This is a genomic window from Buttiauxella sp. AC142, from assembly GCF_979253435.1.
Genome location: NZ_CEEDCH010000001.1, coordinates 1,956,566 through 2,012,064 on the forward strand (window position 1 = coordinate 1,956,566; position 55,499 = coordinate 2,012,064).

Here is a 55,499-nt window from a genome sequence, read left to right on the forward strand (position 1 = left end):
GATAAGAAAATCATGGGAGTGATTTCATTTAACCAGATTGAGCCAACCAATAAGACGGCGTATATCGGTTACTGGTTGGATGAGAATGTTCTTGGGCAGGGAATAGTATCCCGTGCGTTAGAAGCGGTGATGCAGAAATATGCGCGTGAAGGTCTGGTGCGCCGTTTTGTTATCAAATGCATTGTGAGCAACACCGCCAGCAATCGGGTCGCGCAGCGTAATGGCTTTACGCTTGAGGGGCGACTGAAGCAAGCCGAGTTTCTTAATGGCGAATTTCACGATCAAAATATATATGGGCGGATAATCGAGTAGCCGCAATCAAAACACCCCGTAAAACGGCGAGCGCGTTACCCGTTGTTCGCCACTAATATCCTTAATACCGCGAATGTGAATCAGCTCGCCATCGAGTCCATCAACTGCCGCCTTATCGTAGATCTGCACATTATTCTCTATCAGCACGTTGCCGGTGATCCGTGCCTGGCCGTAGATTTGCACCTGGTTATCGAGCTGAATAGGGCCACCGATAAGCGTGGCGTCATCGAAAATATGCACCTGGTGTTTAAGCACGCAGTCGCCTTCGATGAGTGCGTTGCCGTACACCTGGGAAGAGTAGCGAATGGTAGGAATTTGATCGTCACCGCGCCCGGCAATAATCCGTGCATTATCAAAAACGCGAGCGCAGTCGCAAACCCAAATATTGTTTTCGTCGTTGCCTTCAAGAATGGCCTGTCCGAAAACTTCGGCGCGGTGCTCAATAAAAGCATTATTCACCCTGGCGTTGCCAAATATCTGGGCCTGGTGAACGACGCGGGATGCATTTACCGTGGCGTTGCCGTAAATTTGCAGCACCTGGTCGTTGTCGGCAGTAAGGCCACGCACGGCAATGATCTGGCTGCCATTCAGAATACGGGCGGCATCAAAAATACGGCATTCACCGCTAACCAGCGATTCTTTCACCACGCTTTTCCCGCTGATATGTGCCTGGTGGCAAAGCGTCGATTCCCCGTGAATTTGCGCATCATCACTCACGCTGGAGCCGCCATACACCACGCTGTCGCTGCCATAAATCCAACAGTTTCCACGCTGGCTGAGATTGTCTTCGCATTCAATCCAGCCGCCAGATTGCCCGGCTTTAACGTCGCTGAAATCGCAAAGCGCCACCACTTGCCAGAGTTTGACCTGTTGTTTTTTGCCATCGACCAGGTAGTCGTGCAGTCGCGAATCGCCCGTTAATTGATACTTTTTCATCGCTGTTTCCCAGAGTTTTCCCTCTTAAAACGTAGCAGATTAATCCCCAGGTAGCGTTCTGCGGCGCATTCGAATAAAATGCATCTAAAATACATTTTATAATTTAAACGAAATGAATAAATCAGTAACGCGCACCATGCTCAATCTCCCCGCAGGGTATTTTGGGATGGTGCTTGGAACCATAGGGATGGGTTTTGCGTGGCGTTATGCGGCCACGATTTGGTCGATATCTCCGCGCATCGGTGAGGCATTTGAGAGCCTGGCGATTGCCATCTGGGTTGCTCTGGCGCTGGCTTTTGTTGTGCGTGCGCTGAAATACCCGCAAACGGTTATTGATGAAATTCGCCATCCGCAAAAGGGCAGTTTTATCAGCCTGTTTCCGGCCACAACCCTGCTGGTTTCGATTGCCATTGCACCTTATTTTCGCCCGTTAGCCGTGGGGATGTTTGCCTTTGGCGCGGTGGTTCAATTGATTTACGCCGCCTGGCAGAGTGCCGGTTTATGGCGCGGCAACCATCCGCACGCCGACACCACCCCCGGTTTATATTTGCCGACGGTGGCCAATAACTTTATCAGTGCGATGGCGTGCGGGGCGTTGGGATATCACGACCTCGGGATTCTGTTTTTCGGCGCGGGCGTGTTCTCGTGGTTAAGTCTCGAACCGGCAATTTTGCATCGTTTGCGCAGCGCCGGAGAATTACCGCCGCCCGCGCGTACCGCGCTGGGTATTCAGCTTGCGCCCGCACTGGTCGCGTGTAATGCGTATCTTAGTGTCAACGGCGGGCAGCCTGATTTCTTTGCCAAAATGCTGTTTGGCTATGGCTTGTTGCAGCTGTTGTTTATGTTTCGCCTGATGCCCTGGTATTTGAAGCAGCCGTTTAATGCGTCGTTCTGGAGCTTCTCATTTGGTATTTCAGCCCTTGCTGGAACTGCGCTGCATCTCAGCCATGCCAGCAATGACGGGCTTTTTACCGCACTCGCGGTGCCGCTGTTTATCTTCACTAATTTCATTATTGGCCTGCTGCTTGCGCGCACGGTGATCCTGCTTTATCAGGGGAAGTTGCTGTTGCGAGTCGAACGGCCTGCAAAAAGGACAAATTAAGATGCTTTCTGAAAATTATTACACCGAGAAATATGGCTTAACGGCGACCCATTCTGATGTGGTCAATGCCGCAACGATTGTCCCGCCGGGTAAAACGTTAGATCTTGGCTGCGGGAGTGGGCGCAACAGCCTGTACTTGAATCAGAAAGGGTTTGATGTGACGGCGTGGGATAAAAACCCGATGAGCATCAGCAATCTGAATAAAATAATCGCAGCTGAAGGGCTGAAAAATATCGTCACTGATATTGTCGATCTGAATTCAATACATTTAGATGGTGAATATGATTTTATTCTTTCAACAGTTGTGATGATGTTTCTGGAGCGTAAAACCATTCCAGGGCTGATTGAAAATATGCAGCGTTGCACCAAGTTGGGCGGATACAATCTGATTGTCGCCGCCATGGATACCGAAGATTTCCCTTGTAATGTCGGATTTCCATTTGCTTTTACTGAAGGTGAATTACGCAATTATTATGCGGGCTGGGAGTTAATTAAATACAACGAAGATATCGGCCAATTGCATAAAACCGATGAGCAAGGGAACCGGATTAAATTACGCTTCGCCACAATGCTGGCGCGTAAAATTTAAGCGGGTGGCCAGGCGCGATTTTGTAACACAATGCGATAACCGTCGTTATCTATAAATGTGCATCCGGCGATATCCCAGTACGGATTAAAACTATTTATGGTCAAAAAACCTGCGTCAAGCATTTGCTGGCAGGTCTTTTGCCATTGGTTTTTCTCTGGATAATAAAGCACCAATAAGTCATCCGCCGTGGCGGCTGGTTCTACCGGGTGGCGATGGCAAACCGTGAACTCCAGGTGCCAGCTTGCATCCTCCAGGCCAAGCATCACGCCGCTAAAGCCGTCATGTTCACTAAATTCCCCGAGTTCTTTTAAGCCCAAACCCAGGCAGTACATCTCTTTGCTTTGAGCAAGATTCGTTACGGGTCGTGCAATCCGCAGATGAGGTGTCATGTCTGTCTCCGATGTGTAGCAATACTTAATATTAATTCATCTATCAATAAATAGTTAATGACTTGTTGATTATTCATCGAAACAAAATACACATCTAATATCCGAATTTTGGATAAGTAGCATTTTAACCTCATTTTTCCACAGGGTTTATTGTTATAACGCGCACGCTTACATGCAATCTACAGGGAGTCATAGTAATAATGCGCACTTCATTTTGTTTAAAAGCGGCTTGTCTGGCGGGAGTTTTAGCGCTAGCAGGTTGTGCTTCTTCTTTACCGGCGCCTGAAAAATATTCGGGCTTTTTAAAGGATTATTCCGGCTTGCAGGAAACTAAATCTAACTCGGGTAAAGATATCTTGCGTTGGATTGATCCTGCTTTCAAAGGCAGTAATTATGACAGCCTTGTTTTTAATCCAGTGACTTATTATCCAGAGCCAAAACCAAATACTCAGGTGGGGCAAAAAGTTCTGGATGGATTATTAAACTACACCAACACCCAGCTTAAAGCCGCCGCAGCAGCACGCAAGCCACTGGTGACAAAAGCAGGCCCACATAGCCTGATTTTCCGTGGCGCAATTACCGCAGTAGATTGTACTAAAGAAGGCCTGCAATTCTACGAAGTGGTGCCTATCGCACTGGTCGTAGCGGGAACGCAAGTCGCCACCGGGCACCGTACCATGGATACCAACCTCTATTTTGAGGCGGAGTTGATTGATGCGGCGACCAATAAAACGGTGATGCGCGTTGTGCGTAAAGGCGAGGGTAAAGACCTGAGCAATGAAAACACGCCAATGACGATTGATACGCTCAAGCAAGTGGTTGATGATCTCGCAACCGACGCGACGGTGTTCGATACCGAACAGAAATAGTGAAGATATCGTGAAATCACAAAGGGAGCCTGGCTCCCTTTTTTGTCAATTTATGCGGCGCGTTTACGCCACGGCAGAGTGGTCAACATCCCCGGTTTTGAGAACATCACCAGATTACCGAGCAAAATCATACACAGACCAATAACCGCATTGCTGTGCCAGACATAACCTTCATAAATCGTCGACAGACTCAGTGCCACTAGCGGGAACAGCAATGTGCTGTAAGCGGCCTGACTTGCCCCGATGCGCCCGACCAGCGTGAAGTACGCCCCAAAGGCAATGACCGAGCCGAAAATAGCCAGGTAGAACAGCGAGCCGAGATAACGCAGCGTGAACTCCGGCATAAACGAATCCCCACGAACCAAAGCCAGCACGCCCATAATAATGGTGCCGTAAAACATGGCGTAGGTATTGGTCGAAAGCGTTTCAAGCCCGCGTCGTTGGTGACGTGTGCTGATCATATTCCCGATGGAAAAGCCAAAGGTGCCAAGCGCGCTTAAGCCAATGCCCATTAATAAAGTCGGTGCCATCTGAGTGGCGACCAAATCGTGCCAGAAGAGGGCGATCACACCCGCAATACCGAGTACCGCTGCGGGCAGCAAATTTTTGCTCGGGCGCTGGCGGAAGAAAATCATGCTATTGATAGCGTTAAATAATACGGACATAGAAAAGATCACCGACTCAAGGCCTGAGCTGATGTACGCCGCCGCGTGATAAAAACAGAAGAAGTTAAAGCCGAAAACGCAGCCGCCTTGCAGCATACAAAACAGATGGTCACGCAGGCTGATACGGCGCAAACGCCCTAACGCCAAAAGCACCACCAGCATGACGACAGCGGCTACCGCAAAACGCCAGAAAATTGAAACCGGCACCGACACCACACCTTGCTGCATGTAAATCGCCAGCCAGGTCGTGCCCCAAATCACCACCACCGAAATATAAAGTAAAGCATTCATCTTGTTGTCTCCCAGAACGGATAGCGGGAGTATCCGCGAATAGGAGCGAGGATGATTTCACGTAGTTGCGGGACTTGCATATTCTTGCGGTTTTATTTACCCGGTAGTTTGTTAAAGGCTGGTAACAGGCACGCACACTACTTAAACTATTATTCCTGAATTCTGACGGTAGCCAACCATGACCCAGCCGTATCACGCATTTGAAAATCTTCGCCAGCACAACGCCGTGCTGGAAGATAATGTGCAGCTAGGTTCTGGCATTCAACTGTCGGCCTGGTCAAATAGCCTCGATCGCGTAACGCAATGCAGCAACCATCACACATTAAGTATGTATGTGAATGAAGGCTATGAAACCTATCAGAAAACCTCTTCGGGCTGGAAGAATGGCGGCGGCCCAGACCGTTTTTGCCTGATGCCAGAAGACAGCGAAACCACCTGGGATATTCGCAACCATTTTTCGTTTGTGCACCTGTATTGCACAGATGAACACTTGCGCAATATTGCCGAGCAGGTTTGGGATCGCAGCCCGGCGGCGATATCCCTTGATGAGAAAATCTTCAGCGAAGATCCGCGTATTACCCAGCTTTATCGCCATTTTCTGTTAAGCAGTGACTGGCAACAGCTGGCGAATCACTTGATGTTAAGCACTGCATCAACCTTATTGCTGACTCATATGGTGCAGAATTACAGCAATGTGCAGTGGCGTTTGCCGGATGTGCGCGGCGGGCTTGCGCCTGCGGTGTTGCGTAATATTCAGGCGTACATCGAGCAGCATCTTAGCGAGCCGTTAACGTTGAGCGAACTGGCGAAGGAGGCGGGGTTAAGCGAGTTTCATTTTGCGCGCATGTTTAAACAATCTACCCAACTCGCGCCCCATCAATATGTGATGCATCGCCGCATGTCACGGGCACAAACGCTGGTGAAGAACAGTTCGCTGTCACTGACGGATATCGCGATGGCCTGCGGGTTTAGCTCCGCAAGCCATTTTAGTAACCGATTTAAAACCACGATCGGCGTTACGCCCTCGCAGTTACGGTCGACGAATAAATGAGAATAACGCGTAGCAAACTCCACCCGCGACCAGTCCCCAAAATGCAGAGCCAATCCCCAGCAAACTCACACCCGAAGCGGTGACCAGAAACGTCACTATTGCCGCGTCACGCTCTCGCTCATGATTAAGCGCCTGATACAAACTCCCGGCGATAGTGCTCAATAATGCCAGGCCTGCCAGCGTATGAATATAGGCGACGGGCAATGCCGTCAGAAGAGTGGTGATCGAGCCGCCAAAAACCCCCGCCAGCAAATAAAACACGCCGGCAGCAGCGGCGGCAAGCCAGCGCTTTGAGGGATCAGGATGGGCTTCCGAACCCTGGCAAATTGCAGCGGTGATCGCAGCGATACAAATTGAAAATACCCCAAACGGCGCCAGCAGCAAGGCAGTCGCGGCAGTGACAACCATTAAGGGCGAAACCGGAACGTGATAACCCGACGCTTTTAACGTGGCGACACCGGGCGCATTTTGTGAGGCCATCGTCACCAGGAAAAAGGGGATGCCGATACCCAGCAGGCTGGAAAGCGAGAAGTGCGGAGCAGTAAATTCAGGCATCACAATAGCAACAGGCATATTGGTGCTTTGCAGATTCCCACTCAGCAGGCAAACCGCCAGGCCTACGACCATCGCCACTACCACCGCATATCGTGGCGCCCAGGTTTTCGCCAGCAGCCAGCCTACCAACATGCTGGCGCACAACAAAAAATTCCCCTGTAACGAGGTAAAAGCGTCCAGGCCGAAGCGCAGTAAAATACCGGCTAGCATGGCGGCAGAAAGCGTGGCGGGGATCAGGCGCATCAGGCGGGCAAACAAACCCGTTGCGCCACAAATCAGAATCAGAAATGAGGCGAAAATAAACACGCCGACGGCTTCATTCAGCGAATGCCCCGGCAGGCTGGTGGCAAGCAGTGCCGCACCGGGCGTTGACCAGGCGGTAAGAATCGGGGTGCGATACCAGAGTGTGAGCGCTAAAGTGCTGATTCCCATGGCGATGCCCAGCATCGTCAGCCAGCCTGCGATCTGCATAGTATTGGCACCCGCCGCTTCGGCTGCCTGCCAGATAATCGCCGCTGAACTGGCGTAACCCACTAATACCGCGACAAACCCTGCCAATACAGTCGGTAACGGAATCGAAATTAAGCGCATCATATTTTCCTTATTGTTGACGGCGAAACTATAGCATTACCCGGCTATAGATTTACAAACCGTTAACAACAGGATGTAGAGCATTCTCGAGATAAACCAGCGCATTCTGACGTTCGAGCGGTCGTGAAAAATAATAGCCCTGCATAAAGGGAATACCGCACTCTTCGAGCAACTGGCGTTGTTTCCCGGTCTCAACACCTTCAGCGATCACGCTAAAGTTGAGGCTGCGGGAAATATTCATCATGGCCTGGACAATGGAAAGACCTTTCAGCTCGATATTCTGAATAAATGAACGGTCGATTTTGATGTAATCAATATTCATATTCTGGATAACCGACAGGCTGGAATAACCGGTGCCGAAATCATCCACCGAGAATTTCACGCCGCGTTGCTGTAACTGGTTTACTTTCTGGTTGATCATCATTTGATCGGACTGAAATATAGATTCCGTCACTTCCAGATGCAGTAAATGGCCGGGTATCGCGTAGCGTTCAATCAGTCGGTTGACGTTATTCACAAATCCTTTGTCGTAGAATTGAATCAGCGAAATATTCACGCACATGCAAATTCCTGCATTGCGTTTATTCATTTGTGCCAGCGTTTTACAGGCTTCTTCTAATACCCAGTGCCCGGTCTGAACAATGCGCCCGCTTTGCTCCATTAAAGGAATGAACTCGACGGGAGAGATTTCCTGCTCCTGATAACGCCAGCGCATCAGGGCTTCAAAACTGACTACCTGGCCTCTGGTATCGACAATCGGCTGATACACCAGGCGAAATTCATGGCGGTCGAGGGCGCCTTTTAGCGCTTCACTCAGCATAATTTTACGGTGTAAATCGCGCTCGAGGCCGAGATTATAGAAAGCCACGCGTTCGGGATATTTGCCTTTTTGCGAATACATGGCGATATCTGCCAGCTGAATAAGCCGCGTGATGGAGCTTTCATGTTCCGGGCACACTGAAATACCGATAGTGGCATTCAGCGTGACGTTTTGTTCATCGACGCGGATAGGGCGTGAAAGGCTGGTGACGATTTTATCGGCCAGATCGCTGATGGCATCCGAGGATTTATCTTTAACCAGCAGGATAAATTCATCGCCGCCCCAGCGACAGATTAAATTTTCGCTATCAATAAATGTTTTCAACCTGTCGCTTAAGGCGACTAATACCCGGTCGCCCACATTGTGGCCCAGCGTATCGTTAATATTTTTAAAACCATCAAGGTCGATAAAGAAAATGGCGAAGCCGGCGTTTTTCTGGTTTTTAAACTCTTGTTCAACTACCTGTGCGGCTAATAAAAATGCGCTGCGGTTGTACAACCCGGTGAGTGAGTCTTTATTGGATATTTCGTAGACTTCCCGCGTTCGGACCCGAATGGTTTCTTCCATGCGTGACACCAGGTTTTTGTTTCGGTAGCGCAATAAAATGGCTTCTTTAATATATTTAGACGAGCGGGCGGAAGAGACAATCATGATGAGAGTGAAACACACGCCGAGGCCGCCGAGATTAATTTTATATTGCTCCGGTTGCATCAGCAGCAATATCGACATCGGCATCAGGATAATAATGTTGTAGAACGAGGCGAGCAGCAGATTCCCGGAAAGTATACTGGTTGCTCCGCCAGCCATTGCGGCAAGAATCACATTAGTGGTGCTTAATTCTTCAATAGAAAAATGCGGGTAAAAGATAACGGCATACAAACTCCACATTGCCGCACTCAATAAACAGCCGCAGGAAAAACGCATTAACCAGCTCTTGCTGGTTTTATTTTCTGCACTGCTTTTTAACCACATACGCGTATCAAAAACCCGGCTGACGAGGATTAAAGTCATCACCGCCCACCAGGCTAATTTGCAGTTGAAATTCTTCTCATCAATAAAGGTAAAGGCAAGAGCACTGGAAGCAACAAAGGTAATCAGAATGCCCGGTAATGAGTTGTTGTAGAGCAGTCTTACGCCTTCGGATTGGTAAAGCTTTGAGTGTTCGAGGTTTTTTTTCATTTCCGATCATCTTAACTGAGTCATTCAACAGGTGCTCAACATCAAGAACGCTAATGTGATTACATCATGTAATTATTTTTGCTGTAATTATAATTAAAAACTGCGCTACAGAGAAGATGGATTATCAGCGAACTCCGCGCAAGCGCAGCGGCAGGGCTGTTTTGGCGACGTTTGGGTATATGCTTACGCGTCCAATCTGACTACAATAGCCGCCTTTCACCCATAACACAGAAAACAGACCGACTATGCGCCTGCACGCCAATCATCTTGAATTACTCAGCCCCGCCCGTGATACCGCCATCGCCCGCGAAGCCATTTTGCATGGTGCGGATGCGGTTTACATTGGTGGCCCTGGTTTTGGCGCTCGCCATAATGCCGGTAACAGTCTACAGGATCTCGCAGAACTGGTGCCGTTTGCTCACCGTTATGGGGCGAAGATTTTCGTTACGCTTAACACCATTTTGCATGACAACGAACTCGAACCCGCGCGTCGAATGATTCACGACCTTTATCAGATTGGCGTCGATGCGCTGATTGTGCAGGATATGGGCGTGCTGGAAATGGATCTGCCGCCGATTGAGCTGCACGCCAGCACCCAGTGCGACATTCGCAGTGCAGAAAAAGCAAAATTCCTGTCCGATGCGGGTTTCTCGCAAATCGTTTTGGCACGTGAGTTGAACCTCAACCAAATCCGCGCAATCCATGAAAATATTGATGCGACGATTGAGTTCTTCATTCATGGTGCGCTCTGCGTGGCGTATTCCGGGCAATGTAATATTTCTCACGCCCAGACCGGACGTAGCGCAAACCGGGGTGATTGCTCCCAGGCTTGCCGCTTGCCGTACACGCTTAAAGACGATCAAGGCCGCGTCGTGGCTTATGAAAAACACCTGCTGTCGATGAAAGATAACGATCAGAGTGCCAACCTGGCGGCACTGGTCGATGCGGGCGTGCGCTCCTTCAAGATTGAAGGGCGCTACAAAGATATGAGCTATGTGAAAAACATCACCTCTTATTATCGCCAGCTACTGGATGAGTTAATGGAGCAGCGCACCGATCTGGTTCGTGCTTCTTCCGGCGTGACCTCGCACTTCTTTATCCCTTCGCCGGATAAAACCTTCCACCGTGGCAGCACCGACTACTTCGTTAACGAGCGCAAAATTGATATCGGCGCGTTTGATTCCCCGAAATTTATCGGCCTGCCAGTGGGCGAAGTGCTGAAAGTCGGCAAAGATTTTCTGGATGTGAATGTCACCGATACGCTGACCAACGGCGATGGGCTGAATGTCCTTATCAAGCGTGATATCGTCGGTTTTCGCGCCAATACCGTAGAAAAAACCGGTAAAAATCAGTATCGCGTCTGGCCTAATGAAATGCCGGACACGCTGAAAAATGTGCGTCCAAACCATCCGCTGAACCGTAACCTCGACCACAACTGGCAACAAGCGTTAACCAAAACCTCTAGTGAGCGCCGGATTCGCGTCGATATGGAACTCGGTGGCTGGGAAGAGCAACTGGTGTTGACCGCCACGTGCGAAGACGGTGTTAGCGTGACGAAAACGCTGGAAGGGCAGTTTGAAGTGGCGAACAACCCGGAAAAAGCCTACTCGAGCCTGCGCGATAGCCTGGCGAAACTGGGGCAGACGATGTATCAGGCCCGTAAAGTTGACCTGAATTTGCCTGCGCCATTGTTCGTGCCGAACAGCCAACTCAACCAACTGCGCCGTGAAGTGATTGATGCGCTGACGGATGCCCGTCTTGAGCAATATCAGCGTGGTAGCCGCAAACCAGTGAGCGTGCCGGCACCGGTTTATCCAGAAGAACACCTCACGTTCCTGGCAAACGTCTACAACCACAAGGCGCGTGAATTTTATCAGCGTTATGGCGTGAAACTGATTGATGCCGCTTATGAAGCGCATGAAGAGAAGGGCGAAGTGCCGGTGATGATCACCAAACACTGCCTGCGTTTTGCGTTTAACTTGTGCCCGAAACAGGCAAAAGGTTCGGTGAAAAGCTGGAAAGCGACACCGATGCAACTGGTGCATCAGGATGAAGTATTAACGCTGAAATTCGACTGCCGTCCGTGTGAAATGCACGTGATTGGCAAGATGAAGAATCACATCCTGAAAATGCCGTTGCCGGGCAGCGATATTGTTGCGTCCATTAGCCCCGACGAATTATTGAAGACGATGCCGAAGCGCAAGTAATTTTTGATTGTCGGATGGCGCAGCGTCATCCGACACCTCTTCAAGGATTCTGCGCCCGTAACTGGTCAATCATCCAGCGCCCTGCGGGGCCAGGCGGCGTTTTGTTCGACCACAACACATCCACGTCAATACGCTGCGGCCAGCCCGCAACGGGCAACTCCTGCAAAACATCGTGACCAAATTGCTCCACCAACCAACGTGGCAAAATTCCCCAGCCAAAACCTTGCTCCGCCATCTCCAGCAGCATCAGCAATGACGGTGACGACCACGTCGGGCCGCCGCTTTTATTGCGCGTCGGATCGGTAAAGGTGCTCAAACTGAGTTGACGCACGGTTTGCAAGGTGTCCATCTCGACGGCAGGCAAGCGGGCTAACTCATGCTGGTGGTGAATATAAATCGCCATTTCCGCCCCGACCTGCAAACGTGCCACCGTCACATCTACCGGGTAACGAGGCTGCACGCGCAACACGCCAACATGGGCGCGACCAATCTGAATCAGGTCGATAACGTCTTCATCTTCTGCAATCAAACACTCAAATTCGATATCCGGAAAACGTTGCGAAAACCGCTGGAGAATCGACTCGTGATGCGAAGTTTGCCACACATCAGACAGCACAAAACTCAGGCGCGGCTCGACATTTCCCGCCAGGCGCACTGAGACTTCATTCAGCCTCTCGCTTGCCGCCATAATCGACTGGATGTACGGCAAAATGTGTTTCCCCTGGTCGGTCAAAACCGGCTGGCGACTCTGGCGGTCAAACAGCGTCACTCCCAAATCGGCTTCCAGATTGGCAATGGCGCTGCTTATCGTTGACTGGCTTTTCTTCAGTTTGCGCGCCGCCGCAGAAAACGATCCGGTTTCTACCGCCTGCACAAAGGCTTCGAGGGATTCGGGGGAGTAATTCATGATGTATCGGTTTTTTAGATGGCTAATCACTTAATTCTATCAGGAATTACGATAATAATACGCCGCATAGCCATATTGCTTGATTTATCTGGAGTGAGTTTTATGCAGTCTCAAAAAAGAACCTTTTCCGAACGCATCGTACATGCAGTGGGTTTCGAAGTTATCGCCATTGCGATTTGTGCGCCGCTGGCGGCGTGGATCCTGAACAAACCCTTATTCCAGATGGGCGCGCTGGCGATCATGCTGTCTACCGTCGCCATGGTATGGAACATGATTTATAACGCCGGGTTTGATAAGTTTTTCCCGGTCGGCCAAAAGCGTCGCCTGCCGCTGCGCATCGCGCACTCGCTGGGTTTTGAAGGGGGCTTTATTTTGATTGGCCTGCCGCTGGCCGCATGGATGCTCAACATTTCATTGCTACAGGCGTTTATGGTCGAGATTGGCTTCTTCCTATTCTTCCTGCCGTATAGCGTGATTTACAACTGGGCGTACGACACCTTGCGTGCACGTTGGGTGTCCGCTTCGGCTTAAGTAGATTAGATATTTGCAGGATTGTGCAATCATCCGACAGCATTGCGCTACAGAGAAATTCGCCTCCAGGTGACACTAAGTCGGTCAAACACACCTGGAGCGCAACATGAAAACTATCAATAAAATCTATATCAACGGCCAGTTTGTTACCCCTCATGGGGAAGAGATCATCGACCTTATCAATCCCGCTAACGAAACTAAAATCGCACAGGTTCAACTGGCCGATGTGGACGATACGCGTCGTGCAATTGCGGCGGCAAAAGCAGCGTTCCCGGCGATGCGCCTGTCAACACGTGAACAGCGTATGGCGTGGCTGCAACAGCTGCACGACGCAGTGAAATCCCGCGAAGCCGAACTTATCGACACCATGGTTGAAGAGTATGGTTGCCCGCGTTTCTTTGCCGAAAGCACCGTTCAACGCTCTTATACCGGCTTTTTGCAGATGCGCGATATTCTCGCCGATTACGCCTTTGAAACCCGCGTCGGCGGCGCAAACGTGGTGATGGAACCGCTTGGCGTTGTCGGCCTTATCACGCCATGGAACGCTAACTATGGTTTTATTGCGGGCAAACTCTCAACGGTCATCGCCTCCGGTTCTACAGCGGTGATTAAGCCCAGCGAACTGAGCGCTCAACAAACGGCAATTATCACCGAATGCCTGCACGCGGCGGGTCTGCCGGATGGGGTGATTAACATTGTGACCGGGCGCGGTGACGTCGTCGGGGCAGAAATTACCCGCCACCCGGACATCGCTAAAATTTCGTTTACCGGTTCGACTCAGGTCGGCAAAACCATTGCTCGCGGCGCTGTGGATACCTTAAAACGCGTCACGCTGGAGTTGGGCGGGAAGTCAGCCAATGTACTGCTCGATGATGTCGATCTGGAGCAAGCGATTCCGCTCGCGTTGCAGGTGATGTCGTGGAACAGCGGCCAGGCCTGTATCGCAGGCACCCGTTTACTGGTGCCTGAAAGCCGACTCGAAGCGGTAAAGGAACAACTGCGCAAACACATTTCACACCTGACACCAGGCGAAAACATCGGGACATCCGTCACCGCCCAGCAGTATCAACGCGTGCAGGATTACATCCGCAAAGGCATCGAAGAAGGGGCGGAATTACTGTGTGGTGGATTGGGTCGCCCGCAAGGTTTCGATCGCGGTTACTATGTGAAACCGACTGTTTTTGTTAATGTTCGCAACGAGATGACTATCGCCCAACAAGAGATTTTTGGCCCGGTCTTATCAGTGATAACTTACAAAGATGATGCCGACGCCGTGGCTATCGCCAACGATACGATTTACGGTTTGCAGGCTTACGTGAGCGGGAAAGATGCGGCGCGAACGGCGGCGGTGGCGAACCAATTGATTGCCGGGCGCGTCTTCGTAAATGGTGTTTATGACGAGCCGAACGCGCCCTTTGGCGGCTTTAAGCAATCAGGGTTGGGGCGCGAGTTTGGCACTTACGGGTTGGAAGGGTATCTTGAGCCAAAAGCCATCATGGGGCAGTGATATGCCAGAAGAAGCAAATATTCAGCGGCCTGAGGGCCACATTTTAACGGAACTATGCCAGCGCGTGGCGGCACATTATCAGCGCAGAGGCACAATGGATCGTGATTTTGTGACGGCGTTGCCGTGGCTGAGTTTTGTGCGCATGCCTGAACCGACGGTGCTTAATCGCGGCATGTTGCAACCCTCGATGTGCATCGTGTTGCAAGGGCGCAAAAAGATGTTGATTGGTGACAACGTCACGGAGTATGGGCCAGGGAGTTATTCGCTGGCCGCCGTGGATATGCCGGTTTCCGGGCAGGTCACACAAGCCAGTGAATCCGCGCCCTACTATGGCGTGCGCATCGATCTGGACAGCAAAGAAATTGCCGACCTTATTGTCTCGTTGCAAATCACCCTGCCTGAAAAACAGCATGAAGCCGCCCATGCGGGGGCCTGGGTGACGCAATCCGACGAAGCGTTACAGGAGGCCTTTTTGCGCCTGGTTAAACTGCTGGATACGCCAGATGACCTGCCGGTTTTATCAAAACTCATCAAACAGGAAATACTCTATCGCCTGGTGACTGCCCCCGCCGGGTCAGCATTCTGGAAACAGACGCTGGCGTGGACGCAAGGTAAAGGTGTCGGTGAAGCGCTGGCGTGGATTAAGCGCCATTTCGCCGAACCGCTGAAAATTGATGAGCTGGCAAAACGCGTGGGGATGAGTTCATCGAGCCTGCATCACCGCTTTAAGGCACTGACGGTGATGAGTCCGTTGCAGTATCAAAAGCAGATCCGGCTACTCGAAGCGCGGCGATTGCTACTGAGCGGTAGCCTGGATGTGGCGAACGTCGCCTGGCTTGTAGGGTACGAATCGCCGTCACAGTTTAATCGCGAATATCGCCGTTTCTTCGGCGCAGCCCCTTTGCAGGATGTGGAAACGCTGCGCCAGATGGGCGTTACGCTTTAGTTTTACGCGCCACAATAAACATACGCGGGAACAGCATCAGCACATTTCCGTCGTGTTGCCGCGGATAGGCCTGCTGCAAAAGCGTGTGATAACGAGCCAGAAAAGCCTGCTGCTGGATGTCATCGAGTTTCGCGAGATAAGGGCGCAGGCCGGTAGAACTGAGCCATTCAATAATGGCCTGGGCAGACGGCATCACGTGGAAATAGGTGGTGCGCCAGATATCTACCGTACAACCCGCCTGTGCCAACAAATCGTAATACTGCTGCGCGGGGAGTAATTCCTCACGCCCCGAGTCGGGCTGACCCAATTCAAAAGCGACCTGGCGCATTAATGTGTGCGTCGGTTCCTGCCAGTTGTCCGGCATTTGTACCGCTAACACACCGCCTTCAGCCAATTGCGCCGCGAGATGTGGAAAGAGCGACGGATGATCCCCCAGCCATTGCAAAGACGCATTCGCGTAAATCACATCCTGTTTCACCGTGGGTTGCCAGTGGGCGATATCGGCGCTTTCAAACTGGCAATCTGGTAATGCCGCGCGGGCTTTATCCAGCATCGCCGGAGAGTTATCGACCCCCGTCACGCTTGAATGTGGGAAGGCTTTGCGCAGTAACGCAGTGCTGTTCCCAGGGCCGCAGCCTAAATCAGAAATGTGTTGCGCGGTAGGGTGTTGGATACGGGCGGCTAACTCGGCTGCCGGGCGGGTGCGCTCTGCTTCAAACTGCAAATAAAGGGCGGGGTTCCAGTCTCGCATGGGCTTCTCCTGAGGCTAAAATTGCATTGAGCGACGTGATGAATTAGGAAATTGTATATCTCCTGGATTACACCAAACTGTTGTAACGTAGTCGATCAAATCAGGTAAGGAAAACCGTAATGAAAGTGACACGCAAACAGGAAAAAGTCATCCGGCATACGCTTGAAGGCTGGCGCAAAGAAGGGGTGATAGACGAAAACGAGCAACAGCGCTTGCAACAAAATCTCTCGGTACAGCTTTTTGACTGGCAGCGCCTGAGCCGTTACGCCTTCTGGATTGCGCTGGCCTGCGCCATTATCGCTATTGGAAGCCTGGTCGCCGACGAATATTTGATGGCGTTGCTGTTCAATTTTGGCTACCTCACTCGCGCCATTATTCTGGCGTTAATTTCCGCCGCGTTATATTTCTGGGGTTTTCGCCGCCAAAAAATCACACCTGAAAAACGCTACAGCAACGAAGCAATTCTGTTTATGGGCGTGCTGTTCACTGCTTTATGCCTGTCCCAGGTCGGCATGGCGCTGGACACCGGCAGCGGCAACGTCGCGCCACTGTTCTTACTTGGCTGCGCCATCTACGGCGCAATCGGCTACCTGGGGCGTTCCGGGCTAATCTGGCTATTTTGCCTGCTGGCACTGGGCAGCTTTTTCGGCACTTCCACGGGATACGCATCCGGTTGGGGCGCGTACTGGCTTGGCATGAATTACCCGATTCGCTTTGTGCTATTTGGTGGTGTACTGCTGGCAGCCTGTTATTTGCTGAAACCCATCTTGCAGCAGCGAAATTTGTTTAACACCAGCAAGGTGATGGGATTGCTGTACCTGTTTATCGCGCTGTGGATTTTGTCGATCTTCGGTAACTACGATTACGATATCTGGCAAAGCGTGCGCCAGATGGAGTTGCTGCACTGGTCGTTGCTTTTTGCCCTGGCCGCAGGAGCATGTATCTGGATAAGCCTGAAAACCGACGACGGTATGCTGCGCGGCTTTGGCCTGACGTTTTTAGGTATCAACCTCTACACCCGCTATTTCGAAATGTTCTGGGACGATACCAACAAAGTGATTTTCTTCCTGCTGCTGGCGATTTCGCTGGCTCTTGTCGGACGCTACGCGGAGAAGATTTGGCGCGTGGGCGAAGGGCGTTAATGATTCTGAGGATACCAACTGGTATCCTCAATGCTTAGACGTTGGATTCACTTAATCGCCGTATACGTCAAATATCCCGCCACGCCGCCACCGCCATCTTTTGGATGGTGCGAGCCTTCCATTACCGTGACTTTGGGGAAGTCGAAAGGCGAAACGCCTTCAATGCAGGCGACGTTAACGCCGTATTGTTCCGGGTTGGAGCGGCGCTGGTGGAAGGTGTAAATCCCGCACACCGAACAGAAAAAATGCACCGCTTCGCCGGTGTTAAAACGGTACTCGGTTAGCTTGTCTTTGCCCTTAATGACTTCGATGCCGGATAGCTGCGCCGAAACGGCAACCGCGCCGCGCATACGGCAAAATGAGCAGTTGCAGCGGCGGGCGGTGTTGAACCCGTCCGTCAGTTCAACGGTAAAAGCGACAGCACCACAATGGCATTGAGCAGACAACTTTTTGTTCATAATGACCTCCGTCTGAGTTTTTCTTTCCTCAGCTTAGTGGGTATTAGTGGCTTGTCATCACCGCAAGGCTGTATTTTCGCGTCATCTTTTGCGAGGATAGCGCCAAATTTCGGCTATCAGCAAAAGGGTAATAAACATGGCCAAGCATCCTACGGGCAAACACCTGCGCGCACCCATCGTCATCAACGACAAAAATCTGTTGGTTTACGTGGTTCGCGGTTCAAAAATTGAAGATATGCCAGCCGATGAAGACGAAGATTATCCGGGCGATATGCAGATGCTAATGCCGCAGTTGTCGAAAGATTTTGATGCGGAATTAAACGAAGCGATCGAAGAGTGCGAGTCGGGTGATGTGATTGTCTTTATGTGCACCACGGATATGATTTTTGAGTACGGGTATTCAAAAATTAAAGCGATGCGTGTTGCGTAAAAAAATCCCCGGCGCTATGCCGGGGTTTGTTCTGTTAGTGGCCGTAAAAAATCTCGCCTTTCATGGCACGTAAAATTTTGCCTTCCGCGTCCGTGATCAACACGTAGTTCCCACCCATATATGTCCAGTGGCTTCCGGCTTCTGGTGCCGGGAGATGGCGAATCTGCCAGGCATCAATCTGGTAAGGCTTGGTGCGGTATAAATCCGGCACGATGTCGCCAATTTTAAATGGCTTGTAATCGGCGTGGAACTCCTGGATTTCAAAAGAAGAACTTTGCGGCGCAGGCGTCGCGACGGCACCCGGCGCGGTCACAGGTGCGTCTGCGGCAACAGCCGTAAACGCCATTGGCAAAGAACCGGCCATCAAAACCGCTGAAAAAACAAAAACATTCAATTTACGCATATCTTCTCCAGATACATTCATCTGCTGGCTATCAAAATAATGCCGTTATCTCTATCACGTTGTTTCGCGTGAAGTAATCATTTTTTCGTTACCTGAAGTAAATGTTTTACGGTAAGCGGCGGGCGTGGTGTCGAGTTTTGCCCTGAAATGATGACGAAGAGTGGCGGCGCTGCCAAAGCCAACGCGCTCGGCAATTTCATCTATCGAAAGCGTGCTGCTTTCCAGCAAATCGCGGCAGCGTGTCAGGCGCACATTGAGCAACCATCGCGCGGGCGTGGTGCCGGTTGCGGCGCTAAAGCGGCGTAAAAATGTGCGCGGACTCATACCGGTAAAAGCGGCAAGTGATTCCACGCAATGCTCATCGGCAAGGTGAGTGTGGAGATAATCAAACAGCGGGCTGAGGCGCTTGCTTTCATAAGGCGTAGGCACCGGCTGCTCGATAAACTGCGCCTGGCCACCGACGCGATGGGGCGGGACCACTAATCTACGTGCGACACTGTTTGCCGCCGCCTGGCCGTAATCCCGGCGCACAAGATGCAAACTCAAATCGATACCCGCCGCACTGCCCGCGGAGGTCAGAACTGAGCCGTTGTCGATGTAGAGCACATCCGGCATGACCTGAATTTCGGGGTAACGTTGTTGCAGTTTTTCGGTATAACGCCAGTGTGTGGAAGCCTGTAATCCGTTCAGCAAACCGGCAGCAGCCAACACAAATACGCCGGAGCAAATCGACATAATTCGCGCCCCGCGAGCATGTGCTGCACGCAGCGCTTCACATAAGGGTTCGGGCACCGACTCATCGGCACCGCGCCAGCCCGGCACAACTATCGTCCCCGCCAGTGCCAGCAAATCAAGCCCGCCATCGACCGTTAAACGTATGCCACCGGTTGCGCGGAACTCGCCAGCTTCGATTCCCGCCACTGCAAAACGATACCAGTCGTTGCCCATTTCCGGGCGCGGCAGGCCAAACACTTCAACAGCCACGCCAAATTCAAACGTGCACAGACCGTCATACGCCAGGGCGACAACAAGAGGATTATGTGGAGCAAGAGAGTTTGTCATGATCTTCACGTTATCTGTCATTTCTGCCACACGTCAAGCGGCATGCAGCAATCTATAGTGGTCTCTCACCCACACGAGGAGATTGTATGAGTTACGTCACTGATTATCCTGCCGCTGCGCCTGAAATCGCCGCTGCTCATTTTCTCCAGCGTCTGTGTCTCGAGACAGACTGCGACGATGTGCATAGCGCGATGAAAGACGAAGATATGGATTTTGTTCTGCTGCACGTGGTCGGCTCCCCGGAGGCCTTCGCTCGTCGCCATATTCCTGGCGCTTTGCATTTGCGCCATCGTGATATGTCTGCTGAACGGATGGCCGAGTGGCCTGCCGATACCTTATTCGTGGTTTATTGCGCCGGGCCGCATTGCAACGGTGCCGATCGCGCAGCGCTTAAACTGGCACGCCTGGGTCGCCCGGTAAAAATTATGATTGGTGGAATAACGGGTTGGGCTGACGAAGGTTTTAGCTTTGCCTGAGTAGTGAATTTGCTATCCGCGAGGCGTGAAGTGAGTGTAATCTTGGCTCACTTTTGTCATCCCTGAAGGAAGTTACAATGTCGATTTACAGCGAAACTAACGCTCAGTTTATTCTCGGTTTAAACAATTTATCTGCGATTCTTGATAAAGCCGCCAACTGGGCAAAAGAGAATGGCAAAACTGAAGAGAGCCTGCTGACGGCAACACTTGCGGAAGATATGTATCCGCTGGTGCGCCAGGTGCAAATTTCTACCGATATGGCCAAACGTGCGGTTGCACGCCTGGCGGGTGTTGATGCTCCGGTGATGGAAGATAACGAAACCACCATTGCCCAGCTTCAGGCACGCATTGCGGCAACGGTTGAATTCATGAAGGGCATTACTGACGCACAACTGGACGGTGATGATGAGCGCCCAATCGTGGTGATGGCTCGCGAACATGAACTGCGTTTTACCGCTCGCAGCTATGTCTACAAATTCGCCACGCCGAACTTCTATTTCCACTTCACCACCGCTTACGACATCCTGCGTCAGGCGGGTGTGCCATTGGGTAAGCGTGATTTCGTCGGCCCAATCTTCTAATGAAATCCGCGCCCGTTAACTCAGCCGATAATGGCGGTTCGGGCGCAACTTCTCCGGTAATTCCTCGCTTTCATCCATATCGTGTAAATCACGCTCAATGCTGTTGCATATCGCATCCAGCGGCAAGTCGTTGTCTTCGGTGCCAAATGGCTCTTCCAGCTCTTCGGCCAGCGTGTCGAGCGAGATAAACGTATACGAGATAAACACCGACAAAAATGGCGTCATGTAATGCAGGTCTGTCACCAGCGCAAACGGCAGCATAATGCAAAACAGGTAAACGGTGCGGTGCAGAATCAGCGTGTAGGCGAACGGAACGGGAGTGCTCGCAATGCGCTCGCAGCCACCGGCAACCGCCGAAAGATCGTTGAGATGATGATTAAGACTGCTCCACACCACATCGGAAATCAGCCCCTGTTTGCGTTTATCGCCTAGCCAGCTCCCCATCAGCAACAAGATGCGTTGGCACGGTGCCTGGCTTTTAACCACCCACTGCAATTCTTCTGCACTCAGGTATTTTTTGAGTGTCTCTTCCTCCGGGCGTTTACGCAGCGTCAGCCGCAAAGCATGGCAAAACGCAGTCTGCAAATTCACCAGCGCGGTGATTTGACTTTGATTCTCACCCAGCACGCTTTTTGCCTCACGCAAGAACGAGCGCTGCGTAATGGCCAGATTTCCCCACAGCGTACGCGCTTCGTTAAAACGTGCGTAGCAGGCGCTGTTTCTGAAGCCTAAAAAGATAGCAATTGCCACGCCGAGAATACTGAACGGGGCGGTGGTCAGTTTAATGCCGAGTGTTTCATACCAGGGCAGAAAGAAAATAATGCCAATCGAAAGGGCAAGGTTTAGTAGCAGGCGGGAGTAGATTTTTTGTAGAACCGAGCCATGCCAGACAAATAAGCGGATAAACCAGTGTTGATGCGGACGAACAATCATAATCAGGATGCTCAAAAACAGGACGTCATATTTAACGGCAAAGTGTGACGCAGATCAACTTTGAATTTACACCGTCTTAACAACATGAATAATTTTCAATAACCATGAAAGATCTTCGTTTGTTCTCAGGGTGAGCATCTGCCATTCTCATTCAACGATAGCCGTCCAGATGGCTAAATATTCAAATAATGAATTATCACCTGACTAAATTAATTAGCCAGGGAAGGAGAAAACACATGCCACAATCCACCGCTCATCGCGCCCCGTTCCGTGCCGACATCGTCGGTAGTTTCTTACGCCCGGCCACCATTAAAAACGCACGTCTTGCTTTTGCAGCGGGAGATATCAACGCTTCTGAGTTGCGAAAAGTGGAAGATGACGCCATTCGTGCCTCGGTTGAACAGCAATGTGCCTGCGGCCTGCATGTGGTGACTGACGGCGAGTTTCGTCGTGCGTGGTGGCATTTTGACTTTTTCGATGGCCTGCAAGGTGTTGAGCGTTATGAGTCGGAGCAGGGCATTCAGTTTAACGGCGTGCAGACCAAAGCGCACAGCGTGCGAGTGGTCGGCAAACTGGGCTTCGGTGAACACCCGATGCTGGAAGATTTCCGCTATCTGAAGAGCATCAGTGGCGATGCCGTGCCGAAAATGACGATCCCAAGCCCGAGCGTGCTGCATTTCCGCGGTGGACGTAATGCAATCGACAGCAACGTGTACCCTGATTTGAAAGAATATTTCGACGATCTGGCGACCACCTGGCGCGATGCGATTCAGGCATTTTACGCAGCAGGCTGTCGTTATCTGCAACTTGACGACACCGTTTGGGCATATTTGTGTTCGGACGCGCAGCGTCAGGACATTCGCCAGCGTGGTGATGACCCGGACCAACTGGCGCAGATTTATGCCGAAGTGCTGAATAAAGCCCTGGCAGGCAAGCCTGATGATTTGGTTATTGGTCTGCATGTTTGTCGCGGTAATTTCCGCTCGACGTGGATTTCTGAAGGCGGTTACGAGCCGGTGGCTGAAGTGCTGTTTGGCACCGTGAACGTTGATGCGTTCTTCCTTGAATATGACAACGATCGTTCCGGTGATTTTGCGCCGTTGCGCTTTGTGCGTCCCGGCCATCAGCAAGTGGTTTTAGGTCTGGTGACGACGAAAAATGGCGAACTGGAAAACCCGGAGTTGATTCAGGCAAGAATAAACGAAGCGGCACAATATGTTGATATCAAACAGATTTGTCTTAGCCCGCAATGCGGTTTTGCTTCGACAGAAGAGGGTAACAGCCTGACGCCTGAGCAGCAGTGGGACAAAGTGCGCCTGGTGACGGAGCTTGCCGAAAAGGTTTGGTAGAGGGTTTTGTCGGGGGCGCTTCGCTTGCCCGACCTACGAACGAAGGTTTTATGGTTTTTGCCGGGGGCGCTAACGCTTGCCCGACCTACAAGGGCATGATTTTGTAGGTCGGTTAAGCGAAGCGTCACCCGACAACAAATTACGCCAGCTTAAACACCGCCACCGTCTCATTGAGCGCCTGCGACTGCTCTTTTAACGACATCGCCGCCGCTGAGGCCTGCTCAACCAGCGCGGCATTCTGCTGCGTCACCACATCCATTTGCACCACGGCCAGGTTGATTTGTTCAATGCCGCGGCTTTGCTCGCCGGTTGACACCGCAATTTCTTCCATCAATCCCGTCACTTGCTTAATGGCGTTGGAAATCCGCTGCATACTCTCGCCCGCACGATTCACCAGATTACTGCCGATATTTACCTGCTCACCAGACAGCTCAATCAGCTCTTTGATCTCCTTCGCGGCAACCGACGAACGTTGCGCCAGGTTGCGGACTTCGCTGGCGACCACGGCAAAACCACGCCCTTGTTCACCGGCACGCGCCGCTTCAACCGCGGCATTCAGCGCCAGAATATTGGTCTGGAAAGCAATGTCTTCGATAATGCTAATAATATTGTCGATTTTGCTGGAGCTAGACTCAATATTACGCATTGAATCAATCACCTCGCTAACAATCTCGTTGCCGTCATTGGCGGCAATCAACATGCCATTTGCCAGCTTATTTGCCTGGTGAGAGTTGTCGGAAGTAGATTTCACCGTCACGGTGAGCTGTTCCATGCTGGCCGCTGTTTCACCCAAAGACGACGCTTGCTCTTCTGTTCTGGCAGAAAGGTCGGTGTTCCCGGCCGCGATTTCTTCAGACGCGTAGGCCACGGTCTGGCTGGATTCACGCACCTGGCCGATGATACTCGCCAGCGAAACGCGCATTTGTTCCAGCTCGCGCATCATGGCGCCAATTTCATCCTGAGCGTTGGCGACAATCGGCGTATGCAGGATGCCGCTGGCGATTTCAGTGCAATGTGCTTTCGCTTTATCCAGCTCGTTGAGAACTCGTTTTTTCAACAGCAGGAACGCTGCTCCGAGAATAATGGCGAAGATCAGTGCGAAAATCGCAATACTCACCAGACTTTGGTTGAAGCCCGATTGCGCATCTTTGTTGAGCTGTTGCGCGTACTGCTCGCGAAACGACAGCAGCTTATCCAGCGCGACTTCAAACTGTTTGTCGAGAAGCGGCAGAGTGGAGGTCACGAGCGTGCGGGCGCGCTGCATATCATTCGCGCCAACCGCATCAAGTAACGGCTGCAAACCTTGCTCGCGATAATTCACAAAAGCGGTTTGATAAGCATCGGCCAGCACTTGTTCGCCAGGCTGTTTTGGCGCTTCCAGATAAGCCTGAAAGGCGGAATTCGCTTTGCCGAGCACCAACTTTGCGCCATCCAACGCCAGCTGACTTTGGTCACTTGAACCTTGCTCACGTTCTTCTAACGCTTCCATGGCGCGAACACGCATGGTGCGGCTGTGGTTAATCGGGTCGATCACCGATAACACCACGCGGATTTCCCGGTTGACGTTATCCAGAGACTGGTTGCTACGAGTTAAAGACCAGATATTGGATGCGGTACTGGCTAAGAAAATAAACAGTAACGTACTGAAAACTAAAATCGAAAAACGCCGTACTGACATACAAAACCCTTATGTTTAGAAAATAACCTGACTCGTTTCAGCCAGTGCTGTGAGGGTTATCGGCATTCGGGGCGGGAAATTTAGCGGTCTTATTTTCGTCATATTTCTGTCATAAGGCTGCTTTATAAATCGATGACCAAAATAAAGGATGCGAACATCATGAAATTAAAACCTTTTGCGCTGTTATTGACCTCACTATTGCCTCTGGCAAGCCAGGCGGCGGAGCCGCAAGTTGATCGTTACGTTGTCACGTTCCCTCAGGGTGATCATGTTGAATATCAGGGGGCGTACGCAGCTAACTTCCCGAACGGATTGCCGGTGGGCGTGGGTTCCGGCCTGCAATTTATCCGTAAAGACGGCGATGCGCTGGTGTTTGCCACAGTCACGGATCGCGGCCCGAATGCCGATTCGCCTAAATCAGGTAAAAAAGAGTCGAAGATTTTTGCTAATCCAAAGTTTACCCCATTGCTGATGACCATTCGCGTGGCGGGGGGCAAAGCCGAAGCGACAGATGCACACGCATTACATGATGATAACGGGCCAATTAGCGGTTTGCCGTTGCCTGAAGGTTTGATTGGCGCGACCAATGAAATCGCGCTGGGTGACACTTTGCAGCAATTATCGAGCGACAAGCGCGGACTGGACACCGAAGGCATCACGCCGGACGGCAAAGGCGGTTACTGGCTGTGCGATGAATACGGTCCTTTCATCATTAACATTGATGCCAACGGTAAAATCCTCAAAAAGTATGGCCCGCAGGCGGAACAAGGCGAGCAGGGCGTGGCGGGTGGTTTGCCAAACATCATCAAATGGCGCCAGGCTAACCGTGGCTTTGAAGGCATTACGCGTATGCCAGACGGGCGCATTATTGCCGCCGTGCAAAGTACGTTGGATATCGACGGAAAAACGAAAAACACCGCGCAATTTACCCGCCTGGTGAGCTTCAATCCTGCAACGGGCAAAACCGAAATGTATGGCTATCCGATTGACGTGGATGTCTATAAGAAAGCTAAAGATGCCAAAATCGGCGATATTGTGGCGCTGGATGACAACCGCCTGCTGCTTATCGAACAGGGCGGCGACAAAAACAAAGTCATGCGCAACCTGGTGTATGTGGTTGATCTTAGCCAGGCCAGCGATTTGAGTTCGTTTGATAAAGACAAAGCGCCAGAGTTTGACGACGCCACACAACTGAAAGCACGCGGTATCAAACTGGCGCAGAAAAAAGAGGTGGTTGATCTGCGTAAACTGGGCTGGCAGCAGGAGAAAGCCGAAGGCATGACGCTGATTGATAACCAGACCATCGCGGTGATCAATGACAACGATTTCGGCCTGCAACCGGTGCTGGAAAATCCTGCGGACGACGCTAAAAAAGCTGACCAATATGAAGTGGACGGCAAAGGGCATTTAACCCGCGACGGTAAAGAAGTTGCCACCAAAATCTCGTTAAAACCGCTGGAAAAGCCCGAGTCTCAAAATGAGCTTTGGGTGATTAAGCTGCCAGAAGCGTTGAAGTAATACAAACAGGGCAACCTCGCGGCTGCCCTGTTTTACATTCCCGATGAACTTCCCATCACGTCACGAATGGATTCCACCAATGCAGCGGCGGCAGGCGAGAGTTCCGTTCCGGTCAAACGGGAAATACCGATTTGCTCCAGAACCAACGGTTCAAATGACGGTAAACGCACAAGATCGTTGCTGTAAGTGATATCCGTAATAATGGATTGTGGCAGAATCCCTAATAAATCGGTCTTTTTTAACAGCCATAATATATTGAAGAATGAAACCGTCTCGATAGTCGCATGCGGCGGATCAATATTGTCATGATAAAAAGTATTATCAAACTGCTTACGTAATGTCGTTTCAATGGGCGGTAATATCCACGCTTCCTGTTTTAATTTCTCGAGTGTTGCATGAGGATTTTGCTCCAGCGGATGACCTTTACGGACGACAACCATGGCATTCTCATTAAATAAGGCTTCCTGAGTGACCACCGCGTTGGAACTAATGTCTGATAATCTGCCAATTAAAAAATCGAGTTCTCCAGAAACCAGTCGCGGCAATAATTCTCCGCTGACTCCTTCTATAATCTTAATACGAATGTCGGGCCGGGAAACGCTCAGTTTTGCAATCGCCGCCGGAACCAGATAACTCGAACCGGTTAATAAACTGCCGATGGCAACCCGCCCGGCATGACCCGTTCCCAGCGCACTGATAGCTTGCGAAACGTGATCAAGTTGAGCCAGCACCATTTTGCTACGGTCAACAAATGCGCGCCCCAATTCGGTGGGCGTGACTCCCCGGCGATTTCTCAGGAACAACTTTGCGCCTACCGCATCCTCAAGATCGAGCAGCAGCTTGCTGGCTGTCGGTTGTGACACATTTAACGAACGTGAAGCGTGCAGAACACTGCCGTATTCGAAGAGTGCGATAGCCAGGCGAAAGTGCCTGACGGTTGCCCAGCGTTCGAGTCTGTCGAGTTTCATAAGATATCCATTTTTTGCATACCACACGCAATATATATGTTATTTACGAATATCACAAACCTCCCTATACTCGTTTTAAATAATTAAATCGGAGATTGAGTGATGAGCATAAATAATCTTGAAACAGTAAAGAAATACTTTAAATATTGTGTAGATGGAAAAGATGCGGAGCGCGTTAAAGAGTATTTTGATAAAGACGTTATTATTCATCGCCCTGATTGTGATGCGCCTGTTCACGGTGTTGAAAACTTCAAAAAAGCGCTGCTCGAACATGTTATTAACCGCTATGAATCGATAGAAACCACCTTCAGTAAAGAAGTCGTGACCGACGATGTGGTTGTGGTTCATCTGAAACATGTGGCGCGAGGCTCTAATACATGGCACGGATTTGATGTTCATGGAAAAGACGTCACCTGGACGGCGCTGACTTATTTTAGATTTAACGCCGAAGGCAAAGTAGTAGAAGAAATTGTCGAAAGGAATGAATTATTCATGGCCAAACAAGTCGGGATTATTGATTACCAGTAATATAAACACGGCGCTGCTTCCGGATATAAAAAGCAGCGCTTATTGACCACGATAAAACCCTACACCGATCCCCGTACCACCAACTTCCAGTCCAGAATTTCATTCACAGTTTCGACTTCCGGATTATCGATGCGTTCGAGCAACAACTGCACGCTGCGCACGCCAAGCTGATGCATCGGCTGTTGGATGGTGGTGAGCGGGGGATAAGTCACCGAGCCAAACGGGACGCCATCAAACCCCATTATCGCCACATCTTCCGGGACACGCAGGCCTTGCTCGTGGGCAAAATGCAGCGCGCCGCCCGCTAATGCATCGGAAATTGCAAACACGGCGTCCGGTGGTTCTGGCATGGTGAACAGTTCGGCCATTGCTTGCACGCCAGCCTGATATTCCAGGCTATCGGCATAAACCACCGCTTGCCAGTTCTTGCCACAGGCGGCGCGGTAACCTGCTTCGCGCTGTTGCGAATAAAGATAGCGTAAATCACCGTTGATCAGCGCAATCCGTTTATAGCCTGAGGTCGCCAGATGATCGACGGCAGCCGCCGCCGCTTTAAAGTTATCAATGGTCACCGAAGAAGCACGATAACCGGGATCGCCTTCGCCGCATTGTACCCACGGCGAATCGCCAATCAACGTCGTCAGCCCAGGTAAACAACTGATGGCATCCATGGTGATCACGCCATCAACCACTTTGCCACTGAGCAGGCGCAAATAGGCTGATTCACGCGTCAGGCGTGATTCCGAATTACACAGCAGAATGTGATAGCCATGCTTCTCCGCTTCCTCTTCAATGCCACGCACCACGCGGGCGCAGAAGGGGTTGGTGATGTTCGACACCAGCACCAATAACATGCGGCTGCGCGAGGTGCGCAACTGGCGTGCCAGCAGGTTAGGTTGGTATTCGCACGCCTCAATCGCCGCCAGCACTTTGTCGCGCGTGTCGGGTTTAACGGCGGGATTACCGTTTAAAACCCGGGAAACGGTCGCGGTAGAAACCCCGGCAATGCGCGCCACTTTATCTATCGACATGTTGATCCTTTGCACGAACGGTTGAAATGTGAACCACATTCCATATTTGAATTGATACTACCAAATAATTCATCAGCATGATGGAAACCCCCATGAAATCGATTACATTTTTAATGAAGTGCGAATGTAATCGATTTCATAACAAGAACTCTTACCCTTAAATCAATACTCTGTACCGGAGGATTTATGTCTTCTCAGTCGGCCGTTGGGGCACAAGTGGTCACTCATAAATGGGTGATTCCACGCCTGTCGTTAATGATGTTTCTCGAGTTTTTCGTCTGGGGGGCCTGGTATGTGACGCTGGGCGTCGTGATGGGCAAGTTTGGGCTGAGCGCGTTAATCGGCGATGCGTATTCCACCGGGCCAATTGCCTCCATATTGTCGCCGTTTGTCCTCGGTATGCTGGTAGACCGCTTCTTTGCCTCGCAAAAAGTCCTCGGCGTGTTGCACCTGATTGGCGCGGCGCTGCTATGGTGGCTGCCGGGCATGTTTGAAAGCGGGCAGAGCGGCCTGTTGTGGGTCGTTTTTGCTTACATGCTGTGCTACATGCCGACTATCGCCCTGAGCAATAACGTGGCGTTCCACAGCCTGGCAAACAGCGAAAAAGGGTTCCCGATTGTGCGTGCGTTCGGCACTATCGGCTGGATTGTGGCGGGGTTGATTGTTGGCACCAGCGGTCTTTCAGACAGCACCGGCATCTTCACCCTGGCAGCGGTTGCCTCTGTCGTATTGGGGATTTACAGCTTCACGCTGCCGAATACCCCCGCGCCGGATCGCGGCAAACCGCTTTCGATGCGTGACCTGGTTTGTGCAGACGCTTTCGCGTTGCTTAAACAGCGTCACTTTATGGTGTTTATCATCTGTGCCACGCTTATCTCCATTCCTCTGGCGGCTTATTACGCTTACGCCGCACCGTTTATTTCCGCCGTTGGGTTCGAGAACGTCAGCGGCGTGATGGCATTAGGGCAAATGTCTGAACTGCTGTTTATGCTCTTGATTCCGTTCTTCTTCCGCCGCCTGGGCATCAAAATGATGCTGCTTATCGGTATGCTGGCATGGTTTGCACGTTACGCGATGTTTGCCCTGGGCATCACCGAAGAAACACGCTGGATGATCTACATCGGCATCATTCTGCACGGGGTGTGTTACGACTTCTTCTTTGTTATCGGCTTTATCTATACCGATAAAGTGGCGGGCAACAAAGTGAAAGGCCAGGCGCAAAGTTTGCTGGTGCTGTTCACTTACGGGCTGGGGATGTTAATCGGTTCGCAAATCAGCGGCGCGGTATTTAACCGCTCGGTCACCGCACAAGGGGCTGAAGGCTTGCTGCAATGGCAACAATTCTGGTGGATGCCAGCGATAGCAGCCGTGGTGATTGCGGCGATCTTCTTCTTTAGTTTCAACTATAAAGAGGGCGAGCAGCATGGCAAATAAGCCGCTGCGCGTGCTGGTTGTGGGCTGCGGGAATATGGGGGCTGCCCACAGCCTTGCGTATCAGCACCTGGACGAATTTACTCTCTGCGGGCTGGTGGCTCGCGGGGATTCAAAGGTGCGTCTGCGGGCGCAACTCGCCGCCGATATTCCGTTGTTTGAAGATTTACACCGCGCGATTAAAGAAACACAGGCAGATGCCGTGTGCATCGCCACCTGGCCTGACAGCCACGAAGCGCTGGCGCTGACGGCGCTTGCCGCAGGTTGCCATGTATTTTTAGAAAAGCCGCTTGCCACTACGGTGAGCGGGGCAAAACGCGTGGTCGCTACCGCGCGTCTGGCAGGTAAAAAACTGGTGGTCGGCTACATTTTGCGCCATCACCCGGTGTGGCAGCAGTTTATCGAGCTGTCGCACGGGCTTGGCAAACCGTTGGTGATGCGCATGAACCTCAACCAGCAAAGCAGCGGGAGCGCCTGGCATACCCATAAAATGCTGATGCAGTCGCTTTCGCCGATTGTCGATTGCGGCGTGCATTATCTCGATGTGATGTGCCAGATGACGCGAGCCAGCCCGCACTCGGTGAGCGCCATTGGCGTGCGTTTAACTGACGAAATCGCCCCCGAACAGTTCAATTACGGCCAGCTTCAGGTGCGTTTTGAGGACGGTTCCGTGGGCTGGTACGAGGCGGGATGGGGGCCGATGATGAGCCAGACAGCATTCTTTATTAAAGATGTGATTGGCCCACAAGGTTCAGTGTCGATTGTCGCCCGCGAAGCTGGGGGCGAAGGGCAGTCAGCCAATGTTGAAGCCCATACCCGCACCGAATCACTGCGTGTTCATCACTCTCAATTAAACGCCGAGGGCGAATTTAATCACCAGGATGAATGGGTGACGGCAAGCGATGAACCCGATCACTTTGCTTTATGCCAACTCGAACAACAGTTTTTTGCCCGTGCCATCTTTGACGACAGCGATTTGACGTTACATCAACAGCAGGCGGTTGAAAGCCTGGCCGTGGTGCTGGCGGCAGACCTTGCCGTTCGCGAGCAACGCACGGTTTTAATTAAGGAGATGTTGTAATGAAAACCCTGAAAGGGCCGTCCATATTTCTCTCACAGTTTATTTCCGATAAACCCCCGTTCAACTCGCTCGACACGCTAGCCGCCTGGGCGGCGGGGTTGGGCTACAAAGCGGTGCAAATCCCCACGCACCTGCCACATATTTTTGACCTCGCCAAAGCCGCCGAAAGCCTGGAATACTGCGCTGAAATTCGCCATCTGCTGGCAAATGTTGGACTAGAAATCAGCGAGCTTTCAACTCATTTACAGGGGCAACTGGTGGCCGTGCATCCGGCGTATGACGCAGCATTTGCCGGATTCGCTCCAAAGGAACTGGCGCACGATGCCGTTGCGCGTCAGCAATGGGCGGTCGATAGCCTGAAACAAGCCGCTCGTGCCTCGCAAAACTTAGGCTTAAATGCGCACGCCACGTTTTCTGGCGCACTGGCCTGGCCTTATTTTTACCCTTGGCCGCCCCGCAATGAGCAACTCCTGGATGAAGCGTTTCAGGAACTGGCTGCCCGCTGGAAGCCGATTCTGGACTGCTTTGACGACGCGGGCGTTGATGTCTGTTTTGAGCTGCATCCCGGTGAAGATTTGCATGATGGCATCACGTTTGAGCGTTTTCTGGCGCTGGTTGGTAACCACCCGCGCTGCAATATTCTCTACGATCCAAGCCATATGCTGCTGCAACACATGGATTACCTCGGTTTTATCGACCATTACCACAGACGAATCAAAGCCTTTCACGTCAAAGACGCCGAGTTTCAAACATCGGCAAAAAGCGGCGTGTATGCGGGTTATCAGCCGTGGATTGATCGCCCCGGGCGTTTTCGCTCCCTCGGTGACGGGCAGGTTAATTTCAACGGGATCTTCAGCAAATTGGCGCAATATGACTACAGCGGATGGGCTACGCTTGAATGGGAGTGTTGTCTGAAATCAGGTGATGCGGGCGCACGCGAAGGGGCGAAATTTATCGCGGAACACATTATTCCGGTTGCCGAATATGCCTTTGACGACTTTGCGCTGCGTGACAGCGACAAATCAGCGGTGCGTCGCATGCTCGGGCTGGAGGAGTAACCATGAAACGACTTCGTTTAGGTATGGTCGGCGGCGGTGAAGGTTCATTTATCGGCGGTGTGCACCGTATTGCAGCTCGTCTTGATGACCAGTTCGAACTGGTCGCTGGGGCGTTTTCGTCCTCACCGGAAGTGGCAAAGCGCAGCGGTGAAGCGCTATTTATCGCAGCCGACCGCTGTTATGCCAGCTGGCAGGAGATGGCTGAACGTGAGGCATCGCGGCCGGACGGCATTGAAGTTGTCTCGATTGTCACCCCCAACCATTTGCACGTTCCGATAGCCAAAGTATTTCTGCAACATGGCATTCATGTTATCTGCGACAAACCGCTCGGGGTGACGCTTGCCGAGGCTCAGGAGCTGGCGCAGGTTATCGACGCATCCGGCCTGCAATTTATTCTGACCCATAACTACAGCGCACTACCGATGGTGCGCGAAGCCCGAGCGCGCATCGCCAACAGTGAAATCGGTGATATTCGTGCCATAGAAGTAGAATATTTGCAGGACTGGCTCAACGACAGGCTGGAGTTGACCGACAACAAACAGGCGAGCTGGCGCGGAAATCCGGCCATGGCGGGGGCCGGTGCGATTGGGGACATCGGCACTCACGCCTGGCAACTGGCAGCGTTTGTCAGCGGCATGGAGCCAGAAACCTTGCGTGGAGAACTGCTGACGCGCATTCTGGGCCGCGTGCTGGACGACGAAGTGTACGCCGAAATGCGTTACGCCAATGGTGCACGTGGGCGTTTGTGGGCAAGCCAGGTAGCGCCCGGTTTTGAAAACGATCTGCGTCTGCGCATCGTGGGCAGCAGGGCGACTATCAGTTTTCGCCAGCAACAGCCAGAAATCCTGGAAATTCATCCGCATCACGGAAACAGTTACGTTGTCACGCGAAACGGTGTTAACAACCATGATTCCGTACGGCACCAGTGCCGCACACCCGCCGGGCACCCGGAAGGTTATCTGGAAGGTTTCGCGCAAATCTACCGTGAAGCTGCGGTTAAAATTCGCGGCGGAGATGCGCCGCTTTTGCCGGGAATAGCAGAAGGGCTTGCGGGCATGAGGTTTATCGAAGCGGTGCGCGATAGCAGTCACCGTGGCGGGGAATGGGTGGAGTGGTAAACAAGTGAAAAGCAGAAAGGGTCTCTCTGAGATCCTTTCTGCTTAGGGGTTAGATTTTATGGCTGAATAACGTTTATTTTGTATTCTTTGCTAAATTCGCTGGCTGGCGCGATCATACTGCCGTACATCCCGCCATCAATTTTTATTTTTAGCTCTCCTGCTTTTGTAGGAGTGCCATAAACTTCAATACAATTACCATTATATAGTGGAGTCTTAGGCAATAAAGATTCCGTTTTGCTCTCGGGTAAATGACAGTTGCGAAGGAAAATTCCAGCATCATTAGGTGTGACTAAACCTGGTTTGTAATCAGGTTCGGATTCGTACCATCCGTCAATAACTCTTCCCCCCAGGATGTTGATCTTTAAAAGATAAGGAACGCCAACGACGGCTGCTTTTAGTTCGTCCCCCTCTGGAATATATTCAGCCTTCGGGCTTAACATGCTGCATGCTGAAACACAGAAAAGCCCACCTAATATAAGACTACGTAATATCCACATGTTTATTTGATTGGTTTAAAAACCAGCCCTCCGAAAAATCGATTAATGAAAAAAGAGAGATCTTTGCCAGGTTTTATCTGATCTTGCATCTGACCCCATGAAAATAAATTTAGATGTACCGCCCTGTCTATTCCCTGAACAGCCGGGCCACCCCAGACAATCCAGTGAGTAGGATATGTCGCCCGTTCGGAAGAACTCCCTTCTAATAAGCTGTCATTGATGAGTGAAACAACTTTATATCCCTTCTGCACATAGTTATTTAAATCTTGCATGCCTTGAATTCCAGCCTGGGTAGCTCCGACATTACTGAACACTTTTATATATCCCGCTTTCTCAAACCATTCTGTTAGCGTTTGCCACATAGTGATCCCGGCAAGGGGGAATCCAGAGTGTCAAATTGCAGACATTAGAAAAAGGCAGCAGGCCCACACAAGCTCCCGACATTCTGATTGGGATATGTAATATGGTTAAATCTATTCTTTATCTGTTCTTCAATTATACTTTTCTCAAATGGATCTTGTGGGCCTCCAACAGGATATTGTTCAGAAATAAATGGCCTGTCTTGCTTCGAAATATTAACCGAAACAATATTTCCACCTTCACTTTCCAGCTTTGATGTTCCTGAGGCGACAAAATAACAAGGGTTTTCTCGCTTAACAGACGACCAGGCTTTACCGGATGCAAGCTCTTCTAATGTGTACATCCGGGTAAAAGGCGAAGCAGTAACACAGTGTGTATGCAACATCGTTTTACGGTAAAGCGTGACTTCCATAATATAAATAGTGGTCAGTGATTCGCTGATATTATCCGTCGAGTGTTTCAGCGTTTCATAATTTGCCTGAATAGGTTGTTGCTTCACGTCAATAAGCAGGAATCTCTTTCTTTCTGAGTCCATCCGGTAAATACATAAATCATACAGAATGGAGTCTGATGGAGCATTCGAGTGAATGCGGGTACTCAGACGATAAACAGTCATAATTAATCCATTAATTAAAATAAGGTTATTGAGTCGAATGTATCCTACGCATAGCGCGTCCTGAGCAAAAGTGAAATAAAAAATAGCGTTACGTGCACCACGTCGAGAATTTGTACAAAGATTAGCCAGCTAAGTTGCCGTCTGGTTCGATTGTTAACTAGCTTTTTTATTGGTGCGTTTAAAACGCACTCCCTCCGGTTTGGTCTGAACAAAAGAGGAAACAATGAAAAAGCTGACGTTAAGTCTTATTACCTTTGCGCTTGCGGGCGTTTCTAACGCTGCGTTTGCCGATACCCTGCGCATGGAATGCCCGATCTCGCCTGGCGGTAAGGAATACTGCAAATACGTCAAAGACCGTTTTGAAAAACAGACCAGCAACAAGCTGGAGTTTATCGAATTCCCAGCGGCGTCTGACGAAAAGCTGGCTCTGCTCCAGCAACTGTTTGCCGCCAAAGATGAAAAGGCGGTGGACTTGTTCCAGTCGGACACCATCTGGGGGGGGTTACTTGATAAACAGACTCTCGATTTAACCGACGCCGTCGGCGATATGAAAGGCGATTTCTTCCCCGGCCCGTGGGCGAATGACACGGTGAACGGCAAAGTCAAAGCGGTGCCTGCGTATCTGGATACTGGCGTGCTCTATTACCGCAAAGACTTGCTGGAAAAATACAACGAGCAGCCGCCGAAAACCTGGGAGGATCTGACGCGTATCGCCACCAAAATTCAGGAAGAAGAGCGTAAAGCGGGGCACAAAAACTTCTGGGGGATGATCTTCCAGGGCAAATCGTATGAAGGGCTGACTTGTAACGCGCTGGAGTGGATTGATTCCTATGGCGGCGGCACCTTTATCGATGAAAAAGGGAACGTGACCGTAAATAATCCAAAGGCGGCGGCTGCGCTGGATATGGTCGCAGGCTGGATGGGTAAAATCACGCCGAAAGGGGCGTTAGGTTACAAAGAAGAAGAGTCGCGCGCGGTATTCCAGAATGGCGACGCGCTGTTTATGCGCAACTGGCCATACGCGTATCTGCTCTCACAGGGTGCTGATAGCCCGCTCAAAGGCAAAGTCGGCGTAGCACCACTTCCGGCCGGGCCGGATGGTAAATCAGCCAACGCCCTGGGTGGTTGGCAGTGGTCGGTTAACGCCAATACCAAAAACAAAGATGCAGCGATTGCGCTGCTGAAAATCCTCACCGATGCTGATTCGCAGAAAATGCAGCTGAAATATCTCGGCTTCGCACCGACGCGTTCGGCCCTGTATGAAGACAAAGCGGTTCTGGAAACCGCACCACATCTGACGATGTTTAAGGATATCTTCGCCAATGCGGTTCCTCGCCCGGCAACGGCTACCAAAAGTCAGTATCCGCGCGTTTCAAACGCCATCTTTAACGTGACCTTTAAAGTGCTCAACGGCAGTAGCGACGGTAAAACTGCGGTCGCCGATCTGCAAAAACGCCTTGAGCGCGTGAAGGGTAAGGACTGGCATTAATTGGCGCATACAGGCTATCAACAACGGCGTCGCCGTATCGCGTGGATACTGGTGGCGCCAGCGCTGTTACTTCTGGCACTGGCGGCGGGATGGCCGCTGGTGCGAACCTTCTTTTTCAGCTTCACCAACGCGATGCTCGACAACCCGTCTGAGTACCAGATGGTGGGGCTGGCAAACTATTACGCCACACATGACGGCGACAGCAGTGGGGTGCTGGTTGACCCGCTGTGGTGGCAGGCTGTCGGCAACACGCTGTGGTTTACCGTGGTGTCGGTTGGCATCGAGCTGTTTCTTGGCATGTTGCTGGCGCTGTTAATGAACCAGAAATTTCGTGGACAGGGCTTAGTCCGCACCGCGATTCTGGTGCCGTGGGCGATTCCGACCATTGTGAGCGCCAAAATGTGGGGCTGGATGTTCCACGATCAGTACGGCGTGGTGAACGATTTGCTGGCGAAGATTTTTGGTTATCAGGCACATCTGGCGTGGATTGCCGAGCCGTCGCTGTCGATGTGGGCGGTGGTGATTGCCGATGTCTGGAAAACCACACCGTTTATGGCGCTGATGTTGCTGGCAGCGCTGCAACTGATTCCCAACGATCTTTACGAGGCGGCGCGCGTGGATGGTGCCAGCCCGTGGCAGCGGTTTGAACGTATTACGCTACCGCTGATTATGCCAGCGATGGTTGTGGCGCTGATTTTCCGCGTGATGGACGCGATGCGCATTTTCGATCTTATCTTCGTGCTGACCTCCAATAGCGAGGCCACGATGTCGGTGTCCGGTTACGCCCGTGAACAAATTATTTCCTATCAGGATATGGGCATGGGTTCGGCGGCATCGGTGCTGGTATTTATGATGGTGGCAGGCATTGCCGCCTGCTTTATCCGCGTCTCACGTTTAAACGAGAAGGAGAAGCGGTGATGAAAATAACCCGTCGGCAGCGCAATTTTGCCCACAAACTGGTGATTTATGCCGGGGCGACTTTTGCGGTGCTGTTTTGCGTGTTCCCGTTTTACTACGCGATTATCACCTCACTTCGCACCGGGCAGGAGCTGTTTTTACCCGCCTATTTACCCAGCGGCTGGCACTGGCAAAACTACGTCACCGCACTGGTGGATAACGGCATCGCCCGCAGCCTGCTTAACTCGGTGCTGGTGGCGACGATAACCGTTGGCATCTGCCTGCTGGTGTCGATTACCGCCTCTTTTGCACTGGCACGCGTGCCGTTCCGTGGCCGTAAATTCCTGCTGTTCACCATTTTGTGTGTCTCGATGTTCCCGCAAGTGGCGGTGTTGACCGGCATGTTTGAGTTGGTGCGTTTTCTCGGACTTTATGACTCGCTCGGTGCGCTGGTGCTCTCTTACACCACGTTTTCGCTGCCGTTCACCGTTTGGGTGCTCACCACGTTTATGAAGTCGATTCCCGTTGAACTGGAAGAGGCGGCAATTGTTGATGGCGCTAAAACCTGGACCATTATCCGCCGGGTGTTTGCCCCGATTCTCGCCCCCGCACTGGTCACCACTGGGCTGCTGGCGTTTATCGGCGCGTGGAATGAGTTCATGTTCGCGCTGACATTTATTATTTCTGGCGATAAACGCACGGTGCCTGTCGCCATCAGTATGTTCAGCGGCGCGTCAACCTTTGAGCTGCCGTGGGGCAGCATTATGGCGGCGTCAGTGGTGGTGACGCTGCCGATTATTGTGCTGGTGCTTATCTTCCAGAAACGCATTGTCAGCGGGCTTACCAGTGGAGCGATTAAGGGATAACCATGGCGCAACTCGTACTCAATAAAATTCAAAAACGCTACGGCGCGGCATCAGAGGTGATTAAACCGCTCGATCTGGAAATCAACAGCGGCGAATTTGTGGTGGTGGTGGGGCCGTCCGGCTGCGGGAAATCAACGCTGCTACGCATGGTGGCGGGTCTTGAAGAGATAAGCGGCGGCGAGATGCGTATCGACGGGGTTTGCGTCAACGACGATTCTCCGTCAGAGCGCGGCATCGGCATGGTGTTCCAGTCCTACGCGCTCTATCCGCATATGACGGTGTACCAGAATATGGCATTTGCGCTGGAAATGGCGAAACTGCCCGTCAAAACCATCGACGAAAAAGTGCGGGAAAGCGCGCGTATTTTGCAGCTCGAGCATTTGCTCGACCGGCGACCTAAAGATCTCTCCGGCGGCCAGCGCCAGCGTGTGGCTATCGGGCGGGCGATTGTGCGCGAGCCGAGCCTGTTTTTGTTCGATGAACCGCTTTCAAACCTTGATGCCTCGCTGCGCGTGCAGATGCGTATGGAAATCGCCGCCCTGCACAAACGGATTAATGCCACGATTTTGTATGTCACCCACGATCAGGTCGAAGCGATGACGCTTGCCGACCGCATCGTGGTGCTTAATCAAGGGCAAATCGAGCAGGTTGGGACGCCGCTTGAGTTGTACGACCGCCCGGCCAACGTGTTTGTCGCCCAGTTTATCGGCTCGCCAAAAATGAACCTGATCCCCGGCGTTTTGGTGAGCGGCAACGCCCAGCGCACGGATGTAATGCTGGAAAACCGCCAGCTTATTTCGCTGCCGATGAACGGGGCTGGTGTACCTGAAGGGCAAGCTGTGCGCCTCGGTATTCGCCCCGAACATGTTCAGATAACCGAACTGGCGCAGGCAGACATTGAAGCGGAAGTGTTGTTTGTTGAGCAAATGGGCAACGAAACTTTGCTCTACGTAAATAGCGGTTACGGTAGCGAACCGCTGGTGATGCGCCATACTTTCAGGCTTGAGATAAAAGCTGACCGACGCATCGGCCTGCGGCTGCCGCCTGAGAATTGCTACTTGTTTAACAGTGACGGGCGGGCGTTTGTGCGAATTTCACCCTCATCCCAGCCTTCTCCGTGAGGGAGAAGGAGAAAACATAAGATCCCCTCTCCTGGGGAGAGGGTTAGGGTGAGGGCGCTCGACAAAAAAGGAGAAATCAGTGGAAAAAAAATGGTGGCACAATGCGGTGGTGTACCAAATCTATCCGCGCAGTTTTATGGACAGCAACGGTGATGGTATCGGCGACATCAATGGCATCATCAGTAAACTCGACTACCTGCAACAGCTTGGCATCAACCTGATTTGGCTCTCGCCAGTGTACCGCTCGCCGATGGATGACAACGGCTGCCGCCGAATTTGGCACCATGGCGCAGATGGAAACCCTGATTGCGCAGGCGAAACAGCGCGATATTCATATCCTGATGGATTTAGTCGTCAACCACACCTCTGATGAACACCCCTGGTTTATCGAAGCGCTGAAATCGAAAGATAACCCGTACCGTGATTTTTATATCTGGCGCAAACCTGCGGCAGATGGCGGCCCGCCGAACGATTTCCGCTCGTACTTTGGCGGTAGCGGCTGGGCGTTTGACGAGGCCAGCGGCGAATATTATCTGCACCAGTTTTCTGTGCGTCAGCCGGATCTCAACTGGGACAACCCGCGCGTTCACGATGAAGTTCACGCCATGATGAACCGCTGGCTGGCGAAAGGTATCGGCGGTTTCCGCATGGACGTTATCGATCTGATTGGTAAAGAAGTGGACGCGCAGATTATGGCGAACGGCAAAAATCTGCACATGCTGATTCGCCAGATGAACCGCGCCACCTTTGGCAAAGGGGACACCGTCACCGTCGGTGAAGCCTGGAGTGCCACGCCTGAAGACGCGCTGCTGTATAGCGGGGCCGAGCGCGAAGAACTCTCCATGGTTTTCCAGTTCGACCACATCAAACAGTTCTGGGATGAGCACGCCGGGAAATGGCGCAGCAAGCCGTTTGAACTGGCAAGTTTCAAAGCGGTGATTGAGAAGTGGCAAACCGCACTGGCGCATCAGGGCTGGAATTCACTGTTCTGGAGCAACCATGATTTACCGCGCGCGGTGTCTAAATTTGGCGACGAAGGGGCGTTTCGTGAACCTTCGGCAAAAATGCTCGCCATCGCGCTGCACTGCCTGAAGGGCACGCCGTATATCTATCAGGGTGAAGAGATTGGCATGACCAACGTGCGGTTCGGGAACATCGACGAATACCGCGACATTGAAAGCCTGAATCTTTATCACGAGCGGCTGGCGCAAGGCGTGAGCCATGAAGAGATGATGCTCGGCATTCATGCTAACGGGCGCGATAACGCCCGCACACCGATGCAGTGGGACGCCAGCCCGAATGCCGGATTTACGTCGGGCACGCCGTGGATTGCGGTGAATCCGAATTACCGCGAGATCAACGTGGCCGCAGCCCTTGCGGAACCGGATTCAATTCTTTGGCATTACCAGAAAATGGTGGCGCTGCGTAAACAGTACCCGGTTTTGGTTTACGGCGATTTCCAGCCTGTTTTGCGTGAGCATCCGCAGGTGTTTGCCTGGCTGAGGACACTTGATGGCGAGCGATTGCTGGTGGTCAACAACTTTACCGCCGAGCACCTGACGCTCGACATTCCGCCTGAAATGCAGAACTGGCACGGTGAATGTTTGATCAGCAACTACGCACCGCGCGACCAGCTGGCGGTGAGTCTCGAGCTGCAACCTTATGAATCTTTTGCTTTATTAATCGGGAGGTAAACGATGGCGAGCTGGTGGAAAGAGGCGGTGGCCTACCAGATTTATCCGCGCAGTTTTAAGGACAGCAACGGCGATGGCATTGGTGACCTGAACGGAATCACCGAAAAACTCGATTACCTCAAAGACCTCGGAATCGATCTAATTTGGATCTGCCCGATGTACAAATCGCCGAATGACGATAACGGCTACGACATCAGCGATTATTATGCACCTTTGACATTCAATTACTCCCGTTTCTATTCAGGGCTTACCACAAACAATTGATAATAAATGAAATAACCTTTCATTGGCATTCGTGGTGATTCCTGGGTTTTCGGGTGTTACGAGTAACTGTGTATTGCAATGTGTATTGCAAATGGAGGGGTACGATGGGGGCAGAGAACAAACTTAGCGACAAAGCGTTACGTGCTTTGATGGGGAAGGTGCAACCGGCGCAAAAGCACATTGCGGACGGCAAAGGGCTATCTGCAAGGATCAGTAAAAAGGGCGGAATTAGCTTCGTTTTCTTTTATCGCTTGGGCGATCGCGACTCTTCGCCACTCTGGCTCACTCTTGGAAGATACCCCGATATGAGCCTTAAGCTGGCTAGAGAAAAGCGTGACCAATGCCGGGCATGGTTAGCTGAAAAGCGCGATCCTCGAATTCAGTTAAAACTTTGTGCAAAAAAAACACTGAAGCCAGTAACGGTTCAGGAAACACTAGACTACTGGTATGAAAACTACGCTTCAGTTAAGCGCGTGAAGCATCAGGATGCGATCTACAGGTTCAGATTACATATTTACCCGCATATTGGTGATTTTCCTCTGGAACAATGCGGCTTATCTGACTGGATGGCGTGTTTTGACAGGATCAAAAAGAACGCACCAGTAATGGCTGCATATGTTTTTGCGGATGTCAGACAGGCACTAAAATTTTGCAGGATAAGACAATTTGCAGTGTCAAATGTACTAAATGATTTACGTATGACCGATGTTGGTGAGTTTGCAAAGCGTAAAGAAAGATTTCTCTCAGAGGATGAGTTAAGAGATGTCTGTAACCATATTTTTAAAGAAAAACTATGGGCGCTTGCTTCTCTTTATAATCGGCGCGTTATGACAATATGTCTGATATTCGGTTGCCGATTGAGTGAGGTAAGGTTATCAAACTGGAGTGAGTGGGATTTTGAAAATTGGGTATGGACGGTTCCTGCTGAACATAGCAAGAATAAAAAAGAAATTATCAGACCTATCCCTCAAGGCATAAAACAGTGGCTGGTGAATCTTCATGCTGAAACTAAATATCGTGATTACATGCTAGGTTCATATCGTGACCAGAAACAAATAAGTACGGATGTAGGTAAGATCTGGAAGAGGTTAGGGCATAAATCATCATGGACTCTACATGATTTCAGAAGAACGATTTCTACATATTTAAATGATTTTGGCTGTGACTTTTTTGCCGTAGAAAGTTTGCTTGGACACACAATAAGAGGAGTGGCTGGAATTTATAATCGAAGTCAGTATATGAATAAAAAGTCTGAGGCTTTAGAACTGTGGTTTACTTACCTCGATGGATTGATTAATCAAAATTCTAAAGTGAAAGTATTAAAAAGAGAGGTGGCTTAATATGAAACCAATTGCAATTGTTGAAGAAAGTGATTTTGAATTTATGCCTGATGTAGACCAAATCATCCGCGAACCGGTGTGCCGCAAGTTGACTACGTTATCAAATACGACTCGATGGCGACTTGAAAAGGAAGGCAAGTTTCCCAAGCGTCGTAAGTTAGGACGTAACGCTACGGGATACTTGCTGTCAGAGGTGCAGGCATGGGTGCGCGGAGAATGGCTTCCGAGGTAATAGTTATCATCAAATTAGCAATATCAAAATTTAGCAACCCCGCTCATTTGCGGGGGACTTCTGTGTGGGTTAGTATTGGTAGCAAATAAACTAATAAAGGCAAGTTTTGATATGAAATGGTTTTTGGATGCGCTAAGCATACTAGGCGGAGTATCATTCGTTGCTATTGCAGTTGTCAGCTATTTATCTAAATTATATTTGGAAAGATTCAGAAGGAAACAGGATGAGAAAATCAAAGAATTGCAGTCATTTTTCGATAAAACAAACTCAGAAATAAAGGCTAAACTAGAAAAAACAAACTATGTGAGCAAGGTACAATTTGATAAGGAGTTTTCAATATACCACGAGCTATGGTCTTGCATTTTCGAAGTAGCTGATGCTGTCAGTAAGTTACGACCTTTACTCGATCACCATTCAACTGATGAAACCCCCATTGAACGTAAAAATAGAAGATTAAAGACTTTTTATGAAAGATATAACCCATTAGTTGTTGCCATCGAGGCAAATAGACCATTTTATTATGATGAAATTTATGTTTTAGCTTGTAAATATAGAGAGGTTTGTAGGAAAGAGGCTGTTGAATATCAACATTATGAAGAATATCCGTACGAAAAAGAGTATTGGACATCGCACGAAAATAATATGAAAGAAATAAAGAGCGATATGGAACAATGCAGTGAGGCGATCAGGCATAGGATTTATTCATTAACCATAATTGAATGATTTTTGTTATATGAAAGATCAAGGCGGCCATGCTAGGCCGCCAGTGTAATCAAACGAAAATAAATAACGGACACATTACCAGGTTTACTTCTAGTGGTCAAAATCAGCCTTTTGGTTCGATGCCCTGTCGGCGCAATTCCGTTCTGCCTAACTCCTTTAGCCAGTTACTGGTACTGGTGTTCTCAGCTTGTGCTAGCTCATCAAATTGCTTGCGTAATTCAGCAGGAATGCGGATTGGTAGCATTGGTGACTTGCCGCCACCCTTAGGTTGTTTATCTCGAGATATTGACATGTATATGCCTATAGGTTTATGGTTAATTCAAATAGGCATATACACTAACATGTGTGAGTCTATAAAAACAACGCCCCGTAGTGCTAGGAACACATACAGGGCGTCTGACCACAAACCGTTAATCGGAGTAACAGTTATGGCTGAATCACAGTTTACCCAAACTCGACCTAAATTTACATGGCTCTTCTTGGGAACTCCCAAAGGCCAGACCTGCACACCCATTGTGCTACGCACCAATGCAGCGACAGAAGAAGATGCCCGCACCAGCTTCTGCGGCTGGGATTTGACGTTCGCCGCCAAAATCCGTACTGAAAGCCCACTCATTACCACCTGGACTGATTCAGATTCTGCGACACTCTGGAGCCTTATAGGTTGCAATATTTCTGCCTCTTCTGAAATGGCGGGGTGTTTCCATGATTAATTCAGCGTTACCCGTTGATCATGAAATCCGTGTGCTGACGACAATCAAGAACGGCATTGTTACCAGCGGAGAGGTATTACCGGAAAAGATGCTTATTGCCACTCTGGATGAATTTATGGAAGCGGCAATTAAGGCTGGAACATTTCGCACTCTAACCGTCCGCGCTAAGGGATAAACCATGAAAAAGAAATTAAACAGCTTAACTGCTGGTGGACTCGCTCAGCCTGAACTTCGTCCGGGTGATATTTATAAAGACCGTTACGGCGAGCGGGTCACGGTTAAAAATGTTTCCCATAACCGTATTTTCTTTATTCGTAAGGGCTATTCAAGTGAGTGCGTTTTCCCGGCTGCACGTTTTGAGAGTGAATTTACCTTTGTGAAAAAACAGAAAATTTACGAATGGTGCACTGAAAACAATCCGCTGGAAAAAACAAAAAAACTACGTGAGTTGATTCAGGCAGGGAGAATTAAAAAGTGAAAAATGCACCCAATGTCAAAAAACTCCCTACTGATGCGTTTGCCGAGGCCATTATTTTTGCGGGTGCTGATGCCTGGCTACACGCCAAAGACTGGCAGGAAAATAACAAGGCGGGAGATAACGTCCCGCCAATTACCCTGGGTGCAAGGGAGCTAGGGCAACTGGAAAACCTGCGTATTGTTGATGATGGTCGTCGCTATGTTCGTGTTTATCGTGCTGGAGTACTGAGTGAGCCGCAAATTACCGCCATAGCTACCATGTTGGCACTGGCCGAGGTTCAGGAAGCCCGTTTTTATTCTGAAAGTCTCGAACTGGTGGAAGACTGGACGCCGCGACTGGCTGACCTGAAAGCCGAAGCAGAGCGGGGGGAAAGCGTTGTTATCAGTCTGCCAGTGAAGAAACGTGGAAATGCTAAGGCATTGCCCGGAGAGGAACTAAAGCCCCGTATTGAAAGCCGTGAAGATGGTGTTTTCTGGGTTACGCCGAAAGTAGACAAAGACAGTGGAGAGATTATTAACCCGGAGGCATGGCTTTGTTCAGCGATCGAGATCATCGGCACGGGTACGGATGGATCAGAACGTTTCCTGATACTGCGCTGGAAAGAGCCGGGTACGGGTCGTGAAGTCACACGCGCTATTCCTGCGGCTGATATAGGCGAGCGTGACGGCTGGCGTACGCTGAAAGCGGGCGGAGTAAATGTGACGACAAAATCCACTTTGCGCGCCACGCTGGCTGACTGGCTGCAACGTAATGGCTCCGGACAGGAATGGCGAATCAGTCATACATCTGGCTGGCACCATGGCGCTTACATCATGCCGGATGGTGAAGTTATCGGGGAGCCACAAACCCCGATACTGTTCAACGGTCGCAGTGCTGCGGCTGGTGGTTATGCGGTGACGGGTACGGCGGAGAGCTGGCGCGGCAGCGTAGCCAGGTTATGTGCAGGTAATCCGTCAATGGTGCTGGGTGTTTCCGCTTCACTTGCGGCGCCACTTATCGGACTGGTGGGTGCTGACGGGTTCGGTGTTCACCTGTATGAGCAGTCGAGCGCCGGTAAGACCACCACGGCCAATATCGCCAGTAGTCTGTGGGGTGAGCCTGATGCATTGCGCCTTACCTGGTACGGTACCGCGCTGGGCATCGCCAACGAAGCGGAAGCGCACAATGACGGCCTGTTGCCACTGGATGAGATCGGTCAGGGTAGTAGCGTTAAAGACGTGGCCACATCAGCCTATACCCTTTTCAACGGCGCCGGAAAACTCCAGGGGGCGAAGGAGGGGGGCAACCGTGAACTGAAACGCTGGCGAACGGTGGCGATCAGTACCGGGGAAATGGACATCGAGACATTTCTTGCTGCTGGTGGGCTAAAAGTGAAAGCGGGCCAGCTTGTACGGTTGCTTAATGTGCCGATGGAGAAATCCACGGTGTTTCATGAGTACCTGACAGGTAAACAGCATGCGGATGCCCTGCGTGATGCCTGGCGTGAAAATCACGGTGCGGCAGGGCGGGAATGGGTTAAATATCTTGCTGGCCATCAGACAGAAGCAATACAGGCGGTACGTGATGCACAGACGCGCTGGCGTGGACTTATCCCCTCTGATTACGGCGATCAGGTTCACCGTGTAGCTGAACGGTTTGCCATTCTTGAGGCTGCTTTGGTGCTGGGTGCAGAGATAACCGGCTGGACAGAACAGGCGAGCCGTGACGCTATTCAGCACGGTTTTAATGCCTGGGTAAAAGAGTTCGGTACCGGGAACAAAGAACACCAGCAGATAATCGAGCAGTGCGAGGCGTTTCTTAATGCGCACGGACTTAGTCGCTTTGCCCCGCTGCCTTATGATCCCGCCAGTATGCCAATACGTGATCTTGCCGGGTATCGTAAGCGTAAAAGCAGTCATGACGATGCGCCGTTAGTGTTCTACACGTTTCCGGCCACATTTGAGAAAGAAATTGCGCAGGGCTTTAATGCAAAACAGTTTGCCCGTGTGCTGGTCGGGGCAGGAATACTCTCAGAGCCATCCAGCGGTCGCGGTTTCCAGCAGAAGTCCCCAAGAATTGATGGGCGGCAAATTAACGTATACATCCTTCAGCACGTGACGGAAGAGGAGGAGAAATAACTACACACGTAAGGATGTTTTGTGTTGGTTCAGTTGGTTCAGTAGTAGGTGTCTTTAATTATGTGGCTGTTATATATAATTTTTATTACCAGAGTGTGAACCAACACTGAACTAACAAAGGGGACTTTTGAACCAACAAACGGGATTTTTTGAACCAACAAAGAGGACTGAACCAACACAAAAACAGCGTTGTTGGTTCAAAACGGGGTCTTGTTGGTTCAGTGTTTTGAAAATAACCTTTATAAAACAACAATTTTTACAAAATGAACCAACTGAACTGACTGAACCAACATAGTTTTGCTTATATACACGCTTTTTTATTTTTCACGTATTGAGCCGGGGAAACCCGGTTTTTTTGTATGCGTATCTCATTAATCTGAATAAGTGGTAAATATTAATTTACTTACCATAAATACAGATCAATACTGTATGTACATCTAGTGTCTATGGAGATTCAGTAAGTGACAAAACAGAAAGCAATGTCGGTGTATATCGATGATGAAATCGCCCTTCAACTTAACCGCCTGCGTGAAGAAGTACGGCAGCGGTTTGAGCGTGAAGGTATTCCGGGTAATGCGCCGTCCATTGGCTGGCTTGCCCGTAACCTTCTGCGTGAAAAGCTGGGACTGACCAACAGCAAGGCAGCAAAAAATGATATGCCGGGTGCGGCTTAAGGCGGGTGACTGATGGAAATTTCACTTTACGAACCGATTGAAGGCCTGACCGCTAAACGCTTCCGTGATTCCCTGCTGGCGGCAAATGGTCCGGTAACGGTGGCCATTAACAGCGGTGGCGGCAATGTAACGGACGGTATAGCGATGTTTAATGCCCTGCGTTCTTATAAAGGGCATACGGTAGCCCGCATTGATGGCATGGCGGCATCTATGGCGACCATCGTAGCGCTGGGGGCTAAACGTGTTGCGATGGCAGATAATGGCTGGTGGATGATCCACAACCCGTGGGGAATTATGGCGGGAGAAGCAGAGGATATGCGACGCCATGCTGATGTAATGGAGCAGATTGGTAAAACCATGATTGCAACTTATGCAGCTAAATCAGGTCTGGCTGATGAAGAAATTAAAGCCATGATGGACGCTGAAACCTGGCTCACGGCAGCAGAAGCGAAGGAGAAAGGTTTTATTGATGAAATTTACCCGGCAGAGGGGCAGACATTCGCCATGGCTCCGGGATGCGCTTCGCTGATTGGTAAGTTTACCCGAACGCCTGAAGCGCTGGTCAACGGGATGAAAGCTGCGACTGTGGATCAGGTGAAAAAACGTGAGCAACAGGCTGAACAGCTTTTTTCTTCGGTCGCCGGGAAAGAATGGGCTGGTGTCATCAAAGCGGAATTTATGGGCGGTTCTATCAATGAAGAACAGGCCCGACAGAAGATATTAAACAAACTGGCTGAGGGGACAACTCCGACAGCGGGAGGTGATTACATAATGTATTCGGGTAATGGCAATTTAGTCGGCGACTCAGTCAAAGCGGCACTGCTGGCGCGCAGTGGGCTGGCAAAACCAGAAAGCGGCAACCGTTATAATGGTTACACGCTGCGCGAACTGGCAAGGGCTTCACTGGTGGATCGTGGGGTAAGCGGCATTCCGGGTAATCCACTGGCAATGGTTGGCATGGCCTTTACCCACAGCACCAGCGATTTTGGTCATGTGCTTGGCGATGTGGCCCACAAATCCATGTTGAAGGGCTGGGACGAATCTGAAGAGACATTCCCTCTCTGGACAAAGAAAGGCAACCTGACCGATTTTAAAACCGGGCATCGCGCCGGGCTGGATGGCTTTGCTTCCCTGCGTGAGGTACGTCCGGGGGCAGAATACAAATACGCCACCACGTCAGATCGCAGTGAACCTATTGCGCTTGCCACTTATGGTGAACTGTTCAGCATTACACGGCAGGCTATTATCAACGATGATATGAGTGTTTTCACCGATATTCCTGGCAAGATGGGTGCTGCAGCCCGTCGCACAATTGGCGATCTGGTGTATGCATTGCTGACCAGTAACCGGGATCTCAGCGACGGTAAACCGTTATTCAGCGCGGCACATGAAAACATTATTGATAATTTACTGGATATCACTGGCCTTGGTGCTGCCCGTAAGACCATGCGACTGCAGAAGAACGCTGCCGGGGCAGTGCTGAATATCCCGCCTAAGTTCCTGCTTGTACCTGTAGATCAGGAAGATCGGGCGTTACAGCTCATTGCCTCCACATCAGTACCCGGTGCTACAAACAGCGGTGTGGCAAACCCTTACAACAAAGCACTGACCGTGCTCACTGAGGCCCGCCTTGATGAGTTTGACAAACTGGCCTGGTACCTGCTGGCGAATCAGGGTGCAGATACAATCGAGGTGGCTTATCTGGATGGTGTGGAAGCCCCGTATCTTGAGCAACAGCAGGGTTTTACGGTTGATGGTGTGACCTACAAAGTAAGGATTGATGCGGGAGTGGCTCCTCTGGACTGGCGCGGACTGGTACGCTCGTCGGGCGTGGCTGGCTAACCGTAATGATTTGGCATGTTGAACCATTTGGCGGCCTTCGGGCTGCCTTTTTTACGGGTCCCTTTTGTGACACTGAACACCGAGGGGGCGAATACACGCGGAAAACGGCTGATTTTTCGCATTTTATGCGTGCAGCAGCAATAGCTTAACTAACTGAAAAGTAATGACTCAGGTTGCTTTTGCTGCAAAAGTGACCGTGCAGCAGAGGTAAGAATGAAACTGAGTAAAACGCAGGTTAATGTTACGCAACTGGCGGAGCTTGTGGGCATGAACCGAAACCTTGTTGCCCGGCGTTTGCGCGATATGGATCTGGCTGGTGGTAATGGTGAAAATCTCAAGTTGTACGAACTGGGGCCAGCGCTTCAGGGACTACTTACGCCATCAATGAAAGAAAAAGGTGAAATGTCGCCGCAGGACCGAAAAGCCTGGTATCAGTCAGAAAATGAAAGGCTGAAATTTGAAGCAGCCTCACGAGAATTGATTCCTGTAGAGGAAGTGGCGCGCGAATATGCCTCACTTGCGAAAGCGGTCGTTATGGTGCTGGAAACGCTGCCAGATATTCTGGAACGTGACTGTGCTCTTACACCAACAGCCGTTACACGTGTTCAGACTATTATTGACGATCTGCGGGATGAAATGGCGAGGAAAATTGAGGAAAGTGACTCAGATGAAGGATGGCCTCTGGATAAAATGAAAAATTAAATTTAGATGACTTGATTTTGGAATGTAAATCCCCATTTGTGATAAGGACTTAACCCCAAAGAGAAAATGAAATGGCCGGACAATTAGACGAAGCAGCAAAGCAGATCTTGGGAACCCTTTTGGCGGATTTTGCCGACCAAGGGTTAACAGCTAAGGATTTAAAAAATGGGTATAAAGGACCTAATATTAAGGCCTTAGCTACCGCGGTATGTAGTGTGGCTGATTTTAATACCGTCGATTTTGATGTTGCGTTTGGCGACCTTGAAAAATCCAAGATGATTAAAACTGGCCCAAGAGCCATGATGGAGAACGATCCAAATAGTCATGTCGTCTTTCTTGGGACATATAGTAAGCGCGAGTACGTTTATCTGACCGAAGCTGGTTATAAAGAGTCTCGTAAAGCCCCAAACCGTCCGCAACACGTTCAGCGCATTGTTAATAATCTAACCATTTCTGGTGGTCATTTCAGCAATACGCAGTTGGGCCAGGGAGAAGTTGTATCTCAGACTCAGAGTATTACAGCCAATACGGAATCTGAGGTTGTTGCAAAGCTGATTTCTATCCTTGAAGAACAGGGACAAGTCGTGAGCAGTGCTCAGCGTTCTGACATTGCAGCAGTTGTGTCAGCAGCGAATGAGGGTGATGGCAAACAGGCCAGATCTTTACTGGAAAAGGTCTGCGGTCCTGTTTGGGAGTCGGTTCAACCCGTAATGTGGCCTATTGTTGGTGAGTTAGTCAAAAAAAGCCTTGGGTTGTAATGCTGTTGCTATCCTTCAGGCCGCATTAGCGGCCTTTTTTATTACTTTCTCTGCGTATTGCAATGTGTATTGCAATTCTCTCCCTCTACAGATCTTGGCTATAAAACATTGCCAAAAATCAGTCAGTTATTTCAATTCGTTTCATTAAAGATTATCAGGAAATCATGGCAGAGTTTGGCACGATGGCGGATTTTGATCGTCTTCTTGAACAAGTTCATGCGCGTGGAATGCAGCTAATTATCGATCTTGTCGTGAATCATACCTCTGATGAACACCCGTGGTTCCTCGAATCCCGTTCCTCGCGCGATAACCCAAAACGTGATTGGTACACCTGGCGCGACGGTAAAAATGGTGCAGAACCCAATAATTGGGAAGGGATTTTTAAAGGCTCAACCTGGGAGTTTGACCCGGTAACAGAGCAATATTTTCTGCATCTGTTTACCCGCCGCCAGCCGGATCTGAACTGGGAAAACCACGATGTTCGCCGCGCCGTGTACGACATGATGCGCTGGTGGCTGGATAAAGGCATCGACGGGTTCCGTATTGACGCCATCGCGCACCTGAAAAAAGAGCCGCTGCTGGCGGATGTGCCGAACCCGGATAAATTGCGTTACGCGCCGTCGATGAAAAGCCACCTGAACTACGATGGGCTGCTCGATTACGTCGATGACATGAGCCGTAACGTCTTGCAGCACTACGATATTGTCACCGTTGGTGAGATGAACGGTCTGTTTGCCGATCACGCCGAAGAATGGGTAGGGGAACATCGTAACCGGCTGAGTATGGTGTTCCAGTTTGAACACGTGCGGCTGTGGGAACCGGAAGCCGGTTTGCGCCCGGAACCGGGGGTATTAAAGAAAATTTTCACCGCCTGGCAAGAAGCGCTGGAAGGAAAAGGCTGGAACGCGCTGTATGTGGAAAACCACGACCTGACGCGCATTACTTCGCGCTGGGGCGACACTGAACACCACTGGCGAGAAAGTGCGACCTGCATTGCCGCGCTCTATTTTCTGATGCAGGGCACGCCGTTTATCTATCAGGGGCAGGAAATCGGCATGACCAATACCCGATTCAACAGCCTGAGTGATTTCGATGACGTGTCAGCAAAAAACATGTGGCGTGAAATGGAAGAACAGGGCAAAAGCGAAGAAGAGATTATTGCGTTTCTCACCAATACCGGGCGCGACAATTCCCGCACGCCAATGCAATGGAACGCCTGGCCGAACGCTGGGTTCAGCGATGGCGAGCCGTGGTTTAAGGTGAATGCCAACTTTGAAATGATTAACGTCGCCAGCCAGCAGCAAGACCCGGACTCAGTGCTCAACTTCTACCGGGCGTTAATTCAGCTACGCAAAAAGGAGCGAGCGCTGATTTACGGACGTTATGAGCTGGAACTGGCAGACAACCCGCAAATTTACGCGTACCGGCGCGTGCTCGACGGTGCGGAGTTCGTGGTGCTGTGCAATATGTCCTCGAAATCGGCGCGCTGGACGAGCGGTGAGTTGCCGCTCGAATGGGCCGAATGCGTGTTGGGGAATTATCCGCAGGTTGATGAACTCTATCGGCTGCACCCGTGGGAAGCACGAATTTATAAGTTGGCATAAAAGGCCTGTCGGATGACGCTGCGCTTATCCAACCTACGAAAAACGGTTTTGTAGGGTGGATAAGCGCAAGCGTCATCCACCGTTTGCGCCAGGCGACTCGAAGTCTCAGAGCAACCTTATGTAGTAACGGCATGGCCTGCGTTATGATGTGCGCTGGTTTTTAACAAGGAGGGGTTATGTTGACGACAACATTTCCAGCTTTGCAGCCGACGACCATCAATGCCATTAATACCCTTGGCGAGTGGCTTTCTCACAATGAGTTTGCCGCGCCACCTGCGGTTTGCGATGGTGAATTGATTATCCTCGCGGGTAATGCCGTTATCCCTACCATTGATGCAGCTTGCGAGCTTGCCGCCAATAGTGAATTGCCGCTGCTGATTACCGGCGGAATTGGCCATTCGACCACTTTTTTATATGCCGCGATCGCTCAGCACCCGCGCTACAACACCATTCCCACCACTGGCCGCGCAGAAGCCGCAATTATTAAAGACATTGCGACCGGGTTCTGGAAAGTCCCGGCAGAAAAAGTGCTGACTGAAGAGAAGTCCACTAACTGCGGTGAGAACGCGCGCTTCACTTATGATTTGATGCAAACGCGGGAAATAACGCCCGCTCGCGCGATACTCATTCAGGACCCCACCATGCAGCGCCGTACCGTCGCGACCTTTGAACGCGTCTGGCAACGTGATGCGCATCAGCCGCAATGGCGCAGTTGGCCGGGTTTTGTGCCTCGGTTAGTCAGTGACCAAACCCATACCGCGTTTAGCCTGCATGAAAAGGGCTTATGGCCAGTTGAACGGTATATTTCGTTGGCGCTGGGGGAAATCCCGCGAATCAGAGATGATGCGCAGGGCTACGGGCCGAAAGGGCGTGACTTTATTAGCCATGTTGATATTCCGCTTGCGGTGATGAGTGCCTGGGAAATTCTGGCTAATGACGCCGCGCTGGCGCAATTAATGCACGAGCGCGGCTTGTAAATGATTAACGATGCAGGTAACAGTTCACCCCTAAATACTTACTGAATGCTTCCTGCAAAACCACACCCGTCGCCGAATGGTTCATGGCGACGTGGTGCTCAAAGCCATTGTTACAAATCCACGCCAGTAAATTTTCCAGATGCGGCACTTCTATGACCGCACGGCAGCCGACGGTATCTAACGCGTCATCAACGGATTGCCCTTCGCCGACATAGGCTTTCACCTCCCCGGTAAAATCATCAGAAGAGAGGCGGAAGTAGGTCAGCGGGCCGCTTTTCAGACGGCCATGCACTGCGCCGCAGGTGTTCTCTTTGCCGACCGTTGTGCCGATAATATCAGCGGTGCCCATCGACGGGGATTCCAGGCTGCTGCTGGCAAAGTTCCCGCAGTGGAACAACACGCATTTGTTGCGATCGTCACCGAAGTTGTTGTTCCAGTCGGCAATTGAGGCCGGGTTAAGCGACGCACTTGCGAGGGCATACATCGACAATGCGCCCATCACGTCGACTTCACAGGCGCTTGGCATCAACTGCCCGGACATCACGCTCATAATCGAACAAACGTTAATGCCGAGGTTTTCCTGAAGCGACGTCCAGCACTGGATCGCAGTGGTGTCGATGTCGTTTGCCACGACCCATTCGCTGATCACCACAAACAGTTTTGCCATTTGGGTTAACTTATCGGCGGGAATGCCGCTGGCATCGGCGTTTTCAATTAAGATGCCGCGCTTCTCATGCACACGCAGATCGTCATCGCTGATGTGTTTGATGCGGGTGAAAATTTCAGACAGGTCGAGGGTTTCAACCGCCACGCCCATTTTTTCGAGCAGTTTTTCGCTATAGCGCACGGTGTTAAAACTGGCCGGACGCGCACCAATCGCCCCAATGCGCACACCTTGCATTGATTTCACCACCCGGCAGATTTGCGCAAAACGCTGTAAATCTTGTTCGAATACTTCACCGCTTAACGCGCAAACATGCTGCGTGGTGAGCGTGAAGGGGATGTTGTACTGGCGCAGGTTGTTGCACAGAGAAATTTTCCCGCAGAAGCTATCGCGGCGTGTCGCGAGTCCCATTTTGTCGAGATTGTCCTCTTCGGCCTGGATTAACACCGGGACTTTCAAACCGGAAAGGCGAATCGCTTCTGCCACCGCTTTTTCATCGCCAAAGTTTGGCAACAGCACCACCACTCCATGAATGTCGTCACGATGCTGGCGGAACAGTTCGGCACAGACTTTGGCATCCTGACGGGTTTCCACACCGCCGAGATGCGTTTGCCCATCTTTTAACATCACGGTTTTGATACCCAGTTTGCTAAATAAGGCTTCGGCTTGTTCATGCGCCTGCGCCACTAAATAGCTTGGGAAGAACCCGCGGTTGCCGATGATCACACCGAAGGTCAGTTGTTTAGGGATTCTGGACATAGCTTCACTCCGCTCAAAATAGATTTAATTTGGCTGAAAGCGGCAACGCGCCACGGCTTCAAGCCATTGTTTATAGTTTTCTTGCATGGTTTTTTGTTGTTCTGCCTGCGGCTGCAAACGCTCGCCACAGTGGGCTAATGCGGCAAGCGGTGTTCCGTCTTGCCACCAGCCGAGGGTTTTTCCGGCAAGCAGCGTTGCGCCGAGTGCGGAGATTTCAGCCGCAGGCTGAATGATTAACGGGCGTTGCAGCACATCTGCCTGTAATTGCATCAGCCAGCGGTTTTGGGTAGCGGTGCCATCCACGCACAATGATTCGAGGCGCTCGCCGGTCGCCTGCTCCATAGCGAAAAACACATCGGCAATTTGATAGACCAGCGATTCCAGTGCGGCTCGCGCCAGCACTGCAGGCGTAGCGGCATCCGTCAGGCCGCAAATCATGCCGCGAGCGTGTAAATCCCACCACGGCGCACCGAGCCCGGAAAGCGCCGGCACGTAATAGACGCCCTGGTTACTTTCTGCCGATTGCGCAAGCTCGGTGAGTTTTGCCGGATCGGTGATACCTAACATTTTCCCCAGCCAGGCGGCACCGGAACCGGTGTGAGTGATATTGCCTTCCAGCGCGTAGTTCAGCTCACCGTCATGCCAGGCAAGCGTAGTGCTCAGGCGATT

Annotated in this window: 58 protein-coding genes and 2 pseudogenes (2 of these 60 running past the window's edge); 40 read left to right on the forward strand and 20 right to left on the reverse strand. The window is 51.0% G+C overall.

Annotated elements, in window-relative coordinates; all coding sequences use genetic code 11:
• Positions 1-312, forward strand: the 3' portion of a protein-coding gene (rimL, locus tag AC0IWZ_RS08990) for a 50S ribosomal protein L7/L12-serine acetyltransferase (protein WP_471677547.1). The gene continues 243 nt to the left of window position 1, outside the view; 312 of the gene's 555 nt are visible here — the last part of the coding sequence; the start codon falls outside the window, past its left edge; its stop codon occupies positions 310-312.
• Positions 313-318: 6 nt separating this feature from the next.
• On the opposite strand, the gene ydcK is transcribed toward rimL, so the two are convergent.
• Entirely contained in the window at positions 319-1,248 is a 930-nt protein-coding gene (gene ydcK / locus AC0IWZ_RS08995; RefSeq protein ID WP_471677546.1) for a YdcK family protein, read from the reverse strand.
• Positions 1,249-1,360: 112 nt separating this feature from the next.
• Between ydcK and tehA the strand changes: the two genes are divergently transcribed.
• Both tehA and tehB read left to right on the forward strand, forming a co-directional pair.
• On the forward strand, positions 1,361-2,350 hold the full coding sequence (gene tehA, locus AC0IWZ_RS09000) for a dicarboxylate transporter/tellurite-resistance protein TehA (protein WP_410372543.1): 990 nt from the start codon (positions 1,361-1,363) through the stop codon (positions 2,348-2,350).
• Position 2,351: 1 nt separating this feature from the next.
• Positions 2,352-2,939: a tellurite resistance methyltransferase TehB gene (gene tehB, locus AC0IWZ_RS09005; protein WP_425591294.1), complete on the forward strand. Its 588-nt coding sequence runs from the start codon at positions 2,352-2,354 to the stop codon at positions 2,937-2,939.
• Here the strand turns inward: tehB and AC0IWZ_RS09010 are convergent.
• The gene (locus tag AC0IWZ_RS09010) at positions 2,936-3,328 is read right to left on the reverse strand and encodes a VOC family protein (protein ID WP_410372541.1); all 393 of its coding nucleotides are present in this window, start codon (positions 3,326-3,328) and stop codon (positions 2,936-2,938) included. The two genes, tehB and AC0IWZ_RS09010, sit on opposite strands and share 4 nt — an antisense overlap.
• 200 nt (positions 3,329-3,528) lie before the next feature.
• On the opposite strand from AC0IWZ_RS09010, the gene AC0IWZ_RS09015 reads away from it, so the two are divergent.
• The gene (locus AC0IWZ_RS09015) at positions 3,529-4,197 is read left to right on the forward strand and encodes a DUF3313 domain-containing protein (protein ID WP_410372540.1); all 669 of its coding nucleotides are present in this window, start codon (positions 3,529-3,531) and stop codon (positions 4,195-4,197) included.
• Between the two features lie 50 nt (positions 4,198-4,247).
• Here the strand turns inward: AC0IWZ_RS09015 and AC0IWZ_RS09020 are convergent, their stop codons facing one another.
• Positions 4,248-5,153, reverse strand: coding sequence for a DMT family transporter (locus tag AC0IWZ_RS09020; protein WP_471677545.1), 906 nt, complete (start codon positions 5,151-5,153; stop codon positions 4,248-4,250).
• A 178-nt stretch (positions 5,154-5,331) separates the two neighbouring features.
• Here AC0IWZ_RS09020 and AC0IWZ_RS09025 point away from each other — a divergent pair, with 178 nt between their 5' ends.
• Positions 5,332-6,204, forward strand: a complete 873-nt coding sequence (locus AC0IWZ_RS09025) for an AraC family transcriptional regulator (RefSeq protein ID WP_471677544.1) — start codon at positions 5,332-5,334, stop codon at positions 6,202-6,204.
• Here the strand turns inward: AC0IWZ_RS09025 and AC0IWZ_RS09030 are convergent.
• Positions 6,184-7,350: a benzoate/H(+) symporter BenE family transporter gene (locus tag AC0IWZ_RS09030; RefSeq protein WP_471679070.1), complete on the reverse strand. Its 1,167-nt coding sequence runs from the start codon at positions 7,348-7,350 to the stop codon at positions 6,184-6,186. The two genes, AC0IWZ_RS09025 and AC0IWZ_RS09030, sit on opposite strands and share 21 nt — an antisense overlap.
• A 52-nt stretch (positions 7,351-7,402) precedes the next feature.
• Positions 7,403-9,349 carry a putative bifunctional diguanylate cyclase/phosphodiesterase gene (locus tag AC0IWZ_RS09035; RefSeq protein WP_471677543.1) on the reverse strand — a complete coding sequence of 649 codons (1,947 nt, stop codon included), beginning with the start codon at positions 9,347-9,349 and terminating at the stop codon, positions 7,403-7,405.
• A 245-nt stretch (positions 9,350-9,594) separates the two neighbouring features.
• Here AC0IWZ_RS09035 and AC0IWZ_RS09040 point away from each other — a divergent pair, with 245 nt between their 5' ends.
• Positions 9,595-11,556 carry a peptidase U32 family protein gene (locus AC0IWZ_RS09040; RefSeq protein WP_471677542.1) on the forward strand — a complete coding sequence of 654 codons (1,962 nt, stop codon included), beginning with the start codon at positions 9,595-9,597 and terminating at the stop codon, positions 11,554-11,556.
• Positions 11,557-11,596: 40 nt separating this feature from the next.
• Here AC0IWZ_RS09040 and AC0IWZ_RS09045 read toward each other — a convergent pair whose 3' ends face one another.
• Positions 11,597-12,463, reverse strand: a complete 867-nt coding sequence (locus AC0IWZ_RS09045; protein WP_471677541.1) for a LysR family transcriptional regulator — start codon at positions 12,461-12,463, stop codon at positions 11,597-11,599.
• 102 nt (positions 12,464-12,565) lie between these two features.
• Between AC0IWZ_RS09045 and AC0IWZ_RS09050 the strand changes: the two genes are divergently transcribed.
• From AC0IWZ_RS09050 to AC0IWZ_RS09060, 3 genes are all read left to right on the forward strand, one after another.
• On the forward strand, positions 12,566-12,994 hold the full coding sequence (locus tag AC0IWZ_RS09050; protein ID WP_034495154.1) for a multidrug/biocide efflux PACE transporter: 429 nt from the start codon (positions 12,566-12,568) through the stop codon (positions 12,992-12,994).
• A 106-nt stretch (positions 12,995-13,100) separates the two neighbouring features.
• Positions 13,101-14,501, forward strand: coding sequence for an aldehyde dehydrogenase family protein (locus tag AC0IWZ_RS09055; RefSeq protein WP_471677540.1), 1,401 nt, complete (start codon positions 13,101-13,103; stop codon positions 14,499-14,501).
• Between the two features lies 1 nt (position 14,502).
• Entirely contained in the window at positions 14,503-15,447 is a 945-nt protein-coding gene (locus AC0IWZ_RS09060) for an AraC family transcriptional regulator (RefSeq protein WP_471677539.1), read from the forward strand.
• Here AC0IWZ_RS09060 and tam read toward each other — a convergent pair.
• Positions 15,437-16,198 carry a trans-aconitate 2-methyltransferase gene (tam, locus tag AC0IWZ_RS09065; protein WP_471677538.1) on the reverse strand — a complete coding sequence of 254 codons (762 nt, stop codon included), beginning with the start codon at positions 16,196-16,198 and terminating at the stop codon, positions 15,437-15,439. The genes AC0IWZ_RS09060 and tam overlap by 11 nt on opposite strands.
• A 119-nt stretch (positions 16,199-16,317) precedes the next feature.
• Between tam and AC0IWZ_RS09070 the strand changes: the two genes are divergently transcribed.
• Positions 16,318-17,340, forward strand: coding sequence for a DUF2157 domain-containing protein (locus AC0IWZ_RS09070; protein WP_471677537.1), 1,023 nt, complete (start codon positions 16,318-16,320; stop codon positions 17,338-17,340).
• A gap of 47 nt (positions 17,341-17,387) precedes the next feature.
• Here the strand turns inward: AC0IWZ_RS09070 and AC0IWZ_RS09075 are convergent, their stop codons facing one another.
• The gene (locus AC0IWZ_RS09075) at positions 17,388-17,798 is read right to left on the reverse strand and encodes a GFA family protein (RefSeq protein WP_471677536.1); all 411 of its coding nucleotides are present in this window, start codon (positions 17,796-17,798) and stop codon (positions 17,388-17,390) included.
• Between the two features lie 136 nt (positions 17,799-17,934).
• Between AC0IWZ_RS09075 and AC0IWZ_RS09080 the strand changes: the two genes are divergently transcribed.
• Positions 17,935-18,228: a hypothetical protein gene (locus tag AC0IWZ_RS09080; protein ID WP_034495166.1), complete on the forward strand. Its 294-nt coding sequence runs from the start codon at positions 17,935-17,937 to the stop codon at positions 18,226-18,228.
• Between the two features lie 34 nt (positions 18,229-18,262).
• On the opposite strand, the gene AC0IWZ_RS09085 is transcribed toward AC0IWZ_RS09080, so the two are convergent.
• Positions 18,263-18,631: an RcnB family protein gene (locus AC0IWZ_RS09085; RefSeq protein ID WP_410372530.1), complete on the reverse strand. Its 369-nt coding sequence runs from the start codon at positions 18,629-18,631 to the stop codon at positions 18,263-18,265.
• Between the two features lie 54 nt (positions 18,632-18,685).
• Entirely contained in the window at positions 18,686-19,714 is a 1,029-nt protein-coding gene (gene ftrA / locus AC0IWZ_RS09090) for a transcriptional regulator FtrA (RefSeq protein WP_471677535.1), read from the reverse strand.
• Between the two features lie 65 nt (positions 19,715-19,779).
• Between ftrA and AC0IWZ_RS09095 the strand changes: the two genes are divergently transcribed.
• Both AC0IWZ_RS09095 and AC0IWZ_RS09100 read left to right on the forward strand, forming a co-directional pair.
• Positions 19,780-20,169, forward strand: coding sequence for a rhodanese-like domain-containing protein (locus AC0IWZ_RS09095; RefSeq protein ID WP_034495169.1), 390 nt, complete (start codon positions 19,780-19,782; stop codon positions 20,167-20,169).
• Positions 20,170-20,246: 77 nt separating this feature from the next.
• A complete protein-coding gene (locus AC0IWZ_RS09100; protein WP_471677534.1) occupies positions 20,247-20,750 on the forward strand; it encodes a DUF1993 domain-containing protein in 504 nt (167 codons plus the stop codon).
• 15 nt (positions 20,751-20,765) lie between these two features.
• Here the strand turns inward: AC0IWZ_RS09100 and AC0IWZ_RS09105 are convergent, their stop codons facing one another.
• Positions 20,766-21,683 (reverse strand): bestrophin family protein, encoded by a 918-nt coding sequence (locus AC0IWZ_RS09105; protein WP_471677533.1) that lies wholly within the window; start codon positions 21,681-21,683, stop codon positions 20,766-20,768.
• Positions 21,684-21,919: 236 nt separating this feature from the next.
• Between AC0IWZ_RS09105 and AC0IWZ_RS09110 the strand changes: the two genes are divergently transcribed.
• Positions 21,920-23,032 (forward strand): cobalamin-independent methionine synthase II family protein, encoded by a 1,113-nt coding sequence (locus AC0IWZ_RS09110; protein WP_471677532.1) that lies wholly within the window; start codon positions 21,920-21,922, stop codon positions 23,030-23,032.
• Between the two features lie 139 nt (positions 23,033-23,171).
• On the opposite strand, the gene AC0IWZ_RS09115 is transcribed toward AC0IWZ_RS09110, so the two are convergent.
• Positions 23,172-24,710 carry a methyl-accepting chemotaxis protein gene (locus AC0IWZ_RS09115; RefSeq protein ID WP_471677531.1) on the reverse strand — a complete coding sequence of 513 codons (1,539 nt, stop codon included), beginning with the start codon at positions 24,708-24,710 and terminating at the stop codon, positions 23,172-23,174.
• A 159-nt stretch (positions 24,711-24,869) separates the two neighbouring features.
• On the opposite strand from AC0IWZ_RS09115, the gene AC0IWZ_RS09120 reads away from it, so the two are divergent.
• Positions 24,870-26,228 carry an esterase-like activity of phytase family protein gene (locus tag AC0IWZ_RS09120; protein ID WP_471677530.1) on the forward strand — a complete coding sequence of 453 codons (1,359 nt, stop codon included), beginning with the start codon at positions 24,870-24,872 and terminating at the stop codon, positions 26,226-26,228.
• Positions 26,229-26,260: 32 nt separating this feature from the next.
• Here AC0IWZ_RS09120 and AC0IWZ_RS09125 read toward each other — a convergent pair whose 3' ends face one another.
• The gene (locus tag AC0IWZ_RS09125; RefSeq protein ID WP_471677529.1) at positions 26,261-27,196 is read right to left on the reverse strand and encodes a LysR substrate-binding domain-containing protein; all 936 of its coding nucleotides are present in this window, start codon (positions 27,194-27,196) and stop codon (positions 26,261-26,263) included.
• A 102-nt stretch (positions 27,197-27,298) separates the two neighbouring features.
• On the opposite strand from AC0IWZ_RS09125, the gene AC0IWZ_RS09130 reads away from it, so the two are divergent.
• Positions 27,299-27,724, forward strand: a complete 426-nt coding sequence (locus tag AC0IWZ_RS09130) for an ester cyclase (RefSeq protein WP_172894340.1) — start codon at positions 27,299-27,301, stop codon at positions 27,722-27,724.
• Between the two features lie 59 nt (positions 27,725-27,783).
• Here the strand turns inward: AC0IWZ_RS09130 and AC0IWZ_RS09135 are convergent, their stop codons facing one another.
• On the reverse strand, positions 27,784-28,755 hold the full coding sequence (locus tag AC0IWZ_RS09135) for a LacI family DNA-binding transcriptional regulator (RefSeq protein WP_259267203.1): 972 nt from the start codon (positions 28,753-28,755) through the stop codon (positions 27,784-27,786).
• 186 nt (positions 28,756-28,941) lie between these two features.
• Here AC0IWZ_RS09135 and AC0IWZ_RS09140 point away from each other — a divergent pair, with 186 nt between their 5' ends.
• From AC0IWZ_RS09140 to AC0IWZ_RS09155, 4 genes are read left to right on the forward strand one after another with little or no spacing between them, the layout of a single operon-like run.
• Positions 28,942-30,189: an MFS transporter gene (locus tag AC0IWZ_RS09140; RefSeq protein WP_034495186.1), complete on the forward strand. Its 1,248-nt coding sequence runs from the start codon at positions 28,942-28,944 to the stop codon at positions 30,187-30,189.
• Complete coding sequence (locus AC0IWZ_RS09145) at positions 30,179-31,267, forward strand: Gfo/Idh/MocA family protein (RefSeq protein ID WP_471677528.1); 1,089 nt, start codon at positions 30,179-30,181, stop codon at positions 31,265-31,267. The genes AC0IWZ_RS09140 and AC0IWZ_RS09145 overlap by 11 nt, the downstream gene beginning before the upstream one ends.
• Entirely contained in the window at positions 31,267-32,325 is a 1,059-nt protein-coding gene (locus AC0IWZ_RS09150) for a sugar phosphate isomerase/epimerase family protein (protein ID WP_471677527.1), read from the forward strand. The genes AC0IWZ_RS09145 and AC0IWZ_RS09150 overlap by 1 nt, the downstream gene beginning before the upstream one ends.
• Before the next feature lie 2 nt (positions 32,326-32,327).
• On the forward strand, positions 32,328-33,443 hold the full coding sequence (locus AC0IWZ_RS09155; protein WP_471677526.1) for a Gfo/Idh/MocA family protein: 1,116 nt from the start codon (positions 32,328-32,330) through the stop codon (positions 33,441-33,443).
• Between the two features lie 56 nt (positions 33,444-33,499).
• On the opposite strand, the gene AC0IWZ_RS09160 is transcribed toward AC0IWZ_RS09155, so the two are convergent.
• The 3 genes from AC0IWZ_RS09160 to AC0IWZ_RS09170 are packed head-to-tail and all read right to left on the reverse strand — an operon-like array spanning position 33,500 to position 34,916.
• The gene (locus AC0IWZ_RS09160; protein ID WP_471677525.1) at positions 33,500-33,883 is read right to left on the reverse strand and encodes a hypothetical protein; all 384 of its coding nucleotides are present in this window, start codon (positions 33,881-33,883) and stop codon (positions 33,500-33,502) included.
• A gap of 59 nt (positions 33,884-33,942) precedes the next feature.
• Positions 33,943-34,302 (reverse strand): hypothetical protein, encoded by a 360-nt coding sequence (locus AC0IWZ_RS09165; protein ID WP_471677524.1) that lies wholly within the window; start codon positions 34,300-34,302, stop codon positions 33,943-33,945.
• Between the two features lie 44 nt (positions 34,303-34,346).
• Positions 34,347-34,916: a hypothetical protein gene (locus AC0IWZ_RS09170; RefSeq protein ID WP_471677523.1), complete on the reverse strand. Its 570-nt coding sequence runs from the start codon at positions 34,914-34,916 to the stop codon at positions 34,347-34,349.
• A gap of 223 nt (positions 34,917-35,139) precedes the next feature.
• Between AC0IWZ_RS09170 and AC0IWZ_RS09175 the strand changes: the two genes are divergently transcribed.
• The 10 genes and pseudogenes from AC0IWZ_RS09175 (at position 35,140) to AC0IWZ_RS09220 (ending at position 43,542) form a co-directional block, all read left to right on the forward strand.
• Positions 35,140-36,405 (forward strand): ABC transporter substrate-binding protein, encoded by a 1,266-nt coding sequence (locus AC0IWZ_RS09175; RefSeq protein WP_471677522.1) that lies wholly within the window; start codon positions 35,140-35,142, stop codon positions 36,403-36,405.
• A complete protein-coding gene (locus tag AC0IWZ_RS09180; RefSeq protein WP_471677521.1) occupies positions 36,406-37,323 on the forward strand; it encodes a carbohydrate ABC transporter permease in 918 nt (305 codons plus the stop codon).
• Complete coding sequence (locus AC0IWZ_RS09185; RefSeq protein WP_471677520.1) at positions 37,323-38,168, forward strand: carbohydrate ABC transporter permease; 846 nt, start codon at positions 37,323-37,325, stop codon at positions 38,166-38,168. The genes AC0IWZ_RS09180 and AC0IWZ_RS09185 overlap by 1 nt, the downstream gene beginning before the upstream one ends.
• A gap of 2 nt (positions 38,169-38,170) precedes the next feature.
• On the forward strand, positions 38,171-39,289 hold the full coding sequence (locus tag AC0IWZ_RS09190) for an ABC transporter ATP-binding protein (protein WP_471677519.1): 1,119 nt from the start codon (positions 38,171-38,173) through the stop codon (positions 39,287-39,289).
• A gap of 79 nt (positions 39,290-39,368) precedes the next feature.
• Complete coding sequence (locus AC0IWZ_RS09195; RefSeq protein WP_471677518.1) at positions 39,369-39,659, forward strand: alpha-amylase family glycosyl hydrolase; 291 nt, start codon at positions 39,369-39,371, stop codon at positions 39,657-39,659.
• Complete coding sequence (locus AC0IWZ_RS09200) at positions 39,574-40,983, forward strand: alpha-amylase family glycosyl hydrolase (protein WP_471680494.1); 1,410 nt, start codon at positions 39,574-39,576, stop codon at positions 40,981-40,983. The genes AC0IWZ_RS09195 and AC0IWZ_RS09200 overlap by 86 nt, the downstream gene beginning before the upstream one ends.
• Before the next feature lie 3 nt (positions 40,984-40,986).
• A pseudogene (locus tag AC0IWZ_RS09205) lies at positions 40,987-41,187 on the forward strand (alpha-amylase family glycosyl hydrolase); the annotation flags it as partial.
• 164 nt (positions 41,188-41,351) lie between these two features.
• The gene (locus AC0IWZ_RS09210) at positions 41,352-42,587 is read left to right on the forward strand and encodes a tyrosine-type recombinase/integrase (RefSeq protein ID WP_471677516.1); all 1,236 of its coding nucleotides are present in this window, start codon (positions 41,352-41,354) and stop codon (positions 42,585-42,587) included.
• Position 42,588: 1 nt separating this feature from the next.
• Positions 42,589-42,819, forward strand: coding sequence for a helix-turn-helix transcriptional regulator (locus AC0IWZ_RS09215; RefSeq protein WP_471677515.1), 231 nt, complete (start codon positions 42,589-42,591; stop codon positions 42,817-42,819).
• A gap of 111 nt (positions 42,820-42,930) precedes the next feature.
• Positions 42,931-43,542 carry a hypothetical protein gene (locus AC0IWZ_RS09220; RefSeq protein ID WP_471677514.1) on the forward strand — a complete coding sequence of 204 codons (612 nt, stop codon included), beginning with the start codon at positions 42,931-42,933 and terminating at the stop codon, positions 43,540-43,542.
• Between the two features lie 103 nt (positions 43,543-43,645).
• Here AC0IWZ_RS09220 and AC0IWZ_RS09225 read toward each other — a convergent pair whose 3' ends face one another.
• Complete coding sequence (locus AC0IWZ_RS09225; protein WP_471677513.1) at positions 43,646-43,834, reverse strand: toxin-antitoxin system HicB family antitoxin; 189 nt, start codon at positions 43,832-43,834, stop codon at positions 43,646-43,648.
• A gap of 136 nt (positions 43,835-43,970) precedes the next feature.
• Between AC0IWZ_RS09225 and AC0IWZ_RS09230 the strand changes: the two genes are divergently transcribed.
• The 10 genes and pseudogenes from AC0IWZ_RS09230 (at position 43,971) to AC0IWZ_RS09275 (ending at position 53,407) form a co-directional block, all read left to right on the forward strand.
• Positions 43,971-44,255 carry a host cell division inhibitor Icd-like protein gene (locus AC0IWZ_RS09230; RefSeq protein WP_471677512.1) on the forward strand — a complete coding sequence of 95 codons (285 nt, stop codon included), beginning with the start codon at positions 43,971-43,973 and terminating at the stop codon, positions 44,253-44,255.
• Positions 44,248-44,430, forward strand: a complete 183-nt coding sequence (locus AC0IWZ_RS09235) for a hypothetical protein (RefSeq protein ID WP_471677511.1) — start codon at positions 44,248-44,250, stop codon at positions 44,428-44,430. The genes AC0IWZ_RS09230 and AC0IWZ_RS09235 overlap by 8 nt, the downstream gene beginning before the upstream one ends.
• A gap of 3 nt (positions 44,431-44,433) precedes the next feature.
• Positions 44,434-44,733, forward strand: a complete 300-nt coding sequence (locus tag AC0IWZ_RS09240) for a DUF4222 domain-containing protein (RefSeq protein ID WP_471677510.1) — start codon at positions 44,434-44,436, stop codon at positions 44,731-44,733.
• Complete coding sequence (locus tag AC0IWZ_RS09245) at positions 44,730-46,850, forward strand: DUF927 domain-containing protein (RefSeq protein ID WP_471677509.1); 2,121 nt, start codon at positions 44,730-44,732, stop codon at positions 46,848-46,850. Before AC0IWZ_RS09240 ends, AC0IWZ_RS09245 begins: the two co-directional genes overlap by 4 nt.
• Positions 46,851-47,311: 461 nt before the next feature.
• Positions 47,312-47,524: a hypothetical protein gene (locus tag AC0IWZ_RS09250; RefSeq protein ID WP_471677508.1), complete on the forward strand. Its 213-nt coding sequence runs from the start codon at positions 47,312-47,314 to the stop codon at positions 47,522-47,524.
• A 12-nt stretch (positions 47,525-47,536) separates the two neighbouring features.
• Complete coding sequence (locus AC0IWZ_RS09255; protein WP_471677507.1) at positions 47,537-49,366, forward strand: ClpP-like prohead protease/major capsid protein fusion protein; 1,830 nt, start codon at positions 47,537-47,539, stop codon at positions 49,364-49,366.
• Positions 49,367-49,579: 213 nt separating this feature from the next.
• Positions 49,580-50,068 (forward strand): DUF1441 family protein, encoded by a 489-nt coding sequence (locus tag AC0IWZ_RS09260; RefSeq protein WP_471677506.1) that lies wholly within the window; start codon positions 49,580-49,582, stop codon positions 50,066-50,068.
• Between the two features lie 71 nt (positions 50,069-50,139).
• Entirely contained in the window at positions 50,140-50,826 is a 687-nt protein-coding gene (locus AC0IWZ_RS09265; protein ID WP_471677505.1) for a hypothetical protein, read from the forward strand.
• Between the two features lie 143 nt (positions 50,827-50,969).
• Positions 50,970-52,430, forward strand: a pseudogene (locus tag AC0IWZ_RS09270) (glycoside hydrolase family 13 protein); the annotation flags it as partial.
• 176 nt (positions 52,431-52,606) lie between these two features.
• Positions 52,607-53,407, forward strand: a complete 801-nt coding sequence (locus AC0IWZ_RS09275; RefSeq protein WP_471677504.1) for a YdcF family protein — start codon at positions 52,607-52,609, stop codon at positions 53,405-53,407.
• 4 nt (positions 53,408-53,411) lie between these two features.
• Here AC0IWZ_RS09275 and AC0IWZ_RS09280 read toward each other — a convergent pair whose 3' ends face one another.
• Positions 53,412-54,830 (reverse strand): L-fucose/L-arabinose isomerase family protein, encoded by a 1,419-nt coding sequence (locus AC0IWZ_RS09280; RefSeq protein WP_410372510.1) that lies wholly within the window; start codon positions 54,828-54,830, stop codon positions 53,412-53,414.
• Positions 54,831-54,854: 24 nt separating this feature from the next.
• Positions 54,855-55,499, reverse strand: the 3' end of a protein-coding gene (locus AC0IWZ_RS09285) for an FGGY family carbohydrate kinase (RefSeq protein ID WP_471677503.1). Its footprint extends 846 nt past the window's final position; only the last 645 of its 1,491 coding nucleotides appear in the window; the start codon falls outside the window, past its right edge; it ends in the stop codon at positions 54,855-54,857.

What these genes read in the sequence shown, in the direction of transcription:
- ydcK (WP_471677546.1), bottom strand. Translation starts at nt 1,248, where the DNA reads ATGAAAAAGTATCAATTAACGGGCGATTCGCGACTGCACGACTACCTG.
- tehA (WP_410372543.1), top strand. Translation starts at nt 1,361, where the DNA reads ATGAATAAATCAGTAACGCGCACCATGCTCAATCTCCCCGCAGGGTAT.
- tehB (WP_425591294.1), top strand. Translation starts at nt 2,352, where the DNA reads ATGCTTTCTGAAAATTATTACACCGAGAAATATGGCTTAACGGCGACC.
- AC0IWZ_RS09010 (WP_410372541.1), bottom strand. Translation starts at nt 3,328, where the DNA reads ATGACACCTCATCTGCGGATTGCACGACCCGTAACGAATCTTGCTCAA.
- AC0IWZ_RS09015 (WP_410372540.1), top strand. Translation starts at nt 3,529, where the DNA reads ATGCGCACTTCATTTTGTTTAAAAGCGGCTTGTCTGGCGGGAGTTTTA.
- AC0IWZ_RS09020 (WP_471677545.1), bottom strand. Translation starts at nt 5,153, where the DNA reads ATGAATGCTTTACTTTATATTTCGGTGGTGGTGATTTGGGGCACGACC.
- AC0IWZ_RS09025 (WP_471677544.1), top strand. Translation starts at nt 5,332, where the DNA reads ATGACCCAGCCGTATCACGCATTTGAAAATCTTCGCCAGCACAACGCC.
- AC0IWZ_RS09030 (WP_471679070.1), bottom strand. Translation starts at nt 7,350, where the DNA reads ATGCGCTTAATTTCGATTCCGTTACCGACTGTATTGGCAGGGTTTGTC.
- AC0IWZ_RS09035 (WP_471677543.1), bottom strand. Translation starts at nt 9,349, where the DNA reads ATGAAAAAAAACCTCGAACACTCAAAGCTTTACCAATCCGAAGGCGTA.
- AC0IWZ_RS09040 (WP_471677542.1), top strand. Translation starts at nt 9,595, where the DNA reads ATGCGCCTGCACGCCAATCATCTTGAATTACTCAGCCCCGCCCGTGAT.
- AC0IWZ_RS09045 (WP_471677541.1), bottom strand. Translation starts at nt 12,463, where the DNA reads ATGAATTACTCCCCCGAATCCCTCGAAGCCTTTGTGCAGGCGGTAGAA.
- AC0IWZ_RS09050 (WP_034495154.1), top strand. Translation starts at nt 12,566, where the DNA reads ATGCAGTCTCAAAAAAGAACCTTTTCCGAACGCATCGTACATGCAGTG.
- AC0IWZ_RS09055 (WP_471677540.1), top strand. Translation starts at nt 13,101, where the DNA reads ATGAAAACTATCAATAAAATCTATATCAACGGCCAGTTTGTTACCCCT.
- AC0IWZ_RS09060 (WP_471677539.1), top strand. Translation starts at nt 14,503, where the DNA reads ATGCCAGAAGAAGCAAATATTCAGCGGCCTGAGGGCCACATTTTAACG.
- tam (WP_471677538.1), bottom strand. Translation starts at nt 16,198, where the DNA reads ATGCGAGACTGGAACCCCGCCCTTTATTTGCAGTTTGAAGCAGAGCGC.
- AC0IWZ_RS09070 (WP_471677537.1), top strand. Translation starts at nt 16,318, where the DNA reads ATGAAAGTGACACGCAAACAGGAAAAAGTCATCCGGCATACGCTTGAA.
- AC0IWZ_RS09075 (WP_471677536.1), bottom strand. Translation starts at nt 17,798, where the DNA reads ATGAACAAAAAGTTGTCTGCTCAATGCCATTGTGGTGCTGTCGCTTTT.
- AC0IWZ_RS09080 (WP_034495166.1), top strand. Translation starts at nt 17,935, where the DNA reads ATGGCCAAGCATCCTACGGGCAAACACCTGCGCGCACCCATCGTCATC.
- AC0IWZ_RS09085 (WP_410372530.1), bottom strand. Translation starts at nt 18,631, where the DNA reads ATGCGTAAATTGAATGTTTTTGTTTTTTCAGCGGTTTTGATGGCCGGT.
- ftrA (WP_471677535.1), bottom strand. Translation starts at nt 19,714, where the DNA reads ATGACAGATAACGTGAAGATCATGACAAACTCTCTTGCTCCACATAAT.
- AC0IWZ_RS09095 (WP_034495169.1), top strand. Translation starts at nt 19,780, where the DNA reads ATGAGTTACGTCACTGATTATCCTGCCGCTGCGCCTGAAATCGCCGCT.
- AC0IWZ_RS09100 (WP_471677534.1), top strand. Translation starts at nt 20,247, where the DNA reads ATGTCGATTTACAGCGAAACTAACGCTCAGTTTATTCTCGGTTTAAAC.
- AC0IWZ_RS09105 (WP_471677533.1), bottom strand. Translation starts at nt 21,683, where the DNA reads ATGATTGTTCGTCCGCATCAACACTGGTTTATCCGCTTATTTGTCTGG.
- AC0IWZ_RS09110 (WP_471677532.1), top strand. Translation starts at nt 21,920, where the DNA reads ATGCCACAATCCACCGCTCATCGCGCCCCGTTCCGTGCCGACATCGTC.
- AC0IWZ_RS09115 (WP_471677531.1), bottom strand. Translation starts at nt 24,710, where the DNA reads ATGTCAGTACGGCGTTTTTCGATTTTAGTTTTCAGTACGTTACTGTTT.
- AC0IWZ_RS09120 (WP_471677530.1), top strand. Translation starts at nt 24,870, where the DNA reads ATGAAATTAAAACCTTTTGCGCTGTTATTGACCTCACTATTGCCTCTG.
- AC0IWZ_RS09125 (WP_471677529.1), bottom strand. Translation starts at nt 27,196, where the DNA reads ATGAAACTCGACAGACTCGAACGCTGGGCAACCGTCAGGCACTTTCGC.
- AC0IWZ_RS09130 (WP_172894340.1), top strand. Translation starts at nt 27,299, where the DNA reads ATGAGCATAAATAATCTTGAAACAGTAAAGAAATACTTTAAATATTGT.
- AC0IWZ_RS09135 (WP_259267203.1), bottom strand. Translation starts at nt 28,755, where the DNA reads ATGTCGATAGATAAAGTGGCGCGCATTGCCGGGGTTTCTACCGCGACC.
- AC0IWZ_RS09140 (WP_034495186.1), top strand. Translation starts at nt 28,942, where the DNA reads ATGTCTTCTCAGTCGGCCGTTGGGGCACAAGTGGTCACTCATAAATGG.
- AC0IWZ_RS09145 (WP_471677528.1), top strand. Translation starts at nt 30,179, where the DNA reads ATGGCAAATAAGCCGCTGCGCGTGCTGGTTGTGGGCTGCGGGAATATG.
- AC0IWZ_RS09150 (WP_471677527.1), top strand. Translation starts at nt 31,267, where the DNA reads ATGAAAACCCTGAAAGGGCCGTCCATATTTCTCTCACAGTTTATTTCC.
- AC0IWZ_RS09155 (WP_471677526.1), top strand. Translation starts at nt 32,328, where the DNA reads ATGAAACGACTTCGTTTAGGTATGGTCGGCGGCGGTGAAGGTTCATTT.
- AC0IWZ_RS09160 (WP_471677525.1), bottom strand. Translation starts at nt 33,883, where the DNA reads ATGTTAAGCCCGAAGGCTGAATATATTCCAGAGGGGGACGAACTAAAA.
- AC0IWZ_RS09165 (WP_471677524.1), bottom strand. Translation starts at nt 34,302, where the DNA reads ATGTGGCAAACGCTAACAGAATGGTTTGAGAAAGCGGGATATATAAAA.
- AC0IWZ_RS09170 (WP_471677523.1), bottom strand. Translation starts at nt 34,916, where the DNA reads ATGACTGTTTATCGTCTGAGTACCCGCATTCACTCGAATGCTCCATCA.
- AC0IWZ_RS09175 (WP_471677522.1), top strand. Translation starts at nt 35,140, where the DNA reads ATGAAAAAGCTGACGTTAAGTCTTATTACCTTTGCGCTTGCGGGCGTT.
- AC0IWZ_RS09185 (WP_471677520.1), top strand. Translation starts at nt 37,323, where the DNA reads ATGAAAATAACCCGTCGGCAGCGCAATTTTGCCCACAAACTGGTGATT.
- AC0IWZ_RS09190 (WP_471677519.1), top strand. Translation starts at nt 38,171, where the DNA reads ATGGCGCAACTCGTACTCAATAAAATTCAAAAACGCTACGGCGCGGCA.
- AC0IWZ_RS09200 (WP_471680494.1), top strand. Translation starts at nt 39,574, where the DNA reads ATGGCGCAGATGGAAACCCTGATTGCGCAGGCGAAACAGCGCGATATT.
- AC0IWZ_RS09210 (WP_471677516.1), top strand. Translation starts at nt 41,352, where the DNA reads ATGGGGGCAGAGAACAAACTTAGCGACAAAGCGTTACGTGCTTTGATG.
- AC0IWZ_RS09215 (WP_471677515.1), top strand. Translation starts at nt 42,589, where the DNA reads ATGAAACCAATTGCAATTGTTGAAGAAAGTGATTTTGAATTTATGCCT.
- AC0IWZ_RS09220 (WP_471677514.1), top strand. Translation starts at nt 42,931, where the DNA reads ATGAAATGGTTTTTGGATGCGCTAAGCATACTAGGCGGAGTATCATTC.
- AC0IWZ_RS09225 (WP_471677513.1), bottom strand. Translation starts at nt 43,834, where the DNA reads ATGTCAATATCTCGAGATAAACAACCTAAGGGTGGCGGCAAGTCACCA.
- AC0IWZ_RS09230 (WP_471677512.1), top strand. Translation starts at nt 43,971, where the DNA reads ATGGCTGAATCACAGTTTACCCAAACTCGACCTAAATTTACATGGCTC.
- AC0IWZ_RS09235 (WP_471677511.1), top strand. Translation starts at nt 44,248, where the DNA reads ATGATTAATTCAGCGTTACCCGTTGATCATGAAATCCGTGTGCTGACG.
- AC0IWZ_RS09240 (WP_471677510.1), top strand. Translation starts at nt 44,434, where the DNA reads ATGAAAAAGAAATTAAACAGCTTAACTGCTGGTGGACTCGCTCAGCCT.
- AC0IWZ_RS09255 (WP_471677507.1), top strand. Translation starts at nt 47,537, where the DNA reads ATGGAAATTTCACTTTACGAACCGATTGAAGGCCTGACCGCTAAACGC.
- AC0IWZ_RS09260 (WP_471677506.1), top strand. Translation starts at nt 49,580, where the DNA reads ATGAAACTGAGTAAAACGCAGGTTAATGTTACGCAACTGGCGGAGCTT.
- AC0IWZ_RS09265 (WP_471677505.1), top strand. Translation starts at nt 50,140, where the DNA reads ATGGCCGGACAATTAGACGAAGCAGCAAAGCAGATCTTGGGAACCCTT.
- AC0IWZ_RS09275 (WP_471677504.1), top strand. Translation starts at nt 52,607, where the DNA reads ATGTTGACGACAACATTTCCAGCTTTGCAGCCGACGACCATCAATGCC.
- AC0IWZ_RS09280 (WP_410372510.1), bottom strand. Translation starts at nt 54,830, where the DNA reads ATGTCCAGAATCCCTAAACAACTGACCTTCGGTGTGATCATCGGCAAC.